Annotated in this window: 52 protein-coding genes, 2 tRNA genes and 1 pseudogene (1 of these 55 running past the window's edge); 24 read left to right on the top strand and 31 right to left on the bottom strand. The window is 38.5% G+C overall.

The genetic code is table 11. From position 1 onward, the window contains the following. The 11 genes from gatB to serS all read left to right on the top strand — a co-directional run. Positions 1-1,370, top strand: the 3' portion of a protein-coding gene (gene gatB / locus H3V01_RS03895) for an Asp-tRNA(Asn)/Glu-tRNA(Gln) amidotransferase subunit GatB (protein WP_255516589.1). The gene continues 73 nt to the left of window position 1, outside the view; only the last 1,370 of its 1,443 coding nucleotides appear in the window; its start codon lies beyond the left edge, outside the window; its stop codon occupies positions 1,368-1,370. A gap of 18 nt (positions 1,371-1,388) precedes the next feature. Then, positions 1,389-1,874 (top strand): LPS-assembly lipoprotein LptE, encoded by a 486-nt coding sequence (locus H3V01_RS03890; RefSeq protein WP_078475586.1) that lies wholly within the window; start codon positions 1,389-1,391, stop codon positions 1,872-1,874. After that, positions 1,871-2,854 (top strand): DNA polymerase III subunit delta, encoded by a 984-nt coding sequence (gene holA, locus H3V01_RS03885; RefSeq protein WP_037474451.1) that lies wholly within the window; start codon positions 1,871-1,873, stop codon positions 2,852-2,854. The genes H3V01_RS03890 and holA overlap by 4 nt, the downstream gene beginning before the upstream one ends. Positions 2,855-2,898: 44 nt before the next feature. Further along, on the top strand, positions 2,899-3,333 hold the full coding sequence (locus tag H3V01_RS03880) for a type II toxin-antitoxin system RatA family toxin (RefSeq protein ID WP_037393303.1): 435 nt from the start codon (positions 2,899-2,901) through the stop codon (positions 3,331-3,333). Further along, entirely contained in the window at positions 3,323-3,607 is a 285-nt protein-coding gene (locus H3V01_RS03875; protein ID WP_341463840.1) for an RnfH family protein, read from the top strand. The genes H3V01_RS03880 and H3V01_RS03875 overlap by 11 nt, the downstream gene beginning before the upstream one ends. A gap of 46 nt (positions 3,608-3,653) precedes the next feature. Beyond that, positions 3,654-4,229 (top strand): aminoacyl-tRNA hydrolase, encoded by a 576-nt coding sequence (pth, locus tag H3V01_RS03870; RefSeq protein ID WP_198186044.1) that lies wholly within the window; start codon positions 3,654-3,656, stop codon positions 4,227-4,229. An 18-nt stretch (positions 4,230-4,247) separates the two neighbouring features. Then, positions 4,248-5,726 (top strand): 4-hydroxy-3-polyprenylbenzoate decarboxylase, encoded by a 1,479-nt coding sequence (gene ubiD / locus H3V01_RS03865; RefSeq protein WP_198186043.1) that lies wholly within the window; start codon positions 4,248-4,250, stop codon positions 5,724-5,726. Positions 5,727-5,784: 58 nt separating this feature from the next. Beyond that, on the top strand, positions 5,785-7,422 hold the full coding sequence (locus H3V01_RS03860) for a phospholipase D family protein (protein WP_198186042.1): 1,638 nt from the start codon (positions 5,785-5,787) through the stop codon (positions 7,420-7,422). A 60-nt stretch (positions 7,423-7,482) separates the two neighbouring features. Next, complete coding sequence (locus H3V01_RS03855) at positions 7,483-8,052, top strand: anthranilate synthase component II (protein ID WP_084565647.1); 570 nt, start codon at positions 7,483-7,485, stop codon at positions 8,050-8,052. A 45-nt stretch (positions 8,053-8,097) separates the two neighbouring features. Beyond that, entirely contained in the window at positions 8,098-9,141 is a 1,044-nt protein-coding gene (gene trpD / locus H3V01_RS03850) for an anthranilate phosphoribosyltransferase (RefSeq protein ID WP_084548459.1), read from the top strand. 109 nt (positions 9,142-9,250) lie between these two features. Continuing rightward, positions 9,251-10,543 (top strand): serine--tRNA ligase, encoded by a 1,293-nt coding sequence (serS, locus tag H3V01_RS03845; RefSeq protein WP_198186041.1) that lies wholly within the window; start codon positions 9,251-9,253, stop codon positions 10,541-10,543. Between the two features lie 462 nt (positions 10,544-11,005). Here the strand turns inward: serS and H3V01_RS03840 are convergent. Further along, positions 11,006-11,081, bottom strand: a tRNA-Lys gene (locus H3V01_RS03840). Between the two features lie 288 nt (positions 11,082-11,369). Between H3V01_RS03840 and H3V01_RS03835 the strand changes: the two genes are divergently transcribed. Together H3V01_RS03835 and H3V01_RS03830 are read left to right on the top strand one after the other, a co-directional pair. Further along, positions 11,370-12,365 carry an SHOCT domain-containing protein gene (locus tag H3V01_RS03835; RefSeq protein ID WP_198186040.1) on the top strand — a complete coding sequence of 332 codons (996 nt, stop codon included), beginning with the start codon at positions 11,370-11,372 and terminating at the stop codon, positions 12,363-12,365. 168 nt (positions 12,366-12,533) lie between these two features. Further along, the gene (locus tag H3V01_RS03830; protein WP_198186039.1) at positions 12,534-13,064 is read left to right on the top strand and encodes an inorganic diphosphatase; all 531 of its coding nucleotides are present in this window, start codon (positions 12,534-12,536) and stop codon (positions 13,062-13,064) included. 712 nt (positions 13,065-13,776) lie between these two features. On the opposite strand, the gene H3V01_RS03825 is transcribed toward H3V01_RS03830, so the two are convergent. The 9 genes and pseudogenes from H3V01_RS03825 to H3V01_RS03785 form a co-directional block, all read right to left on the bottom strand. Continuing rightward, positions 13,777-14,460, bottom strand: coding sequence for a hypothetical protein (locus H3V01_RS03825; RefSeq protein WP_198186038.1), 684 nt, complete (start codon positions 14,458-14,460; stop codon positions 13,777-13,779). 353 nt (positions 14,461-14,813) lie between these two features. Next, positions 14,814-15,257 carry a hypothetical protein gene (locus H3V01_RS03820; protein ID WP_198186037.1) on the bottom strand — a complete coding sequence of 148 codons (444 nt, stop codon included), beginning with the start codon at positions 15,255-15,257 and terminating at the stop codon, positions 14,814-14,816. Between the two features lie 15 nt (positions 15,258-15,272). Next, on the bottom strand, positions 15,273-16,604 hold the full coding sequence (locus H3V01_RS03815) for an RHS repeat domain-containing protein (protein ID WP_198186036.1): 1,332 nt from the start codon (positions 16,602-16,604) through the stop codon (positions 15,273-15,275). Between the two features lie 115 nt (positions 16,605-16,719). Then, the gene (locus H3V01_RS03805) at positions 16,720-19,236 is read right to left on the bottom strand and encodes an RHS repeat protein (RefSeq protein WP_198186034.1); all 2,517 of its coding nucleotides are present in this window, start codon (positions 19,234-19,236) and stop codon (positions 16,720-16,722) included. A 279-nt stretch (positions 19,237-19,515) separates the two neighbouring features. After that, positions 19,516-19,740 (bottom strand): annotated as a pseudogene (locus H3V01_RS11245) (DUF6531 domain-containing protein); the annotation flags it as partial. Between the two features lie 361 nt (positions 19,741-20,101). Then, complete coding sequence (locus H3V01_RS11240) at positions 20,102-22,384, bottom strand: Ig domain-containing protein (protein ID WP_198186033.1); 2,283 nt, start codon at positions 22,382-22,384, stop codon at positions 20,102-20,104. A 48-nt stretch (positions 22,385-22,432) separates the two neighbouring features. Next, positions 22,433-23,176, bottom strand: a complete 744-nt coding sequence (locus H3V01_RS03795; RefSeq protein ID WP_198186032.1) for a hypothetical protein — start codon at positions 23,174-23,176, stop codon at positions 22,433-22,435. A gap of 76 nt (positions 23,177-23,252) precedes the next feature. Continuing rightward, positions 23,253-24,671 carry an RCC1 domain-containing protein gene (locus H3V01_RS03790; protein ID WP_198186031.1) on the bottom strand — a complete coding sequence of 473 codons (1,419 nt, stop codon included), beginning with the start codon at positions 24,669-24,671 and terminating at the stop codon, positions 23,253-23,255. Then, positions 24,602-25,030, bottom strand: coding sequence for a hypothetical protein (locus H3V01_RS03785; RefSeq protein ID WP_198186030.1), 429 nt, complete (start codon positions 25,028-25,030; stop codon positions 24,602-24,604). The genes H3V01_RS03790 and H3V01_RS03785 overlap by 70 nt, the downstream gene beginning before the upstream one ends. A gap of 1,144 nt (positions 25,031-26,174) precedes the next feature. Between H3V01_RS03785 and polA the strand changes: the two genes are divergently transcribed. Next, positions 26,175-28,967, top strand: a complete 2,793-nt coding sequence (gene polA / locus H3V01_RS03780; RefSeq protein WP_198186029.1) for a DNA polymerase I — start codon at positions 26,175-26,177, stop codon at positions 28,965-28,967. A gap of 151 nt (positions 28,968-29,118) precedes the next feature. On the opposite strand, the gene rpe is transcribed toward polA, so the two are convergent. Beyond that, positions 29,119-29,814 carry a ribulose-phosphate 3-epimerase gene (gene rpe, locus H3V01_RS03775; RefSeq protein WP_198186028.1) on the bottom strand — a complete coding sequence of 232 codons (696 nt, stop codon included), beginning with the start codon at positions 29,812-29,814 and terminating at the stop codon, positions 29,119-29,121. Between the two features lie 117 nt (positions 29,815-29,931). On the opposite strand from rpe, the gene H3V01_RS03770 reads away from it, so the two are divergent. Further along, complete coding sequence (locus tag H3V01_RS03770; protein ID WP_084551903.1) at positions 29,932-30,333, top strand: Spy/CpxP family protein refolding chaperone; 402 nt, start codon at positions 29,932-29,934, stop codon at positions 30,331-30,333. 129 nt (positions 30,334-30,462) lie between these two features. Here H3V01_RS03770 and H3V01_RS03765 read toward each other — a convergent pair whose 3' ends face one another. From H3V01_RS03765 to dnaB, 6 genes are all read right to left on the bottom strand, one after another. Beyond that, positions 30,463-30,918, bottom strand: a complete 456-nt coding sequence (locus H3V01_RS03765; RefSeq protein WP_025330676.1) for a type IV pilin protein — start codon at positions 30,916-30,918, stop codon at positions 30,463-30,465. A 27-nt stretch (positions 30,919-30,945) separates the two neighbouring features. Next, positions 30,946-31,527, bottom strand: a complete 582-nt coding sequence (locus H3V01_RS03760) for a pilus assembly PilX family protein (protein WP_025330675.1) — start codon at positions 31,525-31,527, stop codon at positions 30,946-30,948. Between the two features lie 36 nt (positions 31,528-31,563). Continuing rightward, complete coding sequence (locus tag H3V01_RS03755) at positions 31,564-32,451, bottom strand: PilW family protein (protein WP_025330674.1); 888 nt, start codon at positions 32,449-32,451, stop codon at positions 31,564-31,566. Continuing rightward, positions 32,448-32,957 carry a type IV pilus modification PilV family protein gene (locus tag H3V01_RS03750; protein ID WP_096765796.1) on the bottom strand — a complete coding sequence of 170 codons (510 nt, stop codon included), beginning with the start codon at positions 32,955-32,957 and terminating at the stop codon, positions 32,448-32,450. Before H3V01_RS03750 ends, H3V01_RS03755 begins: the two co-directional genes overlap by 4 nt. Positions 32,958-32,975: 18 nt before the next feature. Beyond that, positions 32,976-33,671 (bottom strand): GspH/FimT family pseudopilin, encoded by a 696-nt coding sequence (locus H3V01_RS03745; RefSeq protein ID WP_025330672.1) that lies wholly within the window; start codon positions 33,669-33,671, stop codon positions 32,976-32,978. A 111-nt stretch (positions 33,672-33,782) separates the two neighbouring features. After that, the gene (gene dnaB / locus H3V01_RS03740) at positions 33,783-35,174 is read right to left on the bottom strand and encodes a replicative DNA helicase (protein ID WP_037393315.1); all 1,392 of its coding nucleotides are present in this window, start codon (positions 35,172-35,174) and stop codon (positions 33,783-33,785) included. A gap of 213 nt (positions 35,175-35,387) precedes the next feature. On the opposite strand from dnaB, the gene H3V01_RS03735 reads away from it, so the two are divergent. Next, entirely contained in the window at positions 35,388-35,972 is a 585-nt protein-coding gene (locus tag H3V01_RS03735) for a superoxide dismutase (RefSeq protein WP_025330670.1), read from the top strand. A gap of 72 nt (positions 35,973-36,044) precedes the next feature. Here H3V01_RS03735 and H3V01_RS03730 read toward each other — a convergent pair whose 3' ends face one another. The 10 genes from H3V01_RS03730 to radA form a co-directional block, all read right to left on the bottom strand. Continuing rightward, positions 36,045-36,857, bottom strand: coding sequence for a MetQ/NlpA family ABC transporter substrate-binding protein (locus H3V01_RS03730; RefSeq protein ID WP_198186027.1), 813 nt, complete (start codon positions 36,855-36,857; stop codon positions 36,045-36,047). Positions 36,858-37,093: 236 nt separating this feature from the next. Further along, the gene (locus H3V01_RS03725; protein WP_025330668.1) at positions 37,094-37,762 is read right to left on the bottom strand and encodes a methionine ABC transporter permease; all 669 of its coding nucleotides are present in this window, start codon (positions 37,760-37,762) and stop codon (positions 37,094-37,096) included. Continuing rightward, on the bottom strand, positions 37,759-38,772 hold the full coding sequence (locus H3V01_RS03720; protein ID WP_084551895.1) for a methionine ABC transporter ATP-binding protein: 1,014 nt from the start codon (positions 38,770-38,772) through the stop codon (positions 37,759-37,761). The genes H3V01_RS03725 and H3V01_RS03720 overlap by 4 nt, the downstream gene beginning before the upstream one ends. 194 nt (positions 38,773-38,966) lie before the next feature. After that, the gene (locus tag H3V01_RS03715) at positions 38,967-39,746 is read right to left on the bottom strand and encodes a ChbG/HpnK family deacetylase (protein ID WP_198186026.1); all 780 of its coding nucleotides are present in this window, start codon (positions 39,744-39,746) and stop codon (positions 38,967-38,969) included. After that, positions 39,727-40,140 (bottom strand): GtrA family protein, encoded by a 414-nt coding sequence (locus H3V01_RS03710; RefSeq protein ID WP_198186025.1) that lies wholly within the window; start codon positions 40,138-40,140, stop codon positions 39,727-39,729. The genes H3V01_RS03715 and H3V01_RS03710 overlap by 20 nt, the downstream gene beginning before the upstream one ends. Further along, positions 40,140-41,099 (bottom strand): glycosyltransferase family 2 protein, encoded by a 960-nt coding sequence (locus H3V01_RS03705; protein ID WP_198186024.1) that lies wholly within the window; start codon positions 41,097-41,099, stop codon positions 40,140-40,142. Before H3V01_RS03705 ends, H3V01_RS03710 begins: the two co-directional genes overlap by 1 nt. 84 nt (positions 41,100-41,183) lie before the next feature. Next, entirely contained in the window at positions 41,184-42,587 is a 1,404-nt protein-coding gene (locus H3V01_RS03700; RefSeq protein ID WP_198186023.1) for a glycosyltransferase family 39 protein, read from the bottom strand. 259 nt (positions 42,588-42,846) lie between these two features. Beyond that, complete coding sequence (locus H3V01_RS03695) at positions 42,847-43,497, bottom strand: fumarylacetoacetate hydrolase family protein (protein WP_198186022.1); 651 nt, start codon at positions 43,495-43,497, stop codon at positions 42,847-42,849. Between the two features lie 142 nt (positions 43,498-43,639). Then, entirely contained in the window at positions 43,640-43,942 is a 303-nt protein-coding gene (locus H3V01_RS03690) for a putative quinol monooxygenase (protein ID WP_037393245.1), read from the bottom strand. 89 nt (positions 43,943-44,031) lie between these two features. Next, the gene (gene radA / locus H3V01_RS03685; protein ID WP_084563606.1) at positions 44,032-45,405 is read right to left on the bottom strand and encodes a DNA repair protein RadA; all 1,374 of its coding nucleotides are present in this window, start codon (positions 45,403-45,405) and stop codon (positions 44,032-44,034) included. 621 nt (positions 45,406-46,026) lie between these two features. Here radA and putP point away from each other — a divergent pair. The 5 genes from putP to secF all read left to right on the top strand — a co-directional run bounded on the left by putP (position 46,027) and on the right by secF (position 51,632). Further along, the gene (putP, locus tag H3V01_RS03680; RefSeq protein ID WP_172349922.1) at positions 46,027-47,514 is read left to right on the top strand and encodes a sodium/proline symporter PutP; all 1,488 of its coding nucleotides are present in this window, start codon (positions 46,027-46,029) and stop codon (positions 47,512-47,514) included. A 127-nt stretch (positions 47,515-47,641) separates the two neighbouring features. After that, the gene (gene radC / locus H3V01_RS03675; protein ID WP_025330658.1) at positions 47,642-48,316 is read left to right on the top strand and encodes a RadC family protein; all 675 of its coding nucleotides are present in this window, start codon (positions 47,642-47,644) and stop codon (positions 48,314-48,316) included. A 124-nt stretch (positions 48,317-48,440) separates the two neighbouring features. Further along, positions 48,441-48,740: a preprotein translocase subunit YajC gene (gene yajC / locus H3V01_RS03670; protein ID WP_025330657.1), complete on the top strand. Its 300-nt coding sequence runs from the start codon at positions 48,441-48,443 to the stop codon at positions 48,738-48,740. A gap of 96 nt (positions 48,741-48,836) precedes the next feature. Continuing rightward, positions 48,837-50,690 carry a protein translocase subunit SecD gene (gene secD / locus H3V01_RS03665; protein WP_084563603.1) on the top strand — a complete coding sequence of 618 codons (1,854 nt, stop codon included), beginning with the start codon at positions 48,837-48,839 and terminating at the stop codon, positions 50,688-50,690. Positions 50,691-50,696: 6 nt separating this feature from the next. Further along, positions 50,697-51,632: a protein translocase subunit SecF gene (gene secF / locus H3V01_RS03660; RefSeq protein ID WP_198186021.1), complete on the top strand. Its 936-nt coding sequence runs from the start codon at positions 50,697-50,699 to the stop codon at positions 51,630-51,632. A 180-nt stretch (positions 51,633-51,812) separates the two neighbouring features. On the opposite strand, the gene H3V01_RS03655 is transcribed toward secF, so the two are convergent. Continuing rightward, positions 51,813-52,454 (bottom strand): hypothetical protein, encoded by a 642-nt coding sequence (locus H3V01_RS03655; protein WP_084554245.1) that lies wholly within the window; start codon positions 52,452-52,454, stop codon positions 51,813-51,815. A gap of 194 nt (positions 52,455-52,648) precedes the next feature. On the opposite strand from H3V01_RS03655, the gene H3V01_RS03650 reads away from it, so the two are divergent. Continuing rightward, on the top strand, positions 52,649-53,002 hold the full coding sequence (locus H3V01_RS03650) for a Spx/MgsR family RNA polymerase-binding regulatory protein (RefSeq protein ID WP_084554247.1): 354 nt from the start codon (positions 52,649-52,651) through the stop codon (positions 53,000-53,002). 18 nt (positions 53,003-53,020) lie between these two features. Further along, the gene (locus H3V01_RS03645; RefSeq protein WP_174830095.1) at positions 53,021-53,761 is read left to right on the top strand and encodes a UDP-2,3-diacylglucosamine diphosphatase; all 741 of its coding nucleotides are present in this window, start codon (positions 53,021-53,023) and stop codon (positions 53,759-53,761) included. Between the two features lie 289 nt (positions 53,762-54,050). Here H3V01_RS03645 and rho read toward each other — a convergent pair whose 3' ends face one another. Next, entirely contained in the window at positions 54,051-55,310 is a 1,260-nt protein-coding gene (gene rho, locus H3V01_RS03640; protein WP_025330651.1) for a transcription termination factor Rho, read from the bottom strand. A gap of 607 nt (positions 55,311-55,917) precedes the next feature. On the opposite strand from rho, the gene H3V01_RS03635 reads away from it, so the two are divergent. Beyond that, on the top strand, positions 55,918-56,490 hold the full coding sequence (locus H3V01_RS03635; RefSeq protein ID WP_198186020.1) for an FKBP-type peptidyl-prolyl cis-trans isomerase: 573 nt from the start codon (positions 55,918-55,920) through the stop codon (positions 56,488-56,490). A 59-nt stretch (positions 56,491-56,549) separates the two neighbouring features. On the opposite strand, the gene H3V01_RS03630 is transcribed toward H3V01_RS03635, so the two are convergent. Together H3V01_RS03630 and argB are read right to left on the bottom strand one after the other, a co-directional pair. Then, positions 56,550-56,625: transfer RNA gene (locus H3V01_RS03630), tRNA-Asn, on the bottom strand. A gap of 123 nt (positions 56,626-56,748) precedes the next feature. After that, positions 56,749-57,663, bottom strand: coding sequence for an acetylglutamate kinase (gene argB, locus H3V01_RS03625; protein WP_084551882.1), 915 nt, complete (start codon positions 57,661-57,663; stop codon positions 56,749-56,751). Positions 57,664-57,671: the final 8 nt, after the last annotated feature.

Genomic DNA, 57,671 nt, shown 5'->3' with positions numbered 1-57,671 from the left:
AAATTTTTAGTGGATCATCTACTGCATTTGGCGCAGCACCCAATGCTCAGGCCAATGTTGTGGATTGCGCACTGCCTGGTGCCTTACCAGTAATGAATCGTGATGTGGTGAACAAGGCCATTAAACTTGGATTGGCTTTAGGTGCGAATATTAACCGGAAAAATGTTTTTGACCGGAAAAACTACTTTTATCCGGACTTGCCTAAAGGTTATCAGATTAGTCAGCTTGATTTACCGATAGTTGAGCACGGAAAACTTGAAATCGTGGTTGGTAATGAAGTTAAAACCATTAATGTTACCAGAGCTCATATGGAAGAAGATGCCGGTAAATCCATCCATGATGAATTTGAACACTATACCGGAATCGATTTAAACCGGGCTGGTACTCCGTTACTGGAAGTCGTGTCAGAACCAGAAATGCGCTCAGCAGCAGATGCTGTTGCTTATGCTAAAACAATGCATAGCCTGGTAACCTGGTTAGGCATATGTGACGGTAATATGGCAGAAGGTTCTTTCCGTATTGATGCCAATGTTTCAGTACGCCCGAAAGGACAGGCTGAGTTTGGCACCCGTTGTGAAATTAAAAATCTGAACTCATTCCGCTTTCTGGAACAAGCCATTAACTATGAAGTGGAACGACAAATTGAATTAATTGAAGACGGCGGTAAAGTCATTCAGCAAACACGTTTGTTTGATCCGAACAAGGGTGAAACTCGCGCCATGCGCAGTAAAGAAGATGCTCATGATTACCGTTATTTTCCTGACCCTGATTTATTACCTGTGATCATTACCGATACCATGCTTGATGCAGCTAAGGCAGGCATGCCTGAACTACCTAAAGAGATGGCCGGTCGTTTTATCGATCAATATGGTATTTCTGATTATGATGCACGATTATTAACTAGTAATCATATACAGGCAAACTGGTTTGAGCAGGCTGCAAAAGTTCATGGTCACGGTAAACTTGTTGCTAACTGGATGCTTGGAGAACTTGCAGCTGCTCTGAATAAAGCGGGAATAGATATTTCTGAAAGCCCGATTAGTGCTGAACGTCTTGCCGGATTAACAAGTAGAATTGCAGATAATACTTTAAGCAATAAACTGGCTAAACAGGTATTTGAAGCCATGTGGAACAGTGATCTTACTGCTGATGCCATTATCGAACGTGATGGTTTGAAACAGATGACGGATACAGGTGCCCTTGAAAAAATTATTGATGAAGTACTCGCTAATAATCAGAAATCTGTAGAAGAATTCAAATCCGGCAAGGAAAAAGCATTTAATGCTCTCGTAGGGCAGGTAATGAAGGCTTCTCGCGGTAAAGCGAACCCTCAGCAAGTTCAGTCTTTACTGCATAGCAAACTGGCATAAGCAAGATAAGGTTCAAACATGAAAAAATGGCTGCTATTGGCTACTCTGTTTGTATTAACAGGCTGCGGATTCCATCTGAAAGGAACTTCCGGATTCGACACACCCATGCCATACCATAGCTGGAAGATTGAAGGCGGTAGTATGCAGCGGGCTCTGGAAGTCGTATTGCGGCGGCAGCCTGATGTAATTGTGGATACTGAACATCCGGATGTAGTGGTAAAAGTCATTTCAGCGACACAGGATTCTTCTACATCAGCAGTAGATTTATCTGGCGGAGCCAGTGAATATCTGCTCACACTGAAAGTGAATGTACAAGCCTATCATAATGATCAGCCACTAGGCGATCCGATACAAGTCACAGTACACCGTTATATGGATTATTCTGATCATGAGGTACTGGCCAAAGAAGATGAACAACGTATGATTTGGCATGATATGCGTACCGATGCTGCAGAACAAATTGTACGTCGCCTGGCTTTTCTGCCTGTAACTACTAACGAATGAGTAATTTATCAGTCCAGCCTCTGTCTGCAGCATATCTGATTCACGGTGAAGAAGAATTATTGCGAATAGAGGCTTTAGATGCTATCCGTTCAGCTGCACGCAGTCAGCAATATAATGAGCGCGAAGTTATCAATATAGAAACCGGATTCGACTGGGCATCACTTCTGTCCTCAGTTCATTCCGTTGGCTTATTTGCTGATAAAAAATTACTGGAAATTCATATTCCCTCTGGTAAACCCGGCAAAGAAGGAGCCGCAGTATTACAACAATTGGCTGAACAATTGCCGGAAAATACCTGCCTGCTTTTAATACTTCCTAAACTGGAACGATTACAAACACAGAGTAAATGGTTTTCAAGCTGGGCAAAAAATGCTCAGATATTTGAGGCAAAATCAATTAATCAAAATGCATTACCTCAGTGGATAAAAAATCGGCTGGCGGCTCAGAATCTGAATATCGATAATGATGCACTTGCCCTGTTTGCAGAAAAAGTAGAAGGCAATCTTTTAGCCGCAAAGCAGGAAATCGATAAACTGGCTCTAATTCATCCGGCCGGACATACCGTTACTCTGGATGACGCACAGACAGCAGTAGCTAACGTAGCACGTTTTGATATCTTTCAATTGTCAGCAGCATGGATGAGCGGAAACTCAGAACGCGTATTACGTTTACTGGAAGGTCTTGCATCTGAGGGAAATGAACCGGTACTATTATTATGGGTTATCAGTGAGGATATTCGTACTCTCATACGCTTACTTGCAGCATTAAAGCAAGGTAAATCAATCAGTGAAATGCGCCAAAGCCTGCGTTTATGGGGTGAAAAACAGACTTTAGCACCACAGGCTGCCAAACGTATCGGCATCAGACGTCTTCTTGAAGCTTTACAGATATGTGCGTTTATCGACCGACAAATTAAAGGTGCAGAAGAAGGTAATGCATGGGCAGAAATCAAACATCTTTTTCTGTCTCTGACCATCTGAACATTATTCTGGTAACTCACCGTTAAACTATTGATCCAATAATGATGAAAACAGTTGAAAAAAGCGTTTTAGTACTACATAGTGCCGAACACATATTTGATCTGGTCAACACAGTTGAAGATTATCCTAAGTTTTTACCCTGGTGTAATCGTACGGATATTCTCAAACGGGATGAACAATCTCTGGAAGCTGTATTGTACATGGACTATATGAAAATACGTCAGTCATTTGCTACCAGAAACATTAATCAAAGGCCAAATAAAATCCAGATGAGTTTGCTTAATGGTCCTTTTCGCAAACTGGAAGGCACCTGGCAATTTACTCCTATCGATGATCTGGGCTGTAAAATCGATTTTCGTCTGGAATATGAATTCTCCAATGCAGTACTTTCAGCACTAATAGGTCCGGTCTTTAACATTATCGCTACAACATTGGTTGATGCTTTTATTAAGGAAGCAGACAGACGCTATGATGACTGAAATTATTGTTGAAGCAGTATATGCCACCACTGATTATCAGCATCTCTGGCAGGGAAAAGTTCCGGCAGGAAGCTGTGCACGTCAGGTATTATTACAGTCAGATTTACCAGAAAAATTTCCACAAACTGATTTCTATGCAGCACCCATTGGTATATTCGGTAAAAAAGTTAATGATGATTATATATTATCGAATTGGGATCGAATTGAAGTTTACCGACCGTTACTGATTGATCCGAAAGAAAACCGGCGACGGCGTGCAAAGCAAAAAGAATAGTTTTTCAGTTAACTTTTATACAGTTTGTAATTCCCGAGGAATATACATGTCTCATATCAGGCTTATAGTTGGCTTGGGCAATCCGGGCACAGAATATGAACATACACGGCATAATATAGGTTTTGATTTCGTTGATGAACTTGCCAGGTTATGGAAAATCAGCTTAAAAGAAGAAAAAAAATTTTTTGGACAAGTAGCAAAAGTTAACTTACCCGAAAATGAAATCTGGCTGCTTAAACCTTCCACATACATGAACAAATCAGGCATATCCGTGCAATCTATAGCCAAATTCTTCAAAATATCACCTGAGGAAATATTGGTAATTCATGATGAGCTAGATATTCCTTGCGGCCAGATCAGGTTTAAAAAAGGCGGAGGAAATGGCGGTCATAACGGACTAAAAGATATACAGGCCTGGCTGGGCACCGCAGATTTTTACCGGCTACGACTAGGTATTGGTCATCCGGGTGATCGTAATCTTGTTGTTCATTATGTATTGCATAAACCATTGGCTGAAGAAAAAGTTTTGATAGACGAAGCTTTACACAAATCTCTGAATGCTATACCCCTGCTGTTAAGAGGAGAATTCAGCAGGGCGCAGCAACAATTACACAGCAAGTAAAATTTGAAAGATCATGTTATGAAATATCGTGACTTGCGGGAATTCATTGCTGTTCTTGAGCAGCAGCAATTATTAAAGCGGATTCAAACATCAGTTTCTCCACATTTGGAAATAACAGAAATTGCTGATCGTGTATTACAAAAGCAGGGACCGGCATTATTATTTGAAAATACTATAAATCAGACAGGAACAACATACCAGTTTCCTGTTCTGGCTAATCTTTTTGGTACTCCAGAACGTGTTGCCATGGGAATGGGGGCAGATGATACCAGTCAATTACGTGAAATAGGTAAAACACTGGCTTACCTGAAAGAGCCGGATCCTCCTAAAGGATTCAAAAATGCTTTTTCCAAATTACCATTACTCAAAGATTTATGGAGCATGGCTCCGCATATCGTCAAAAAAGCACCTTGTCAGGAAATTATTCTAGAAGGTGATAAAGTTGATTTAACACAATTGCCAATTCAAAAATGCTGGCCGGAAGATGCGGCTCCGCTAATTACCTGGGGCTTAACAGTTACACGCGGCCCAGAAAAAAAACGCCAGAATCTAGGCATTTACCGTCAGCAACTACTGAAAAAAAACAAACTAATCATGCGCTGGCTTGCTCATCGTGGCGGTGCTCTGGATTTTCATGCTTTTAAACAAAAATATCCAAACAAACCTTATCCTGTATCAGTCATACTGGGTTGTGATCCAGCTACCATCCTCGGAGCAGTCACCCCGGTACCAGACAGTCTCAGTGAATATCAGTTTGCTGGCTTATTAAGAGGCTCGCGTACTGAGCTGGTTAAATGTATCGGAAATGATTTGCATGTTCCTGCCCGGGCAGAAATCGTTCTTGAAGGAGTTATTTATCCGGACGAGACTGCACTGGAAGGTCCTTATGGAGACCATACCGGTTATTATAATGAACAGGATGATTTCCCGGTATTTACCGTAGAACGCATTACCATGCGCGAAAATGCCATTTATCACAGCACTTATACCGGTAAACCGCCTGATGAACCGGCAATTCTGGGAGTCGCACTGAATGAAGTATTTATCCCGTTATTACAAAAACAATTTCCGGAAATTATTGATTTCTATCTGCCTCCGGAAGGTTGTTCATATCGCATGGCCGTTGTCAGCATAAAGAAACAATATGCCGGACATGCCAAAAGAGTAATGATGGGTTGCTGGAGCTACCTGCGTCAGTTTATGTATACTAAATATATTATTGTAGTAGATAATGATATTAATATAAGAGACTGGAAAGAAGTTATCTGGGCAATTACCACACGTATGGATCCGGTGCGGGATACAACACTAATCGATCATACACCGATTGATTATCTGGATTTTGCCAGTCCGATTAGCGGACTTGGCGGGAAAATGGGTCTGGATGCAACCAATAAATGGCCCGGAGAGACAAACCGTGAATGGGGTAAAGTAATACACAAGGATCCGGCAACCATAGCTAAAGTTGATGCCATATGGCAAGATTTAGGTTTATAACAATTTTCAGTCACTATAAATTTACAAGTTTAAGTTTAACAACATATACGGCATAAACATGGGAAGTAAATATATAAATCGTATCTGTACATGGTGCCTGAATCTGGGTCTGGTCTCTATTCTGGCGGCCTGTCAAAGCCTGCCTTCTCAACAGGGTCGTAGTATCGAAACACATATTACTGCCGACACTCCATCCTCTCTTGCCTATGCTAATGCTTCACTTGTATCCGAACATAAAGGTTTATCCGGTCTTTATCCGCTTGATGACGGACATGAAGCATTCGCCGCACGGATAGCTCTGGTTCGCGCCGCAGAACACAGCCTAGATGTACAGTACTATATCTGGCGTAACGATACGTCCGGTCAGCTACTTTTTCATGAATTAGTTTTAGCTGCTCAGCGCGGTGTACATGTTCGCTTACTGCTTGATGACAATAATACTGTCGGCCTTGATAATATATTAAAAGCACTTAATCAAGAACCCAACATCGAAATCAGATTATTTAACCCTTTTATGCACCGGCACTGGCGCGCTTTAAGCTACATGACAGATTTTGCCCGCCTAAACCGGCGTATGCATAATAAATCTATCACAGCTGATAATCAGGCCACTATTCTAGGCGGACGGAATATTGGTGATGAATATTTTGATATGGGTAAAGGCACACTTTTTGTAGATTTAGATATTCTTGCCATAGGACCTATTGTTAATCAGGTTTCAAACAATTTTGACCGCTACTGGAACAGCGCTTCGTCATATCCCTTAAACGGTATAGTTCACCCCCGCCATATTAAATTACAGGCAAGTATGCCTATATTTAAACATCGCAGTTTCAATCATCTACGTGCCAATAGTTATGATAATGCCTATAATCGTGACAATTTTGCCAACCGATTATTAGACGGATCGCTGGATTATCAATGGGCACACCTGATATTGGTAAGTGACAATCCTGATAAAGCTCTGCCCAAAAACAGGAGAATAGTAGAAGCCACCCAGTCTGATAATAATCTTTTAATTGAACCTGATACAGAACAACCACCGGTAATTAAATATCAAAAAGCCAGTTTAACTCTGAACGCACTCGCTGCATCCGTTGTTGAACCACAAAAAGATTTACTGGTTATCACTCCGTATTTTGTACCCACACAGACAGGTCTTGAGTATCTGCAAAAATTACGGGAAGAGGGTGTTAAGATACGTATTCTCACAAACTCCTTAGCAGCAACCGATGTGGCAGCAGTACATTCTGGTTATTCTCACTATAGAATACCGCTGTTAAAAGAAGGAGTAGAAATTTATGAACTCAAAAATCAGGGCTTTTTAAAAGGGCCACGTGACCGTGCTTTTACAGGTAATTCCGAATCAAGCTTGCATGCTAAAACTTTTACCATCGACGGACAGCAGCTTTATATCGGTTCATTAAATTTTGATCCCCGTTCGGCACGGCTTAACACAGAAATGGGTGTCGTTATACAGTCTCCTGAAATGGCACAATTTATGAATCAGGCAATTAATGAAGCATTGCCGGATGTTACTTATCAGGTAAAACTATCACCACAAGGCAAGCTGGAGTGGATGGAAACCAACGACAAAAATCAAACAAAGGTTTATCATCATGAACCGGATACTATTTTTTGGCAGCGTATCTGGGTAAAAATGCTCTCCTTACTCCCACTGGAAAGCTTACTTTAACCAGTTTTAGCCATCTCTCATTTGTTCACAACTTGATATTTCTTATAAGAGGTATTGCCAATGCTTTTGTTTATAGATAATTACGATAGCTTTACCTTTAACATAGTGCAATACCTTGGCGAACTGGGCGAAAACGTAATTGTTAAGCATAATGATGAAATTACACTGCAAGATATTAGCAGACTGGCTCCGGATAAAATTGTCATCGGTCCGGGTCCATGCACACCCAGAGAAGCTGGTATTTCTGTTGATACCATTAAACATTTTGCACACACAATACCGATACTGGGTATTTGTCTGGGACATCAGAGTATAGCTTATGCTTTTGGCGGAAATATAGTACGCGCCAAAAAAGTTATGCATGGTAAAATTTCACCTGTTTACCATCACAATAACTCCCTTTTCAATAACCTGCCTAATCCGGTAAATTGTACCCGATACCATAGTCTGGTTATTGAAAAAGAAACTTTACCCGATTGTCTCGAAATAACCGCTTGGACTGATGACAATGAAATTATGGGTATCAGACATAAAACTCTGCCTGTAGAAGGTGTTCAGTTTCATCCTGAAGGATTACTTACCGAAAATGGTTATGCAATGTTGCACAATTTTCTGCAACAGCATAACTAATAAAGTAAAAATTTTAAAAATAGTTATATTTTAGAAAGAATTATCATGATAACGCCGCAACAGGCACTTAATCGTTTACTGGACAACAATGAATTATTCTATGATGAAATGACAGATTTAATGCGCCAGATAATGAACGGAGAAGTGGCGCCTGAAGTCATAGCTGCTATTTTAATCGGATTACGTATTAAAGTAGAAAGCGTATCGGAAATCGCGGCTGCGGCAACTGTTATGCGTGAATTCTCAACAAAAGTACCTGTACAGCAGCGAGAACATTTAGTCGATATCGTTGGGACGGGTGGAGATAATGCACATACATTCAACATATCTACAACCAGCATGTTTGTAGTTGCAGCAGCCGGAGCAAAAGTGGCCAAACATGGAGGACGTTCCGTATCTTCTTCAAGCGGCTCTGCTGACATCATTGAAGCCATGGGTGCTGCACTCGAATTAGCTCCTGAACAAGTAGGAGAATGTATCGATCAGCTTGGTGTCGGATTTATGTATGCACCAAATCATCATAACAGCATGCGATATGTAGCTCCCGTACGTCGGGCATTAGGCGTACGTACCGTCTTTAATATACTAGGACCATTAACCAATCCGGCAACAGCATCCAACCAGGTTTTAGGGGTATTCCATATTGATCTGGTCGGGATTTTATCTCGTGTGCTGAAACAGCTTGGCAGCAAACATGTTTTAGTTGTACATGGAAGTGACGGACTGGATGAAATTACACTTACCGGCACAACCCGCATAGCTGAATTAAAAAATGGCACTATCATGGAATACGATATCCATCCGACTCAGTTTGACATGCCGGTAATTGAAGACTTAAAACCTTTAAAAGTGGCCAATAGTGAAGAATCGCTGCATATCATGAATAGCGTATTAAATGGAGAAAAAGGACCTTGCCGTGATATAGTCGTGCTCAATGCAGCTGCTGCAATCTATGCGGCAGACATAACTTCTTCATTAGAAGAGGGTGTTGATTTAGCCATTACCGCCATAGATTCTGGTAAGGCAAAAGCGAAACAAACAGAATTTATCCAAAAAACACAACAATTGGCTAACCTGTCAAATAGCTAACATTAAATAAACCCAGCTTATAAGCTAAATAAAATTTGTATGCATTCATTTTAGCAATGAATCGTTTACAATAATGGCTATAATCTGTCACTAAACACACTATATTATTATGCTAGACATTCAATTACTCCGTCAGGATATCAACAGTATTGCGGAAAAATTACAGACTCGTGGTTTTAATCTGGATACCGAAACTTTCACCCGACTGGAACAACAGCGTAAACAATTACAAATACGCACAGAAGAGTTGCAATCTAAACGCAATAATCTTTCCAAGCAGATTGGTGCACTAAAAGGTCAGGGCAAACATGATGAAGCTAACCAGACAATGGCTGAAGTTGCCCAAATCAAGACCGAACTGGAAAAGGTTGATCAGGACTACCAAACCATACAAAATCAAATTAATAATTTGATCCTGACAATTCCGAATCTACCGCATAGTGACGTTCCTGTGGGCAAAGATGAGAATGACAACATCGAAATCCGCCGATTCGGTACGCCAAGACAATTTAATTTTGCAATTAAGGATCATGTTGATTTAGGTGAACCGTTAGGCTTAGATTTCAAAACCGGCTCAGAGCTATCCGGAGCAAGATTTTCATTAATGCGGGGTCCGATAGCTCGCCTGCATCGTGCACTGGCACAATTTATGCTTGATACCCATACTCAGCAACATGGTTATACAGAACATTACACCCCTTATATTGTTAATCCTGAAATTCTGTTAGGTACCGGACAATTACCTAAATTTGCTGAAGATATGTATAAAGTAAGCTGCGGAGGCGAAGAAAATACACAGGAACAATATCTGATATCAACCGCAGAAATTACCCTGACTAATACCGTGCGTGAACGTATTCTAAGCAAAGATGAATTACCTAAAAAACTCACCGCACACTCACCATGTTTCCGTTCTGAGGCCGGTTCCTACGGTAAAGATACACGCGGGCTGATTCGGCAGCATCAGTTTGACAAAGTAGAAATGGTGCAGATTCAGCGACCGGAAAATTCTTATGCTGCTCTGGAAGAAATGGTTGGTCACGCCGAAAAAATTCTTCAGCTTTTGGAATTACCATATCGGGTAATTGTTCTCTGTACAGGTGATATGGGATTTAGTGCCGCTAAAACCTATGATTTGGAGGTATGGGTACCTGCACAAAACACTTATCGGGAAATTTCCAGCTGCTCAAACTGCGAAGATTTCCAGGCACGGCGTATGCAAGCAAGATTTAAAGATAATGACGGCAAAAATCAGCTGGTACATACATTAAATGGTTCAGGCCTGGCAGTTGGCAGAGCTTTGGTAGCATTACTGGAAAATCATCAGAATGAGGATGGAAGCATTAATATTCCAGAGGCTTTACAGCCTTATCTGGGTGGATTAAGCGTATTACGCGCATAATTAAATTATTTATTTTCTTAATGCATGCCGGCAACTTGCCGGCTTTTTTATGGACAAAATGGAAGAAACTTTTACATGTGTAAAAGCGCACAATCGCTATAAATGCGGAACACAAACCATCAGAGATGGTATAAATACAAGAGATTTGATAGTGGCCAAAATTGACAGAAACTGGATTATTCGTCAAACAAATCTTGACATTTAATATTCACAATATGATTTAAGGCATACATGGACAGCTAGCTGACAGAATGAGGGCAGTTGTATGATTTGAAAAATAAGTGGGTGGGGCTGGAAATGATGCAAAAATATGCTTATCCGCACAATTATCATTTAGACGCACTTGCAATAAAGATTGACAGCTTTATGAAAATCGCACATCAAAAAATGGCAAAACGGGATATCAATGGACTATTATTTATGTACAAAAAATTTTAACCTATTGAGCTCAATAGGTTAATGTGGTGGGTCGTCAGGGGATCGAACCCTGGACAAATGGATTAAGAGTCCACTGCTCTACCAACTGAGCTAACGACCCAACAGGGTTATTATAATTATACGCTTCTTTACATTAAAGGGCAATTATTTATTACTATAGGGCATAAATATTGTCCTTAGGAAAATTTTAACTTACTAAAATTCAGTAAGTTGCTAACTTAAATCATACCCATGAAAATCTTCAATGTTCTCAGCTTCAAAATTTAAGTAACATCAAAAATAATTTCAATGCCCGGATACCAGAAACAAATAAAAATTTGCTATAAATAAATCTTTAATTTATGTTATAACCTTTATATATTAACAGTCTGCATTAAAGGGTTAGGGTATGGATAAATCTTCTGTAACTGAAGAATTGGAAGCATTATTTGATTTGCTTGAAAAAGGAGCGATTACTAAAGAAGAGTATGAAGCTCAAAAAGCTTTACTCTTATCAAATCAAGAGCAACAGCCTATAAATACAAATACATCCTTCCCAGAATCTGTAGAATCTCAGGATGAATCAATCCCAGTATTTATAGAACAGCCTGCTCAAATTCAAAATCAGCAATCTCACAGTAACAGTGTCAAGATTATTTTAATTATCATGATTGGAATAATCATACTTGTAGCAATGTTTTTTATTTTCTTCAGCAATAGAGCAAATACCCCCCCTGTTAATGACCAGAGTACTCTTTCAGCCAGTATGGCCAGTAGTGTTATCACAGTGAATGCCCAGCAACCCAGTGATACAACCTCGGAAGCAGACACAGATGAAACAGGTTTGAATCTTAATAAAAAAACGCCAGAAGAACTCAATAAACTATTGATTAAATTTCAGCAAGAGCGTGCTAATGCAGTAGCTAATTTACGCTCTGTATGGGCTGGTCTTGATCCTGATTTCAAAGCAACAGTGCAGCAAGAACAGAAAGATTGGGATAGCACTGCATTAGCAGCTAACTGTTCTTTATCAGGTTACAGCACACCATTAGCACAACAAGTAGCTAATCAGTATTGCGAAACCATGATGCTAAATAGCCGGGCACAAAGTTTACTGGATGAACAGGCATCCTCTCTGGCTGATATTAAACAGGAAAAAACAGCTCAAATGGATAAAATGGCAACTGACGCATTAAAAAGAGTGAATTTAACCTGGTCAACAATTCCTGAAGATATACAACAGAGTCTGAATCAGACATTTGAACAGTGGTCTGATGAAGTAAACCAATATTGCCTCTCCAGACCAACAGCCCAGAATCTTACTGAAACTCAAATTAATTATGATAATTGTGTCATTAAAAAATCTGAAAGCAAAATCAAAGAACTGAACGGCTATAAAATCTAGTTTTAATCCAAAAGACAAACTTAATATAGTTTGCCTTTTAGTAAATACTTTTGAATACGAATAGCTAAGAATTTTTTTTATCCGGTAAAATTTAAATAAAATATGGGCAAACAAAAAACCATTGTTTACAATACGCCTACTTAAACTTTTAAAGCAGGACATTTAATTATGGCAGATTTTAATCAGATTCTGGATGCTGGTAATGTAGACGGCGGTATTATTAATGTAGTAGTTGAAATTCCGGCCGGATCAAACCATAAAATAGAATGGGACAGAAAACTGGCTACCATGAAACTCGATCGCGTTGAACCTGTTATTTTTGCTAAACCAACCAACTATGGGTTTATACCGCAAACGCTGGATGAAGATGGTGATGAACTGGATGCATTAATCATTACCGATCAGCCATTGACTACCGGTATTTATCTGGAAGCCAGAATTATTGGCGTAATGAAATTTGTTGATGATGGCGAAGTGGACGACAAAATTGTTGTTGTACCAGCCGACGATCGCAATAATGGTAATGCAATTCAAACACTGGCCGACCTACCGGCACAATTAATAAAACAAATTGAGTTTCATTTCAACCATTATAAAGATTTAAAAAAAGCCGGCACAACACAAGTAACAAATTGGGGTGATATAGAAGAAGCAAAAAGTGTTATTCGTGAATCTCAGCAACGCTGGAAACAAAAATAATTTAAACATACAATTTATGTAACCATAATATATTAGAGTGCTGCGAAATTTGAAGTTTGGTATATTCAGATATCGCAGCAAAATTTTAAATACAATAACTTAATTTCTTTAAAGAAGATTACTAGTGGATAAATGCTACAAGTTAACAGACAATAAAATGTAAACAGATCGCAATAGGGCATGCGTCCACTATTTGTATAGCAAAGGCTTATAAAGATGATGGAAATGCAAGGATAGATGCAGGAAGCAGTGCTCATTGCAAACAGCTGGATAAGGTTGCCAGAAAGTTTTTCCCTTAATGCTAAAACAAGTCAACGATATTAAGTTTAATTATATTAGGGCAGTCAGGTTGTTATTGATATTTATTACTAGCTAAATATAATACTAAAATTTAACATAATATATATTATGCGAAATAAGATTTTGATTAAAGAAAAACTCAATGATTAAATATAAAAACAACAGGATCTAAAAATTATTTCTCCTCAAAGAACTATTCTAGATGACTGATATTTTGTTAAAAAGTATGTTAGAAGAGCTGTTGGATAATGATATAACGATTACAGCTAAAAAAATAACATAACACGTCTAGTTTTTAATCCCAAAATTCAGGCGGATCAACTAACTCTTGTAAATAATCAAATTTTATAGGCTTAGGAATGTCAGGATAAAACCCTAACTTTGTAGCTTTCAGAGTAGCATAATAGATTTTTTAAAGCTTCATGACTTTGCCTAATGATGAGTCATAGTAATACTCACCTGTCCTCAATAACTTTCTTTGATACCATGATAAAGGATACTCGATATCACCCCAATCGGAATCATAGGTGTAGTATTCATTTTTAAGACCGTCAATTAAGTCATCAATATGTGCATATAAATTTGGTGCTAACACATTAGAATACCCAGAAACAGAATTGATAAGGCGCCCAAAATATTGTTCTCTCAAATCAATCAAAATAAAACAACATGAACCACTATCGTATAAAGGCATTAACTCATATGATATTGTTGTATCTATGTAATCTTTCTGTGTATCGTCATAACTGAGTCCTTCTAAATCTTTCTTTTCAGCATCTTCAGAAATAATATTATAATCCATTTGTAAGCTTATGAATGAAGCATATTCTTTATCAGTAGTATATTCTTTTATTAAAAGTTTTGGTGTTAATGGGGTATATACAGTATTAATTAGTAAATGTAACGACTCATCTTCACATAAAGAAAGTAGTTTCTTTATTTCTACTGGTATTTCATAACACGTTGATGATTTTTTGCAAATAATTGTTTCTATCTGTGTAAAAATAGCAAGATCGTCATTTTTAATTGAATAATCTTGAGAGAAAATAGTATTTTTAATTTCTTGAAGCATCTCAATAGCAGGTTCAGCTTTCATATAAGACCTTCCAATAGTTAAGATTGAAATTTTGTATAGAAATTAATAAAATATGGGACAGTTTTATAAAACTGTCCCATATTTTACTTTTTAGAATCCTATACGTCCATATATAAGGCTCTAATATCTCAATATTTTTTGATAGTTCTAGTTTAAGATAGCCACATATAAAAAGAGAAATTAATATAATTAACTATATAAATGCCATTTATTGTTACCTGATATTTTTCATAATCAGGTAATAAATATACGAGTGGCGTGCATTTTTCTATGTTACCAATGTGTGTTTGCTGTTTAAAAATTGATGTTTGCAATGTTTTATAAGCTATCACTGCTCCGTTAACAAATAGTTTTTAATCACAAAATTCAGGCGGATCAACTAACTCTACTAAATAATCAAATTCTATAGGCTTAGGAATGTCAGGATACGCTCCCAGTTCAGCTTCTTCTAAAAGCTCTTTTGCAGTTCTCCTAAGACTTGACCAATAGTTTGATATCATAAAGCTTTCATAAGAATAAATGGTATCATCGGCTATTCTTAATAGATTCCGGAACTGTTCATCTTTTACTAAAATGCTTCCTTCATCATATTCATTGATGAAAGGATAATCACACAAAGCGTTCATAAGAGCAATTAGAACATTTTTCGTAGGCCTATCATAATCTTTGTCATTTAGATATAAAGGCGGATATTCAAAATATTGCAGTTGTTGCTCTGGTTCTAATGTCATAAATGATATTAGCATCCAAGATACAGACATTTTATAATAAGTTGTTTCCCATAAAGGTAAATTCATCTTTAGACTCCCATATTAATGCCATTGCATAATGTGATAATGAAAATCTCCATCGATCCAATATCCTAACTCCTTGGGTTTTAATCCCTTTTTTCCACCATGATCTGGTGCGGGGGTGTGATGATCCATTCTAATTAATTGACGTAAATTTTTCATTTGCATGCCTAGTCCAAATAATTGTCCACGAGCACCTTTTTTTTCTGCACCAAAAACTAATTTAATAGGTACTTTTTCATTACCAAACCTGATTTTGGCCCCTGTTGGAATAGTTTTCTGAGTATTTTCTATTTGAGTTTTAAACATAGGCATATAAATCAAAAAGCCTTTTAGTTTTGTACCTTGCCTTTTTGTTTTACTATAGCCGGAAGCCCAATCTCCTATTCCTGTACAAATAGCTCTTGGTAAATTGAATGTAAAACTTTGAATAGCCTCTTGGTAGTCAAAAGATTCACTACTAGGGTGTCCATTTATTCCAAAGTCTGAAGCAGATAATCCTTGAATAACTCCCATAATACTATTTGTACCTGAAATAAGCTCAATAAATCCAGATACGGCTTGTACTTTATCATATAAATTCATAAAGTAGGCCATTCTAGTGCCAACTGTTTGAAGGGAGTTCATCATTGAAACATTTATGTCTATCAGTCCCATATACCCGCTAGGGTCAATAATATTGACAGACTCAGCATGAGCATAAAGATAAGGATTCAATGTAATCGGATTATTCCTAACACCCTCAAAACTATCCCTGCTTACAAACCGCCCAATCTTCGGATCATAATCTCTGGCTCTTAAGTGATAAAAGCCACTGTCCTGATCAAGATACTCACCCACATAACGGTGCTTGATTGTACTGTCAGGTTTACTGCTTAATAGCGCATTACCAAAGGCATTATAATCAATAATTGATTGGGTAGAACCTTGTTGATCGGTTACCAGACGAGTAGAACCCTGTGCATCCTGGTAAAGATGGTTCACTTGCCCTGTTTGGTCTTGGGTAAGTAAATCACCTAAGCCCTCAGGCGTATGCACATAAAGTGTTTCACTCCAGGCCCCCTGATCTACACGTGTACGCTCTAACACTACTTCACTGTAAGGACGTTCGCTATCGACTAAGTATTGTGTTTCAATGGTTTGCCCATTTTGTTTAGTTACTTTACCGATACGATTATCTTGCCCATCGTATTGATAAGACACTTGTCGCCGGTTAACCTGATCATCAATGGCAATTAGCTTATTACTACTGCTCCATGAGTAAGATATTTCTCCCTCAGGGCTGGTTTTCTTAATCAGATTGCCATTATTATCCCATGCGTAAGAAGTAGTGACATCCTGCCGTTGTTTCACTGATTAACTGATCGTTACTGTTATAACTGTAGTGGGTAGTTATACCATTCGCGACTTTTGTTAAACGGTTACCCATTGCATCATAGGTATAAGCCATGATATTACGCTGACCTGCTTACAGGATGGTTTCTGTTAATAATTTACCCGTAACATCATATTGATAACTAACACTACGTTGTACACCATCAATGGTTTCATCTATTTGAGTGCGACGACCATTTTCATCAAGGGTATACTCAAACTTAGCGAGTACTTTACTGCCTTTTTGATGGGTGATGCCGGTGAGCTGATTGGCCTTGTTATAGGTCATCACACTTTGCGTACCATTACTGCGGTTGATTTGGGTACGATTACCGACTTTATCGTATTCAAAGCTGGTGACGCTACCGTCTATTGCTGTGATGCTGGTTAAGCGGTTTAACGCATCATATCCATAACTAAAGCTACCTTGCGTATTTACTTGCTGAGATACTTTATTACCATTACCATCCCATTCATAAGACAATTGACCAAGAGGTGATGAAACCTGGGTAATACGCCCCAGTTGATCATAGGTATAGTCAAGATCACCAGTTAAACTATCGCTGACTTTAGCCACATTACCCAGGGCATCATAACTATAACTAATAGCGCGTTTATCAGGATAATTTAATGCAGCTAACTGCTGACTGGTATTGTAAGTATAACCCGTAGCCTTACCATTAAAGTCTGTGTGCTTGGTAATATTACCTATAGCATTGTATTCCCAGCTTTCTTTTTGCCCTTCGGGGAGCGTGCGTTGAATACGTTGCCCTACTTTGTTATAGGTAAAGCGTGTGGTATGACGATTCGCATCACTTTGTAAGGTTTGACGACCTTGTGTATCATAGCCATAAACAGTTTTATTGTTTAAAGCATCACTGACCTGAAAGAGTTGTCCTAACACATCATAACTAAAGGACGTTTTGTTTTGTAATGCATCAATAATGACTGTATTTCGACCTGCTTTGTCATATTCATAACCCACACTATGACCAAGTGCATTGACCTTTTTGATCGGTTGGTTATTGTCGTTATACAAGGTTGTACTACTATTACCTAATGCATTCGTTTGCTTAGTTAGATTACCTACCGCATCATAACTTGATTCCGTGGTATTGCCCAACGCATCAATGTGTTTGATCTGGCGGCCTAGCGCATCATATTGATACTGGGTCGTATTGCCTAAGGCATCAACAGTTGCTATGGCATTACCAACAGCATCATACTGGGTTTGCGTAATATTGCCTAATGCATCTTTGACTTGTATGGGGCGATCAGCCTCATCATAGGTTGTTTCGGTACAAATACCCGTTACACACGTTTTGGCCTCATTACCATTTTTGTCAAAGGTGGTGCTGTCTATTTTACCATCAGGGTAAAGGGTTTGAGTTTGTTCTCCTCGTTCGTTATAGGTGTATTGGGTTGCTTGCCCTAAAGGATCGGTAACTTTGATCAGTTGGTTCAAGTCGTCGTATTGATAGGTGGTGACTAAGCCATTTTCATTGGTGTGAGTTAATACATTGCCATTATCATCGTAGGTTTTACGGGTAACCATTTCTGTGGCTTTGCCGTCAATCACTAGATTGTATTTACGCGCTGTTTCATTACCGTTTTTATCATACTCAAAACGGGTTACATTACCTGAGGCATCGGTCTCTGATACTTTTAGCGGTTTGCCGTTGCTGTCTTGGTAACCAAAACGTGTTGTATTACCCATTTGATCAGTAAGTGCGGCTAAATCACCTTTACTTGTGTAGCTCGCATGGGTTGTATTACCCATGGCATCAGTGATTTGGGTTAAATCACCTGTTTGATCATAGGTACTTTTGATGACTCTGCCTAACTCATCAGTCACCAGGGTAGGATTACCATCCGCATTATAGGTGGTTTCGGTAGAGAAGCCTAAAGCATTGGTTTCTTTGGTAACATTGCCGTAGCGGTCATACTCGTAAGCTGTTTTATGTCCTAGGGCATCGGTGACACTGGTTTCATTACCAAACTGATCATAGGTATACTGAGTCACATTGCCTTTGCTGTCTGTTACTTCGGTAATATTGCCTTGATCGTCGTAAACGTAAGTGGTGGTATTGCCATTACGGTCAGTGACTTTATCCACGTTATTATCATTGTCATGTTCCAGATTAACGCTATAACCTAAACTATCCCTTTGATGAATGAGCTGTCCCTTATCATCAAATTCGGCTTTGAACAGACGTTTACCATCAGCACCATAAATTTCACTGAGCTGATGAACTAAATCTGCACTTTGTTGATAAATAAAGCGTGTTTTTAGTTGTTTAGGATCAAAGGTACCTTCTAAGTTACCATCACCATCGTAAGTGTAGTTAAGTACGCGGCCATCGGGAGCATCCACTTGTACAATGCGATCATTGTTGTCACGGGTAAAAATTAATCCTGCACCGTTAGAATGCTGAATACCATTATGGGTATAACTTAAGGTATTGCCGTAACGATCTTTAATTTGACGAATACCGAACGATTTATCCAGGTAATATACCATCCCATCTTTGGTGGTTAATTTAAATTGCTGTGGGTTGACCTTGTCTAAGCTGTCGTAATCAAAAAGAACACCGTTATGAACGCGTAGCATACCAACATCAGTTGCTTCTAAAGTTGAAGAAGTGCCTGCTTTAGGCGCAAAGTCTAATTGGAAGAAACTACCTGCTGACTGTGACATCCAGCTGTTACATTCGGGTATTGTTTTAGGCTCAAATTTTTCCATTTTACCGTCTGGCAAGCGGACAGTAACCATTCGGGTACCAACTGGCTTAGGACAGAATTTTTTATTGAGACCGGAACCTATTTCCGCAAAATCCCAATCACGTCCTGGTATACCGTTGGTTTGAATTTTAACATCCTGGTAATTCACGCTCCAACCATAGCCAAAGTCCAGGCTTTCATTCTGACTACGAGTATCGTAGGTACGGGTCAGGCGTAAAGGTAGGTTGCCCATATCAATATCAAGATCGGTAAAGCTTAACGAGAATTGTCCTACTTTTTGCTCTCCACTGATAACCACGCCTATTTTTGCACTGCTTTGGTTGCCGCCTTCATCTTTTACGATCAGCAGTAAATCATAAAGTCCGTTGGGCATCGTTTGTGGTTTGAGTGTACCTAATTTGCCATTGATGACCGATTGATTGCCTCTAGCAACAGAAACCCATTTGCCTTCATCGGCAGGTGATAAATAAACTTGAAATTCTACTAAGTTATCATCGGATGCTGTACCAATAATATCGGTTGTGGTGCTGATTTCTGCCACATTAATCTTATCTGATTTAGCCGGAGCAGTTATTTCCGCAGTAGGTGCAGTGATATCAGCCTTGTTTTTAACAATAAAACTTGTTTGTTGCTTAACTTCTCTGCCTTTAGCATCTCTGGCAATCAGGTCTAGTGTATGTAAACCTAATTTATTGCTTGTTACCGTTGCGCTGTTCCCACTAACGGTTACAGGGCTACCAAGTAACAAGTACATTTTTATCGATAATTACACCAGCAGGTGCTTCTTCTAATTTATAGGTTAACGGATCTCCGTCAGGATCATTAGCTTGTATTTGGTAGTGATAAGTGTCATTAACTACCCCTTGTATTTTAGGTATACTAGTGATTTGTGGTGGTTGATTAGTAATGGTTTGATCACCAATAGTGAGGGTATAACTTTGTTCAACCTTATGTTGTACGTCACTAACACTGAGTTTAATGCTATGATTGCCCAAAGTTGGTTTTTCCCACTTTACAACACCATGGGAGTCCAACATCATCCCCTCCGGGCCTTCCTCTAAGAAATAGCTCAGTGGATCATTATCGGGATCAACAGCAATTAACTGATACTCATACTCGTTATTGATTGAGCCAGCTGTTTTTGGAGAACTGATAATTTGTGGCGGTTGATTTTCTAGTTCTGAATCACGAACCACGAGCATGTAGTTTTGCTCTACTTCATAATGACCATCGCTTATAGCCAGTTTAATGGTATAGCTACCCACTGCTCTTGCCTTCCAAGAGAATAGGCCATTAACATCAATAGTTGCTCCTGCAGGTGCTTCTTTGATTTGATAGTGTAATACATCCCCATCAGGATCGGTTGCTACAAGTTGGTAATGATACAGTTCATTGACTACTGTGCTTGTTTCAGGCGTACTGGTTAATAACGGTGGTTGATTAGTAACAGACTCTTGCGTAATAACGAGTGTATAGTTTTGTGTTACTGTCGCCAAACCGTCTGTGACTGTTAATTCAATGTCATACTGTCCCAGCACTGGGGTATTCCATGTAAATAGCCCTGTATTACTAACCGTTGCACCATTTGGAGCTTTAGTTATTTTGTAAGTTAGCGGATCCTCATCAGGATCGACAGCAATTAATTGATACTGATAAGGTGCACCTAAGCTACTTTTCGTATTGGGCACACTTAAAATTTGAGGGGCTTGGTTAGCTTCTAGACCAACACGCAGTGTATATTCTTGTGTTGCGACACCACCTCGTTGATCACTGACTTCTATCACAACAGGGTAACTGCCAGCAATGGCCTGTGCCCAAAATAGCTTACCTGTTTCACGGTTCAGCTCTAAACCTACAGGCCCCTTAACTAATGACCAAACCACTTTATCACCGTCTGGATCATTCGCACTGGCTTGATAGCTATAAGCAGCATTTTCTGCAATATAGGTACTCGGTTGACTTGTGATAACAGGTGCTCTATTAGCCTGTGCGGTGATGGTTAATCCGTAGCTTTGAGTGGCAACACTGCCATCTTCATTCATTGCTTCGACAGTAATGTTTTCCACCGACTCTTGAGAGGGTTGCCAATTAATTTCACCCGTTTGAGTGTTGATAGTCATTCCCTGTGGTGCTTGACTAAGATTATAAGTAATAGTATCTCCACCACTGTCTTTTGCTTGTGCAAAATAAGTATAGGGCTGATTAACTGTACCATTGATAATTGGAGTACTCGTAAAGGAGGGTTTACCACTAACAGCTAAGACAACAGATTGTTGGTCTCTAGCCCCATAAGGATCTGTCACAATTACAGTTATAGGATAGCGACCTGGCTGAGGGTTACTCCAACTGATCAAACCATTTGTATTCATAGTCATGCCTGATGCCTGGCTAGCAAGACTGTAAGATATTTTCTGACCTTCAGGATCAACAGCTTCTACTTGATGGCTAAAGTACTTACCAGAAGGAATACGGGTGGGGATTTGATTGGTAATTTGAGGAGGTAAATTATCATCAATAACTTCAATATTATAAGACTGTGTTACTTTACCACCATTACCATCGATAACTTGAATATTGACCTCATAAAAACCAATTGTATCGGGCTTCCATGTGATTAGACCTGTTTGACTATCGATTATCATACCAACAGGTCCGGCTAAAAGACTATAGGTTAAATCATCACCATCAGCATCTAAGGCTTCTGCCTGATAATGATAATCTGTTTTAATATCACCACCTATTTTAGGCTCACTGACAAAATAAGGTGGTCTATTGGCTACTTCTCCAGCCTCGATAGGTGATGGAACAACTGAGACAACTGAACCAGATGCACAGGATTCTAAACCTTCTGAGTCAAGTGGGCGTACATTGTAAAAATACTCCTTCCCCTCTTCGACCGTTTTATCAAGCCATGTGGAGTAGTTTGAGGTTGTTTCGCCTAAACTAATATAAGGTCCTTCTAATTTTTCAGAGCGATAAATACGGTAGGCATCCGCACCATTATCTGCCCAAGTCACTTGCACTTGCCCTGGTTTAGCACGCGCTTTTACATTATTTAAACAACCCTATTGAGGCTTGATTTTATTGGCACCAAAGGCATCAACATAAACGTAACCTCCATGTGCATTTTGTGAGCAGTCAGCAGCTAGTGCCCGAACTTCCAACTCATGACCAATTAATGAATCAGGAACGATCATATCTACATCAATAAAGGGCGTTGATCTCCAAGTTCCATTAAAGTTAGTGGTGTAAAATAATCTTCCAGGTTGGTTAGAATAAGCTATATCATCATATAATATTTCTGCTGTCGTTAAATCTTTCAACTGTACATGAAAGTAAGGTTGTTGATAGGAGGCATGATTTGGATCGTTTAATACCGCCGCATAAGTGAAACGTATGTGTAGTTTTCCATCAGATGGGTCACGGTCATCTTCAGTGATAACATCTTTCTGAGATATCTGATTTATATGTCTACCACCTATCTCATCATTAAGCTTTGCCGTAAAGTTACCTTGTCTCGGTAAAACTAGATGAGGTGCTCTAGGATCAAAGCTGTTGCTTACAACATTCAAAATAAAACTTCCACCATTTGATATTTGAACGCTGTCAGCTGTGAATGGAGGATTTCCCTTAAGTCTATAGTTTAGTCCGTGCTCTTTCTCCCAATGGCTAAAATCTCCATTCTCAAAATCGCCGTTCTGAAAAATAGCCCAGCTATTACTTGAAACTAATGCTAAAGCAATTGAGCTAGCTAATAAATTTCGCTTGATTTTTTTCCTATATTTATCAGGTTCATTGGTTCGTTTCATAATAAATTCCTTATTAATTTGTTAATCAGTAAATGAGGTGTATCGCTTATAATTATTAATAGGATTGAATACGCTCTCATCGTGTATTTCCAATTGTTACGCCTTTACCCGGCCAATCAATACTAGACGCACAGCATTTGGTTTGATCGATTTTATGGAGATCGTTATAGCCAACGCCATATATAGCGCCACTTTCGGTTTGATAGAACACATGTTCTTTACCCCCACCCACAGAAACAACAGGATCATTAGCATGTGGTGTGCGTAAGGTAGGAGATGCTCCGTAAATCATTGGGAAAGCACTGCCACCCGTTTGACCCCATGTATAGATTTTTCCATCCTCGGTTAATGCGATAGAACCCACATAACGCGCATAGAGTTGAGCGACATTTTTCATGACAACAAGAGGTTCTGGTGAGCTAATATTGGTTTTATTCGTTCCTTGTCCGAGTGCAGCATGTAACCCCCAACCAATCACCGTACCATCATCCAGTAAGGCTTCACCCCAGCCATTGCCACCGGCGATATAGGTCATACGATCAGCATATTGATCTAAATTAGGCACACGCGTGGGAGTGCGAATTATTTTTTGAACCCCGTAATTAGAACCTTGAAAACCTAACCCGCTGGCTTCATTGTCACCCCATGCCCAGACATGGCCCTCTTCAGTCACTGCAAAAGCGCCTTCATAAGCCCCACCAATTAAACGTGCTTTTTCACCCTTTAAGTCAACAGCAATAGGTATCTGACTATTTTTCTTTCCATTATTACCAAGCTGCCCATATAAGTTATGTCCCCATGTCCAAACTTTTCCATCATCATCTAATGCAACTGAAAAATACTCACCAGCTCCAATTTGCACTGCATTTTTCAATACCTTACAAGGGGTAGAAACATAAATTGATTTTGATGGTTTACAACCCGTCTCTCCATATCCGCTTTGTCCCCAGCCATAGACATTTCCTTCATTATCTAAAGCAATTAAGTGATAAGCACCTCCTGTTAGACCAATAATGTTCGTTAGGCTATTTACTTTGGCCGGATCTTTATTGCTAGAAACAACCTTTGTTCCATTGCCTTGTTGGGATGAGCCTCTGAATCCCCATACCCAGACATTACCTTCTTTAATGGCTGAACCTGTTGTTAGTAAACCGCCTTGCACCATATCAGGATAAGCTCTATCAAAATATCCTTTTTTTGCATAGAAGTTAAAAAATGTTTTAGGTGATGTTATACTGTCTTGCTGAGTCAAACCGATAGTTGAGTTTCTTGCCAATGTGGCAACCGCAATAATTTCCTGACCAGCTCTTAAATTGCCAATATCAATTGATAGTGCCATAGCAGGGTCATCTGTTGTATTGGCATCGTTATAAACTGAAGTATTTTTTAAAGAACCATGACTGGCTCGTGTGATAAGATCACCTTTTAAATAGCCAGGCTCACTGACTTCCCATTTATCGGGAGCAATATAACCACTTGGAGCGCTGAGTGACAATAATGAGCCATACTCATTAAAAAAGTATTACCAACGGCATCAAGATCGACATCAATTAACCCTGTTATACGCAAGTTGTTATAGTTAACTTTAGACTTGTTCTTTAAGTTCCATTGCCAAACAGTATCGCCATTGGCATCTGTTTTTGTTTGAAAATCTACACTGATATTCGAAGGTAGTGTATTGATAGCAGTATTAAGAGGTCTGTTTTCATAAACGTTTGCCCCATCTGAAACAAATAAGCTTAAACGCTCAATGGTAAAATCTTCTGCTAATGCCAGGGGGGATGATAAAATAAGTGACGAAAACAAAAGCTTTCGACAGAATTTTGTTAATAAATTAATATCTGTTTTTAACATAAATATTCCCTTTTTAATGTTATAAATTGCTTGCTAATCGCTTGTTTTATTTAATGGTTAAGCTAAGCAAGCGGTTGTATGAAATGAGCGTACTACCTGATCTGAAAGATCAACTGATACTTTAATTAGAATGATAATTTCGGAGATAACATGTATTTACTAAAGCTGTTTAAATACAACCAGCTATTAAATCAAACTCAGTAAATGATTAATTTTTGTTAAAACAAGAGTTTTTGGATAAAGAGAGGATAGATTTATTATTACTGCCATTATTCTTTTAGTGAGGCTGCGTGCATAAATGTTGCTGAAGTAGATATTAAGCTATTTTTGGTTATTTCTATCAATGCTAAATCATAAGCCATAACTAAAACTGAAAATTACTTGGGAACCTTAAAACATCTGCTATTGGCACAATAGCTATCTATTTGAAGGAACTTAGTCACGAGGAATCATCTCAAATCTGAGCTAATACAAATTAGATTATCATCAGAGGAAATTTTTCTTTTTTAATCATAATTCAATTAAAATTTAATCCATTATAAAATTATTATCTGCTAATAGGCCCAGACATAATTTCCAATTATTTCTCGCATTATCATTATATTATAAATTTATATAAAGTATTTAAAAAAATGCTTATATATTTTCGTTTTATTATGCCATAGATTTAAAATAGGCAAAAATAATGACAAACAAAATAAACTATCTGTAAAAATAAATTTTGGTATTGAAAAACTAATTCAACATGCATCTGAAATTTCGTTTCTCAAGAATTAATATGTTAGCACCAAAAAAGATTTTATTTACAATTTGTTCAACATTTTCAGATTTCAGGCTAAGCAACAAAAAATAAAAGCAACTAAACACATAAAAACTACAGTGCAACGCTTTTTTAAGAATAATATTTAATACTTTGTATTTACAGTTTAAATAGTAAGCAATACTTAACTAAATTACATAGTTTGCGAAATTAAATCTATTAAAAGCTATTTTCAATAATGCTTGGCTAATTCAATCATAGTTTTAAATTACTGATGATATTTTTTATCGTAAAATACAAATTAATTGAGGCTTTATATCTAACATCTGTTTCTTGCTTCTAATAATGGATGTGTAAGTAAGAACTGATATTTCTGGAATAATTATGCAAAAAAAACTATTACTGGTAGACGGTTCATCTTATTTATATCGGGCATTTCATGCTCTTGCGCCATTAACCAGTCCAACAGGTATGCCAACAGGCGCTTTATATGGCGTACTAAATATGTTACGGCGTTTGCGCTTAGATACACCACATGATTATGCTTGTTGTATATTTGATGCTAAAGGCGAAAATTTTCGCCATCAGCTTTATCCAGAATATAAAGCTAATCGTCCGCCGATGCCGGAAGAACTTAGACCACAAGCTGAAGCTTTACCAGAATTAGTGAAATTAATGGGCTGGCCGGTCTTATCTGTTAAAGGTGTTGAGGCTGATGATGTAATTGGTACGTTAGCTCATTCGGCAGAACAAGCCGGTTATCAGGTTATTATTTCTACTGGTGATAAAGACATGGCTCAGCTGGTTAACAGCCAAATTACGCTTGTCAATACCATGAACAATGAAAAGCTTGATATAGAAGGTGTAATTAATAAATTTGGCGTAAAACCGCACCAGATAATAGACTATCTTAGTCTGATTGGTGATAAAGTTGATAATGTACCCGGTGTCGAAAAATGTGGTCCTAAAACAGCGGTTAAATGGCTTCAGGAATATGGTTCATTACAAAATATTATTGAACATGCTAATGAAATTAAAGGTAAGGTTGGTGAAAATCTCAGAATTGCATTAGCAAAATTGCCCCTGTCCTATCAATTAATTACTATTAAAACTGATGTAGATTTACGTCATGAGTTACCGCATGGAATTGAAAATTTACAACGAAAAACTCCGAATTGGGCAGAATTAATTTCACAATTCAAGCAACTTGGTTTCAAAAGCTGGTTAAAAGAAGCACAAAACCATTGTCACGAGAATATGAATGAAACTTCTCAGCCTGCTAATGATCTGTTTAGTGATATTGAAACCGATGATAGTACTGATACTAAAATTATAGAAAATACAGCAGAAACTGAACAAATCAGAAATATACCCAAAAACTATTCAGCTATTACCACAATTGAACAATTAAATAAATTACAACAACAATTAGACAACGCTAAAGTTATTGCTCTGGATACAGAAACAGATAGCCTGGATGCGATGAATGCGCATCTTGTCGGTATCAGTATTGCTTTAGAACCAGGAACAGCATTTTATATACCTGTCGGACACAGCCCGGCAGTAATCAGTGAACAATTACCTATTGAAACTGTGCTTGCTACCCTGAAACCTTATCTGGAAGCAGATCTACCCGAAAAAATTGGTCAAAATATTAAATATGATCAACATGTTCTGGCTAACTATAAGATTAACTTACAGGGAATTACCGGTGACTCAATGCTGGCTTCTTATATAATTGAAAGCCATTTAGGCCATGGTCTAGATGAATTGGCACTTCGTCATCTGAACTGGCAAACTATTCATTATGAAGATTTATGTGGCAAAGGAGCAAAACAAATCAGTTTTGCTGATGTCGCGCTTGAAGATGCCGTTAATTACGCAGCAGAGGATGCGGATGTTTGTTTTCGCCTTGAAATTTTACTAAAAAAACAAATGGATATAGCGCAACTTGAGTTATATCGTAATCTCGAAATCCCTGTAGAGAACATACTCTATAACATGGAGCGTACCGGAGTGCTAATAGATCGTCAGGAACTGGCTCAGCAAAGCCATGAGCTTGGTACTGAATTGGTTCGACTCGAAGAACAGGCATATCAACTGGCAGGACAGCCTTTTAATTTAAACTCACCCAAACAGCTTCAAGCTATTCTGTTTGAAAAAATGGGAATTCCTACTTCCGGCCTGAAAAAAACTTCATCCGGAGGTATTTCTACCAATGAAACCGTGCTGGAAAAGCTTGCAGCAGATTATCCCCTACCCAAGCTTATTTTACAAACACGTAGTCTGGCTAAATTAAAATCCACTTATACAGATAAATTACCGCAACTAATTAATCCGAATACCGGTCGTGTACATACTACCTATGCTCAGGCTGTCGCTATTACAGGTCGTCTGGCCAGTAATAATCCAAATTTACAGAATATTCCGGTACGTACTGAAGAAGGACGGCGTATTCGTAAAAGTTTTATCGCCCCACCCGACCAGTTTATTGTTTCTGCGGATTACTCTCAGATTGAGCTAAGGATTATGGCTCATCTTTCTAATGATTCTACCTTAATTGATGCCTTTCAGCATGATGAGGACATTCATAAGCGTACCGCAGCAGAAATTTTTGTGACAAATCAGGAACAAATAACCTCAGAACAACGCCGTTATGCTAAAACCATTAACTTTGGTTTAATCTATGGTATGAGTGAATATGGCCTGGCCAAATCATTAGGAATTGAATTGCAGGCTGCGCAACACTTTATATCACGTTACTTTAACAGATATCCGGGTGTACACGAATATATGGAAAAAACTAAAGAACAAGCATTACAGCATGGGTATGTAGAAACCTTATTCGGACGTCGTCTTTATCTGCCTGGTTTAAAAAGCACAAATGCTAACGAACGCGCCGGAGCATTCAGAGCTGCTATAAATGCTCCGATGCAAGGGACGGCATCTGATTTAATTAAACGAGCCATGATTGCTGTATATAAATGGCTTAATCAGGAAAAAATGCAAACCAGATTGATTATGCAGGTACATGATGAGCTTGTATTACAGGTACCTGAATATGAGTTGTCATCTGTACAAACACATTTGCCTCAATTAATGGCAAATGCGGCTAAATTAAAAGTTCCATTAATTGCTGATGTCGGATATGGGCATAATTGGGATGAAGCTCATTAATGGAATACTCTATTTGAAATATCAGGATTAATAATAAAAGGTAGTCTGAAATTTATCAGGCTACCTTTTTAAAAATTAACAATAAAAACTTTATTTTTAGGACAGAATATATCAAAATAGTAACATATTAATTAAATGCTAAATAACTAATTTATTTTATTTCAGCTAATTGTGCACGCATAGCAGAAATCTGTTTAAAATAATCGTTATGACCAAAAATTGCAGAACCTGCAACAAATGTGTCAGCTCCTGCTGCTGCTATCTGAGCAATATTATCAATTTTGATTCCACCGTCTACTTCTAATCGGATAAATCTTTTACTTTGATAGGCATATTCATCAATTATTGCCCTAACCTTACGAATTTTTTTCAGTGTGGATGGAATAAAATTCTGTCCACCAAAACCTGGATTAACCGACATCAGTAATATGACATCTACTTTATCTAATACTTCTTCCAATAAGCTTATTGGAGAAGCCGGATTTAATACCACCCCTGCCTGACATCCAGCTGTCTTTATTAGATTTAAGCTTCTATCTACATGCTTACTTGCTTCGGGATGAAAAGTAATAATATCCGCACCGGCTTTTGCAAAAGCATTAATCATTTCATCAACTGGTTCTACCATTAAATGTACATCAATGGGAACAGAAGCATATGGTTTTATTGCCTGACAAACCATAGGACCAAACGTAAGATTTGGCACATAATGATTATCCATAACATCAAAGTGAATCCAGTCTGCTCCACTGTTAATTACGGAAGTAATTTCATTGCCCAAACAGGCAAGATCTGCTGATAAAATACTAGGAGCAATATAAAAATCCGGTTTCGTTAACTTATTCATATTAAAACATTATCTATAATAAATTATATTATTTACGCAAGTTTACTACCATTATATGTGTTTGACTGCTATTGAAGTATACTCATAATAACTGATAGAAATCAAAGGGAGAACAAAATGATATTTTCATACTGGCAAAAAATGACCCGCTATTGTGCCGGTTTTGTCTTATTAACATTTACTTTTTCTACTTTTGCCTCGGGTCAGATTAATTGTGACTTACGCAAGCTTGAATTAACTCAAATGCAAAAAACAAGGCTTAGGCTTATCAGAATGCAGTACAAACGAAATCAGGACACTAATTTGCAGCATACCGCAAACAATAAACGTAAAAGTGAGCAATTAACACAGATTCTGATGAAACCAAAATTTGATGAAACTGAAGCAAAACGCTATGTGTTGAACTATTATATGCCTCGTATACAACAAGATATAGATGAATTAAAAGTACAATATGAGTTTTTGCAAGTTTTAAATCAGCAGCAAAGACAAAACTGGATTAATAATTGTTTGCGTTAAAACTATAAAATTAGTACTTGATAGATAACTATTTGAATTAAATATTATTTTGAATAAATCAATTACATGAATTCAGATTTTACTTAATACCATCATAAAATAAAATATATTAATACGATATAAAAATGCTTATTGCCTGCTACACAAAGAATTTTGAGATGGATCTGTAATACTTTTTACAGATTTTGTATTACAAATGTAAGTACTAGAGTCATTACTCATCCAAACTGATTTTTTTAAATGGACACCATTTTTGGGTTCTGCATATAAACGAAATTTTGTGCAATCATCAGTTGTACTACATGTAACTCCAATTTCATATTTTTTGTCTACATTACCATTTTTGGTCAATTGATTCTTAATTGATGAATCGAGATCATCTTTTAGTAAATTTCTATTAAATAGTTTTAGTTTTGTTTGTGCTATATCCTGATTGATATTGGCTAGTGTGGTAGTAGCATCTGTTAAATCTGCTTTCTCAATATAGCTACTATAAACCGGTATAGCTAAGGCAGTCAAAATCCCCATAATTGCAATTACCACCATTAGCTCAATCAAAGAGAAACCATTTTGATATTTTTTCATGCATTTTTCCAGATATAAATCTTTATATTAATAATCATATAAAGCAGCTTGAATAGTTTCTTCAATAATACTTGAAGTTGAAGCATTTTGTCCCCAGCCTTTTGCAGTAATTCGGAATATATAATACCCTACTCCTGCTTTAGTATCAGGCCCTAAATATTCAATTACATAACGGTACTTGGCCTTTTTATCTGGATTATCTGGATATTTGAATGATGGATCACTATTTTTTATATCTGTAAATACTCCAGACCGTTTCCAAACTTCCTTTAAATCAGTACAAGATTCAACTTTAGCTATTTTGCTGTTTACTTTTGCCGGATCTATTCCTTTTGCTGCACATAATCCTGCTTTGCAATCACAGTTAAATTGCTGTGCTGTCTTTAAACCAGGCCACTCACTAATTTTCTTTTCAGCATCAGCCAGACCAAGCTGTGCGTTTTGAAATGCAAGCTGATGATCGCTATCATTAGCGCTGGTTCGCGTATCCATCGATGTACTTTGCATAGTTACTACTACAAGAAAAGCAATAACTATCATCATAATCAGCACTAAAAATAATGCAAAACCAGACTGACTGGATTGTAAGGTTTTATTTTTAATTTTCATGTCTGCAACGATTTCCAGAGTAATTGGTCTATAAAATTAAATTTTGCTACTTACACAAACTTCACCTTGTCGTACAGAGGCATTAATTTCATAATTGATAGTTGTATTATCATTTGTTCCATTAGGTCTTACTGTTAGGGTTACTCCAATTAAAACAGGTGGCTTTTCATACTTGAAATTAAGATTAGTTGTACGTGTTACATTGGCTTTCAAAGGCGGAGGGAGTTTGCTGCCGGCAGCACTGGCAGCACTGGGGCAATCATTTGCAGTATGATTATCATAATCAAAATGATAATTTACAGCAGTGACATTTCTTACTACCAGTTGTGGGGCGCTAAATGTTTTATTAGAATAATTTATTCGATAAAATCCCGGATCTGGATCCAAATTTGTAGTTCCAACTATATAAACCGCACCACTTATGTCTTCATCATCTATATTAGTTTGACATTTCGAAGACAAAATACTATTGACTAATTTATCACTTACATAAGTTAACACTAAAGGCTTACTGCCTGTTACTGGTTTTACAGCAATACTAGAAGATGCGGTTGGTAAATCAGTTGATAAAAACTGTTTATTTTTCACACTAAATGCATTTTCGAATATAGAGTTTAATTGGGATGTCGATGGGGGATTCATACAACTAAAATCAGCCAACTGCCGCATATCGCTACGAATTACATTTGCTGCATTACGCACATCTTGTTCATAACTAATACGTGTTTTAACCTGTTCTTTTAATTTATACGTTGTTAAAAATGTAGAGCTGGCAGCCAATAAAACAATTATGCTGATTGCAGATGCCACCATCAGTTCGACCAGACTGAATCCTTGCTGCCGGCGTGGAATTTGTTTTAAATTAGTGATTTTAACTATTTTCATTATTGGATCAATCTTTGTATTTTTGTCTGTTGTGTTCATGACTGACCTGCAGTCAGGGAATACGAAAATAGATTTTTATCCTTTAAATTGTTATCATCATTGTTATCATCATCCTTATTAAGAATCTGCCCCCACCAGGTTACAGTAATCTGACCATCTGTAATTACACAGCTGTTTACCTTAGCATTTGTTAAATTAATATTGAGGAGAGTTGAACAATTTTTATTATTAAAATCTGAAAAATCCTTTTTCAAAGTAAATATCTTATTTTTTGCTGCATCTTCTGTTACTTCTAAAGAAATTTTTGGTTGAGAATTCATCAGTTCAATGTAATTTTGTACTGCTCTGGTTACCTCTCCTTGATTCGCTGCATTTACAGATGTATGAACTGCAGTGATCTGAGCCAGCATTAATGCAAGTACACCAAATGACAAGACAAACATGGCCACAATAGCTTCAATGATTGTAGATCCATTCTGACGCTGAAATTTATTTGATGAATATAATATCCTGACTGAAATATACCGGTACATATACTTATCCATATAATTCCTTGATATACTCTATTTTAGGCTTGCAATACAAAGTGTAGAAGCAGAAACAGAACCATTTTTAGAATTACCATAACATGATACAGGTCTGCCGCTAGGTGATATAACAATGCGACGTTTAATATCTTTGTAATCGGCATCAAATATTTCTATAGCTACATTGGAAGTCCCTATTGTCCATTTAGTAGAATCAGCACCATAACCTAGACCGAATTGTCCATTTGGCATAAATGCCAGCATATCTGAATCTGTAATTGTATCGGTACAATTATTTGTATTATTTTTACATACTCCCCAGTTAAGTTTTACTTTGATTTTATCCGTGTTCTGATTTATCGCAACAGTTCGCACAGATGTATCAGTGCTTGTTGTAAATGTTCCATCTAAATCGTTATCATTAAATGCAAGAAAGCCATCCCATCCCTTCCCTTCGGCATATTTCTGAAATTCACTACATCCATTAGATGTACCTGTACCATTTCTGATTACAGTAGGACAAATTAATACAGGTTTGTTAGTACGAATAGCTTCAGCTCTTGCAAACTGAAACATTGCAAGCATCTGATCTGCTCGGTTATTTGTCCTGTGTGATGCAACCAATCTGTTCATAGCCGGTAATGCTATTGCAGCCAGTATGGCAGTAATAGCAATGACAATTAACAATTCAATTAAAGTAAAACCAGCATTTGTTGGTTTAGATGAAGCCATTTTCTAACCTTAATTCTAATAAGCCGGACACAAGTTAATATACACTTATTTTAAATTAATTTTACATCAAAACATATGATTTAGACTACTAATATAATAAATAAGTGATTTTTATTCATCAAAATAACCATCAGGCATGGCCGCATTATCAAATTTAGTAAACTGCCCCTGAAAGGTAAGATGAACTTTTCCGGTTGGACCATTACGGTGTTTACCAATAATACATTCTGCCAATCCTTTAAACTGACTGTCTGGATGATAGTATTCATCACGATACATAAACATAATAAGATCAGCATCCTGTTCGATAGCTCCAGATTCACGTAAATCTGACATCATAGGTCGTTTATCGGTACGTTGCTCCACCGTACGGGATAGTTGTGACAAAGCAATTATAGGAACCTGAAGTTCTTTAGCCAATGATTTTAAAGATCGTGAAATCTCACCCAGCTCAGAAGCACGGTTGTCTGAGCGGCCTGAACCAGACATTAATTGCAGATAATCCAGTACAATTAATCCCAGTTTACCGCCTTGCTGACGTGCCAGTCTGCGAGCGCGGGCACGCACTTCCAGCGCTGTTAATCCGGGGGTTTCATCAATAAACATTGGGGCATCTGTGAGCTTAACTACTGCATCATTGAGTTTACCCCAATGCTCATCCTGCAATTGTCCGGTTTTCAGAACACTCTGATCGACACGGCCTACTGAACCAAGCATTCGCAATACCAGTTGAGCACCACCCATTTCCATTGAAAAAACAGCTACCGGTAATTTTTCTGCAATAGCGACATGCTCTGCAATATTTAGTGAAAAAGCCGTTTTACCCATAGACGGACGACCTGCAACAATAATCAGATCTCCCGGTTGCAGACCTGATGTCTTTTTATCGAGATCAATAAAACCGGTTGAAACACCAGTTACATCGTTTTTGTTATCACGCGAATACAAGTAGTCAATTCGTGCCACAACTTCTTTTAGCAGCACCGGCATTGTCAGGAAACCCTGTTTTGATCGTGCAGTTGATTCAGCAATCTGAAAAACGCTGTTTTCGGCTTCATCCAGCATTTGTGCTGCATCTTTTCCCTGAGGACTATAAGCCGAACGGGCAATTTGTGTTCCTACTTGAGCCAGCTGGCGCATTATGGAACGTTCACGAACAATTTCTCCATAACGCCGGATATTTGCTGCTGAAGGGGTATTTTGTGCCAGCGTTATTAAATATTCCAGACCACCGGCCGGTTCAAGCTCTTCTCTTTTTTGCAGCTCTTCCTGTACTGTTATCACATCCGCCGGACGTGAGAGCTCTACTAATGCTTTAATTGCTCTGAATATAAGGCGATGCTCATGACGATAGAAGTCGTCTTCATCAATTAAATCTGCAATTCTGTCCCATGCACTGTTTTCGAGCATCAGCCCGCCTAAAACCGACTGTTCTGCTTCCATCGAATGCGGCGGCATAGCTAACTGATTTGTTTCATCTGCACTGATATCGTTTTCTTCCATGTCTTCTGACTTTTTTAACAACTTTTTTAATTTTACCATTAAGTGACTGCTTATTTGCGGGTAATAAGAGCTGTGTATTACAATATTAACGAACCATATAATGGTTTAAAGTGAGTTAAATGTTCTATATATTTGCAAATATATCTTATATAACTCTACATTGAGCTCACTGCAAAATACGCAATACTCACTCTATCAGAAGGAATCTCAACCATGGAACATAAATTACCAGTACTACCATACTCCCTTGATGCGCTGGCACCACATATTTCAAAAGAAACATTGGAATATCATTATGGCAAACATCATCAGACCTATATCACCAATATGAATAACCAAATTAAGGGAACAGAGTTTGAGAATATGCCTTTGGAAGAAATTGTCAGAAAATCTTCGGGCGGGTTATTTAATAATGCAGCTCAAACCTGGAATCATACATTTTACTGGTTTGGCTTTACACCTAAAGGTGCGGCATTAACTGAAAATGGTGCTCTAGCTAACGCTATCAATGCGAAATGGGGCAATTTTAATGCATTCAAAGAAGCGTTCGACAAAGTAGCTGCAGGTACTTTTGGTTCAGGCTGGGCCTGGCTGGTAAAAACACCGGACGGTAATCTTGACCTGGTTTCTACAAGTAATGCAGCCACACCTCTGACCACTGACAACACTCCTTTGCTGACATGCGATGTCTGGGAACATGCATATTATATTGACTATCGTAACAGCCGTCCGAATTACTTAAGTAATTTCTGGGAAATCGTTAACTGGAATGAAGTAGAAAAACGCTTTGCAGCATAAGTTTTAATTCACTGCACTTAATTAAAACTGCCTTTTGTCTAAAGGCAGTTTTTTTACAACTGTACATCTGTTTCAGTTATTTTCTTTCGGCACATACCAGTAATTTTTAGTATTGTGTGTTTGCATATGCTGTTTGAATTCTGCTGAGCTATAAGCTGATTTCACAGCCTGTGCCCATGCTTTTGGTGCATTATCGGCTCTTACCGCTACAACTAACTCAAATGAAGGAATAATATCTTCCTGTAACAGGGCAAGATCGGGGTTAATTTTGGCTGCGTATGCCCTGCTTCCCGGTATAACTGAATAATCAAAATCTGATAAAGTACGTGGAATATTACCCGGATCCAGCTCAGTGATATTCAATTCATAAGGATTTGTCTTGATATCATTTTTAGAGATCATGCCCGGATTGGTTGAAGGTTTAAGGGTAATCCAGCCAGCTTTTGCCAGAAGACGATAGGCTCGTGCAGCATTTGCCGGATCGTTTGGTACTGCAATAGCACTTCCCTTTTTTATTGCCTGCAAGTTTGTATGGCGTTTAGAATAAATTGCTGTTGGCACAGTAGGAATATGAGTTAAAGCAATCAGATTGGCTTTTTTATTCTGATTAAATGCATCCATATAAGCAGTATGCTGATCAACATTTACGTCAATACTGCCTTGCTGTAAAGCGATATCAGCCTGCATTAAATCAGAAAAATCAATTTGTTTAATTTGATATCCCTGTTTTTCCAGAATAGGTTTTACTGCATCAAGAAAAAGCTGGCTATAGGGGCCGGGTGAAGTGCCGACAATAATCTGTTTATTACTGGTTTTATCCTGCTGACAGGCTCCCAGTACCAGACAGGCAGTAATTAAAAGAATAATTTGCTTAAAAAACTTCATGCTATTGGCTCCGATGATAGTCAATTTCATATTTTTAATTCACATAACAGCAAGTACGTTTTATTTATGTGAATTAAAGATTAATTGGCTTATGGAAAAAATATAATATAGCTGGGTAGTCTAATCATTGCATATGAATATTAAAAGACTGACTGCTTATAACCAAAGATAAGAAATTTATATACATGCAGACATTAAAAACGGCTTAAAATAAGCCGTTTTTAATAAATAGAAAGTTAATTTTTTTTGGCCTTAGCTGCGAGCCAGTTACCCAAGGTCTGAATAATTTGAACAATTAATACCAGAACGACAACTGTAACAATCATAATTACATAATCAAATCGCTGATATCCGTAATTAACAGCTAAATCACCGATGCCTCCGCCACCAACTGTACCAGACATAGCTGTAGCATCAATTAATCCGATAAGAGCTGTGGTTAAGGCCAGCAAAATAGAGGGCATAGCTTCAGGTAAAATAAAATAGCGAATAATCTGAAAATTGGTTGCGCCCATTGATTGAGCTGCTTCGATAATACCTGCCGGTACGCTTAATAAGGAATTTTCAATTAACCGGGCAATATAAGGCGAAACAAAAATAATCAACGGTATGATCATTGCCTTGGTACCAATAGATGTATGGATAGCAAGACTGGCTATCGGTAACACACAAATCAGCAAAATGATAAAAGGTAATGAGCGAATAATATTAATAATTATATTGAGTAAATTATATAGTATCGGCTTTGGCCATACGCCTCCCTGACGGGTAAGCAATAACAGTACACCTAAGGCCGTTCCCAGTATCGATCCCAGAACAAATGAGATACTGACCATATTAAAAGTTTGCAATATTGCCGTACCAAACTGGTCAGCAGTTAATGAGGTATCTAACCACTGATTCATACACCACCTCTTTCCACTCGAACGCCTCTGTCCTGCAAAAATGCCAACGCTTTTTCTACATCTGTCTCAATACCATTCATCTGGATAAACATACTTCCCAGCACTACTCCGCCTATTTCGCGCATATTGGCAAAAAGTATGTTAATTTCCACCAGTTGTTTTAAAATAAGCTCATTAACCACTGGTTCTCTGGCTGAATTACCTAAAAATTCCAACCTAAATATATTTTCCTGTTCAACCAGACTATCCAACACTGCTTCGGGTATTTTTGCATTGATTACTGTGCTGACAAATTTTTTCGTTGTCTCTTGCTGAGGGGCGGAAAAAATATCAAGTACAGTTCCTTTCTCAATTACCTGCCCCTTTTCCATCACCGCTACTTTATTACAAATGGAGCTAATCACTTCCATTTCATGAGTAACCAGTAAAATAGTGATATTGCGTTCGCTGTTAATTTGTTTTAATAGTTTCAGAATAGATAAAGTAGTCTGAGGGTCTAATGCGGAAGTAGCCTCATCACATAATAATATTGTTGGTTCTGTAATCAGAGCACGGGCAATCCCGACACGCTGTTTTTGACCACCGGATAACTGGCTGGGATAACTTTGCTTTTTACCTGCCAGATCAACATACGACAACATAGCATCGACTCTGCGGTCTATTTCATCACGTTTTAATCCCTGTAAAACCAATGGAATTGCAATATTCTGAGCAACCGTTTTAGATTCCAGTAAATTAAAATGCTGAAAAATCATGCCGATTTTTTTCTTATGCTCACGCTGAGCCTTGGCATCCAGTTTGTTTAAATCTACTCCGTCTACGGTAACCGTACCGGATGTTGGTTTTTCCAGCTGGTTAACCAGACGAATTAAACTGCTTTTACCTGCGCCACTCCACCCGATCAGTCCATAGATATCACCTGTATCAACTGTAAGGTTAATATCATTCAGGGCATGAACCTGCTGTTTATTTTTGATGTAAGTTTTTTTTATATTTTCAAATATGATCATAACGATCCTTAAATACTCGCTGCGATCTGATTTCCAATGATCCAGATGTAATGCAATACAGATAGTGTACTTGATAAATCGTAAACGTGCTGACTGATTTTCTAATGACTACGGCTAAAAAATGCAAGTATACTGTAAATCTTCGTGATTAAGTTCATTATTATGTATTACTTTTTTTAGCGTATAAAATAAAGCTATTGTTTAAAATTATGCCAGTTAACGCCATAACAATGATGTTGCAGCCAGCATTGCGCAAATTCTTCACTTTGTAACCATTGCCATTCGTATTCACGCGCATTTTTAATTTCATCATTCCAGTGCTCTGAAGATACTGCCGGATGGCACATTATCAACAATGAATGTTCAGCAGGCATGCTAAACCAGTTATTCCATTTATGCTGTAAAATTTTTAAATTGGCGTTAAAGTTATAGATACCTGCAAAGAAATGATTGTGCGTAATATTAGCCGCATCTAAAGCGCTGTCGAGAGCATGACCACCAAGGGTATGAATTAATTTTGCCTTGATATCTTTCTGAGAAGTTTTTGTACTGCGTACTGCTATTGTATTTCCATAACGCTGCAATATTATATTTAGTAGTACAGAGCGTATCTGTGGGAACTGATGTACATGCTGATGGCCATCGATAAAAACAGGTATGTCACCAATTTTATCTTCAAAAGCATCCAGCTGGCGATTAATAATATCCTGCAAAATTTTTTCCGGCCATGCATGCAGGTAAGATTTAATTAGTACCTGTTTCAGGGTACCCAACCCGGCAAATCCGGTAAAATCCAGATGCAAACCGATATCAGTATTCTGCTTTTTCAATTCTGCAACTTCATCTGAAGCAATGGTGCCCAGACTCATAAAGCTGCTTGCCTGTATGCGTCCCATCTCAGATAGACGAAGTACGGCTTCATTTACAGCTGCAGATAAACCCAGATCATCTACATTAATCATTACTGGTTTCATTGTGTGCCTTTTCATTAAATGCCCAGAATTTACCCAGTATAAAAGATAAAACTGTCACTATTAGCGTAACAATAAACCATAACCACCAATAGGCCTGATTTCCAAACCAGTGTATACCTGCCATAAATAAAATCTGGTTTATTATAAAACCGGTTATAGAGCTGAAAAACCAGCGCCAGAGAGCCTGAAACCATGTATGTCGCGTCAGACTGAATGTAAGGTAATAATGACCGGTAAAACTGATAACAAAAGCACACAGAAATGCCAGAGGGTTGGCCAAAACCGGTAAAAAGTGAGTATATTGAACTAACACCACCAAACATAAAAAATGCATAGCAGCAGCTGCTCCTCCTACCAGAGTAAACCATATGCCCTGTGCAGATACAGATTTCATTATTTTTCGCGACTGTCCCACACTTTGTCTACCAGATAAAGCGGTCGCTGTTTTACTTCTTCATAAATACGACCGATATATTCGCCAATTACACCAAGACAAACGAGCTGTATCCCGGCAGAAAACATAATTCCGGCTGCCAGTGTCGGCCAGCCAGCAAGGTCTTTACCAAAAAACAGCGTATCAGCAACGATATACAATCCATAGACAATCGACAGGAATGAAATAATCATTCCCATTCTGGAAATCCAGCGTAATGGACGCTGAGAAAACGAAGTAATACCTATTAAAGCCAGCTCAAACAGGCTGAAATAATTAAATTTACTCTTGCCTGCCTGCCGTTCAGATGCTTGAAAAGGAATATAGATGGTAGAAAATCCTACCCATGCATACAACCCTTTCATAAACCGTTGCCGCTCAGGTAACTTGAGTAAAGCTTCTACAACACGACGTTTCATCAGTCTGAAATCACCGGCATTAGGTGTCAGCTCATACCGGTGAGTATCCTGCATAAAATGGTAAAAGCCATTTTTCAATATCCGGGTTAATAAGCCTTCATGTTCACGTGAAGCCTGTACGGCAGCCACCACATCCACATTATTGGTCTGAATTAATTCAAGCATTTGTTCCAGCACTGAAACCGGATGCTGTCCGTCAGCATCCATCATGGTAACCAGTTCACCCTGAGATTGCGCTAATCCGGCTGTAAGTGCAGCTTCCTTACCAAAATTACGCGAAAATTGTATCAGCCTCAATGCTGTATTACTTGGTAATTGCTGTCGAAACGTTTCAAATAATGTGGTCAGATGATCTTTACTACCATCATCTACTAAAATAATTTCACAGTTCTGTTGCTGCCGATTGGTAAAAACAAACAGTTCAGGCAAAAAGCGATTTATTGCTGCTGCATCATTATATACCGGCAAAATAATACTTAAACCAGTGCTAACTTTATCCATATCATTTACCTCTCAGCCTAATAGCAAACTGAGATAATCCAAATGTATTATTAATCATTTTTAATTTTAAATAAATATAAAAAATCATTGTTGTTTTAAACATTTTTTCGGTATGTATGCCTGCCAGACTACCTTAAGAGGCTCTCGATCGGGTAATTTATTCCATCGAACTATCCACTCACCCTGTTTTACAACCAGCTCAGAATGATGGGCTAAAGGTTCTAACCATGGTGTCTGAGGATGTTCATCAGCAGGCCATAATGCCAGCGTACCTTGCTGCTGTAAACGACTATTGTTTATCCACGGAGAATAAGCGGAATTACCGGAAACCATGACTGATGGAGCAAATTTTGAATAGGAAGCTACCAGCAATACTACCCAGTCTGAACCTGTCACACTATCAAGCTTACAAGAAGACAACTCCTGCCATTGATCATCAGCCTGTTTGGCCAGTGCAGCCTGAGGCCAGTCCATCCGAGAAGGTTTATGACGGATTCTGGCTCCGAATCCTACATAAACAGCCATCAATATGGTAACAATAAGCGCCCAGACTGCTATACCTTTCAGCAAAGATTTATCTTTAGATATAAATACCGGTTCGGGAATCAGAGACACGATTATGAGTCCGGATAAGCCCCACATCGGCATACCCCACATATCACGTAATCCTAGTCCAAAAATCAGTCCGGCAAATACAAGTATCAGCGTAGGAACTAATCCCATCCATAAAAGAAAATACCAGTCACGCTGACGCAATACCTGAATAGACGGGCGTAAACTCAATCGTGTACGGGTAAACAGCAAAATAAATAAAATAGGTAAATGATTAATTAGCTGAGTGCCGAAATAGCCCAGAGCCGCCAGATGCCCGTTACGGTTTGCATCTTCAGCAGAGCGTGCTGAAGCATAAGTCAGTGGTAACCAGTTATGCTCTATCAGCCAGTATATATTCGGAGCAAACACAATCAGAGCAAGCAGAATTGCCAGCCACGGCTTTGGTGTCAGCCATAACCGTCGGTTCGGTGTACACAATGAATATAACACCATAGTTAAGAGCAGTAAGGCAACGGTATATTTTACCAGCATGCCAATACCAGCCAGCAAACCAAACAATAACCAGTATTTCCAGCGATTTTCTCGAATAGCCAGATAAAAGATATAGACTAAACCCAGCCATACGGGCATTTGCGCTATATTGTGATTGAATTCAAGAGAAGGCCACGTGTAATAAAATATTGCCAGCAAAAACAATGCACCGATAAAAGCCCGGCTTTTGCTCATCAATTGCCGGCCGAACAAATAAGCCAGCCATAAACTCAATGCTATCGTACATTGACTTAAAATATACGGACCAATATGACCAAAAGTATAGTAAAAAAAATAGAGTACCCAGCTTGAAAATGGCGGATGCTTATAATATCCCCATTGCCATTCTCGTCCCCAGTAAATACCCTCAGGAACATCTAAGGGATAACTTGAGGAAAGCATAAAAGGTAATACCGTCCACAAGATAAAATAAAGTACTAACCAAAAGGGTAGTCTGAGCGACAACGGTTTGCTTGGCATAAAAAGATTTCAATTTTCAAATTAAGTTATTATAAAGGGTGCGGTTACTGTTAGACACTACGGTATAGCAATATTATCAAGAAACTTATCTGTTGATTTTAAAAAATTATTTACTCAAAGCATTCAGGCGCAATGAAAAATTGCGCCTGAATAAAGCAAAATCAGCTCAACTAAAGCTAGCTTAAGCTACTCGGAATTTAGCTTTGATTTTATCCGGCCAGATTAATTCCAGTTCATCACCGGATTGAATCGCAGCAACTCCGGCAGGTGTACCGGTGTAAATAATATCACCTGCCTGCAAACCATAAACCCTCGACAGATAACTGATAATTTGCCGGCACGTAAACATCATATCTTTTGTATTACCCTGCTGGCGTATCTCTCCATTTACCTTTAAGAAAAATTCCTGTTGCTGGATATCATCAATTTCAGCTGGTGGAATAAAGTGCGATAAACAGGCTGCTGTAAGAAACCCTTTGGCTTTTTCCCATGGCAAACCTTTACTCTTTAACTCTGCCTGTACATCTCGCGCAGTTAAATCCAGACCAATAGCATAGCCACCGACATAATCTAACGCCTTATTTTCCTGAACATCGAAAGCATCTTCTGCCATATAGATAACCAACTCACATTCATGATGTACATCAGAGCTATAGGATGGTAATTGAATATTATCATGCTCCAGAGCCAGAGAAGAAGTTGGCTTCATAAATACCACGGGTTCTTCAGGTTTTACATTATGTAATTCTTTAATATGCTCTGTGTAATTTCTTCCAATACAAAAAATATTACCTAAAGCAACTTTTTGTTCTTCGATATAAACGGTTTTCATCTTGTGTCACCAAAAATTAAATCCAGATTTGAAATTAATTACTGTCTGGAAATAGCAATTTATCCGGCCAAAATCAGTTTATCAAAATTGAAAATTCAGCCTGTATAGTCTGTGAGAACCAGAGATAATATATTTAGTAAAATTAAAAAGCAGTAATTTCACTTAATTTTATTAATTGCATTGGTTCTCGCAAGTATGGTTCTACTGTTTTAATCAGGTTTTGAAAATGTACTGTATTACCATGCTCATTAATTGCTGCATCATCAGCCCAGCATTCAATAAATATAATCCGGTCATCCTTATCTAAATCTTTATTTACAGTGTAAAACACATTTCCTTTTTCTTTACGTGACAATTCCACACATTGCTCAACCGCAGCAGCAATATTTATCCAGGCATTTGCTTTCAAATCCATGATCGCAATTAGTTTAATTGGCTGTGACATATTTTATCTCCTTGATTTTTCTTAGACGGTACGAAAGCACCTACAAAAGTAAAGCCTATTCTTTTAATTAGCTAAGGGCAAATATAAAATTAATCACGTCGTGTAGCATCTACACCTTCCTGTACCGAATTTACCCCGATAATAGTCAGCCTCGGAAAATCAGCCGTCCGTTTGGGACAATTAGCTGCAGGTACTATGGCATGAGTAAATCCAAGTTTTTCTGCCTCTCGCAAACGTTCCTGCCCGCGCGGAACAGGACGAATTTCACCTGATAACCCGACTTCTCCGAATACAATCAGCTTTTCCGGTAATGGTCGATTACGATAGCTTGAAAGCATGGCCAGAATCACTGCCAGATCTGCTGCCGGTTCGGTAATTTTCACACCACCTACAGCATTAAGAAACACGTCCTGATCATAACAAGCGATACCTGCATGACGGTTCAGCACAGCCAGCAACATGGCCAGACGCTCCTGAGCCAGCCCTACAGTTAATCGTTTTGGAGCAAAACCATGAGCATCATCAACAAGCGCCTGAATTTCTACCAGTAAGGGGCGTGAACCTTCCTGAGTAACGAGAACGCATGAGCCGGGAACATCATCGCGATAACTGGATAAAAACAATGCTGAAGGATTGGAAACCCCCTTCAGCCCTTTTTCTGTCATTGCAAAAACACCTAACTCATTAGCGGCACCAAAACGGTTTTTAATAGCACGAATCATACGATAATTTGAATGAGTTTCCCCTTCAAAATACAATACCGTATCCACCATATGCTCCAGCACCCGGGGACCGGCAATCGCGCCATCTTTGGTTACATGACCAACCAGCAACATGCTGATACCCTGTTGTTTTGCCAGGCGGGTTAATTGTGCTGCACATTCCCTAACCTGTGATACAGAACCGGGGGCTGAAGTAATACCATCAGAATACATGGTCTGAATAGAATCGATTACTACCACTCTGGGTTTTTGGCGTGCAATAACTGCACTAATTGCCTCTACACGTATTTCTGCCAGTAAATGAACTTTGTCTGCATGTACACCAAGACGCTGGGCACGTAAAGCAACCTGCTGAGCTGACTCTTCTCCGGAAACATACAATACGGATTCCTGTTCGGCCATCAAGGCTATTGTTTGTAGCAATAATGTAGATTTACCAATACCCGGATCTCCGCCTAGCAAAATAACAGCTCCGTCTACTAAACCACCTCCAAGTACTCTGTCCAGCTCACCCATTCCTGTTGGCGTTCTCTGTATTTCAACTGCACTGACTTCTGCCAGTAACTGTACCGCCGATTCACTTGAAGCCCATGATTGAAAACGGCTGCCAGAAGAAGATGCAGATAAAACTGTTGTTTCTTCCAGAGTATTCCATTCGCCACAATGAGGACAACGCCCCTGCCATTTAGGTGAACTTCCACCGCAACTGCGGCATTGAAACTGAGTTTTTTGCTTTACCATGAAACCTTTCCGGCAATACCTGCATTAAATTCAAACATAGTTTCCTTTGACTATTGGGAAATAATGATTCAATAAAATTGACCAATTTTATTTAGTTCTCTATTTTATCTAAGCTTCACCTAGCCAGAACAAAAAAATAGCCATTAATTTTACTCTTTAACAGCGTATAATTTAGTTAAATTTCTGATGCTAAAACTATTAAATCAAAATAGTAACATCCGTATATATAGACAATTGAAGCACTATAATGGTTTTAATCATAATGATTAGCAGATTAAAAAATATGGCAATTTACTGATTCAAATTCAAAAGAGTCTACACTTATAACTGAACGATAAAATCAAATGTTTTTGGCAAATAGTAATTGCTTCCCAAAACAAATTATAATAATTACTTTGTCTGGCAATTATTATATACTCTGTCAATTCGTGCAGGTTAAATCCAGTTTTACCTTGATATTCTCTTGCATGGTCAATTATTACATTACACTATTTAATCTTTAACATACATCGAAAAAAATGGAATGAATTTTAGTCTTCGGCTAATTCTTGGCGGAATATTTTAATGTTTTAAATCAATCTATTTTTATTTCAATTTTTATACACAGGGTTTTTCAAAACTATGTCCTTGCCAATGATTGTCACATTCGCTGTGTACATTTTAGGAATGATTGCAATTGGTTTTTTTGCCTATCGGTCAACACAGAATTTTGGTGATTACATTCTGGGCGGGCGTCGTATTGGCAGCGTAGTAACTGCACTTTCGGCCGGAGCTTCTGACATGAGCGGCTGGCTGCTGATGGGATTACCGGGTGCAGTATTTTTATTTGGTATTTCACAAAGCTGGATAGCCATTGGCTTAGTACTTGGTGCTTACCTGAACTGGTTATTGATTGCCGGACGTCTGCGTGTTTTTACAGAAATCAACCATAATGCGTTAACTTTACCCGATTATTTTACGCACCGGTTTGAAGATAACAGCTCCTTACTGCGTATTATTTCAGCAGTAATTATTCTGATTTTTTTTACAATTTATTGTGCATCAGGGATTGTTGCCGGAGCTAAACTATTTGAAAGCACTTTTGGCATGAGCTATGGCTGGGCAATGCTGGCAGGAGCTGGTGCAACTATTCTTTATACGCTTATAGGCGGTTTTCTAGCGGTTAGCTGGACAGATACCATTCAGGCAAGCCTGATGATGTTTGCTCTGATTTTAACCCCCATAATGGTAATCATTAATGCCGGTGGTTTTTCTGATGCACTCATTCATATTGAAAACCTGAATCCAGACTATACCAATCTTTTTGCCCATATGGATTTTATCGCCATAATCTCATTGCTAGGCTGGGGGTTGGGCTATTTCGGGCAGCCGCATATTTTAGCCAGATTTATGGCTGCTGATTCGCATGAAGTAATGAAAAACGCACGCCGTATCAGCATGACATGGATGATTTTATGTCTGGCCGGTGCCATTACCGTTGGCTTTTTCGGAATAGCATATTTTGCCAACCATCCAGAATTAAGCTATCTGGTCAGCAATGGAAAACATGAACGGATTTTTATCGAGTTATCCAAATTACTCTTCAATCAATGGATCGCCGGTATTATTCTCGCTGCAATTCTGGCTGCTGTGATGAGTACTTTAAGTTGTCAGCTTTTGGTCTGCTCAAGCGCTTTGACAGAAGATTTCTATCGTGCATTTTTCCGTCCAAAAGCAAAACAGAAAGAATTAGTCTGGATTGGACGAATAATGGTGTTTATAGTATCTGTGATTGCCATTTTGCTGGCAATTAATCCGAATAACAGCGTTCTGGATTTGGTGAGCCATGCGTGGGCTGGTTTTGGGGCAGCATTTGGTCCGATTATTATTTTTTCCGTATTCTGGTCACGTATGACACGTAACGGCGCATTAGCCGGTATGATTACCGGTGCCGTCACAGTATTGCTATGGATCAATTTTAACTGGTTTAATCTGTATTCACTCATCCCCGGATTCATACTTGCATCAATTGCAATTATTATTTTTAGTTTATGTGATAAAAAACCAAGTGAGATAGTACAGGTTCATTTTAAAGATGCTTATAAGCGCTACCATACTAAAACAAAATGAACTTTAATTAACCTGGCGGATTAAACTGTTTTTAAGTTACTCAGTAATCCGAATATGCTCTCAAACCAATTTATTTTATTACATAGCTATATTATGATTATGTCCTTTAATTCACATAATCGTAATAATGAGCATCAAGCATTGGCCGCAAAACGATCGCCCTCGGGAAAAACTTCTTAATCTGGGCGCCTCAGCGCTAAGTGATGCCGAGCTACTCGCAATCCTGCTGCGTACAGGTACTCGGGGCATAAGTGCGGTAGATTTGGCACGAGAGCTTATTTCTCAACTGGGCAGTCTGCGCGCATTGCTTGAAGCAGATTGTCAGCAAATTTGTCAGTATCACGGTATGGGCATTGCCAGTTATACCCAGTTTGCAGTAATTAGAGAAATAAGCAGACGCATGCTGGCAGAAAAAATTTATTGCCGCCCTATTTTTACTCAGCCGGCCGCAGTGGCTGATTTCCTGCGTTTACATATAGGCCATGAAAAAGTGGAAGTTTGTGTAGCTTTACTTCTGAACCAGCGTAACGAACTTATGCAAACCATTGAACTGGCTCGCGGTACCATCAATGAAGCACGGGTTTACACTCGCGAAGTTGCTACAGCAGCTTTAAAACACCACGCAGTCTCAATTATTCTGGCACATAATCATCCAGGACAATCTACTATGCCGTCTAATGGCGATATTCAATTTACCAGAGAAATAAAAGCCGCTTTAAATCTGCTAGATATTCGTTTATTGGATCATTTTATTGTTACTGCTGAAAAAATTACATCAATGGCTGAATTAAATCTAATGTAGTAAAAATTATTAATTAAACGTTCTATCTTAAAAGCATAATAGTGCAAAGCTGGATAAATTTATCATTGCCGATTACAATAACTGGTTTAATAGCGTTATTTACCTTAATCATACGGAGTACCCCATGATTGATTTTGCTTATGCTGCCAACACTGCCGGTTCACAGAGTGGCCTTATGCAATTCGTCCCACTTTTATTAATTCTTGTTGTCTTTTATTTTCTGATTATCCGCCCGCAGCAAAGCAAACATAAAAAACATCAGCAAATGCTAACCGAACTGAAAAAAGGCGATAAAGTTGTTACTCTGGCTGGAATAGTTGGCAAAATCACTAAAGTAAATGAACAATACTTCACTTTAGAAATTGCTCCTAAAGTAGAAGTTGAATTTGAACGCAATGCCATCAGTGGTAAGGCACCAGAATAAAATCAGTAATCCTGCCGCAACTTTTCAGTTGCGGCCTTTGTTTGTTTTCTTTCATTTATTAACTGAAGAACAACAGTCTGCAACAAGGCAGCAAATATGAATCGTTATCCTATATGGAAATATCTGCTTATTATCGTCTCAATAGTATTGGGTCTGTTATACACCATTCCCAATTTTTTTGGCGAAATACCGGCAGTACAAATCTCTACCAACCGGCAGGCCATTACTATCAATGAACAAACTGAAAATACGGTTAAACAGGCTCTGGCGGCTGCACACATACAGCATCAGGGTATGTTCATTACTGATGGCAGCCTGAAAGTACGTTTCAGTGATACTGAAACCCAGCTTAAAGCACGTGATGCTATTGCTTCTAAATTCGGCGAAGGCTATATAGTAGCCCTGAATCTGTTGGCCAATACTCCGGAATGGATGGAAAAAATTCATGCCAAACCAATGTTTCTTGGTCTTGATTTGCGTGGTGGTGTACATTTTACCATGCAGGTGGATATGGATTCAGCCGTTGATAAAACACTCGACAGCTATGCCGGAGATATCCGTCGTCAGCTGCGCAAACTACAAATCCGCAGCGGCAATATTGTTAAAAACGGACAGACACTGGTTGTTCCTTTCCAATCTGCAAACGATGCTTCCACTGCAATATCCGGATTAAAAAAATACCTTAATGATGCAACACTAACTCAGAATGGTGACCGTCTGGTAGTTAGCCTGAGTAACACTGCGCTGACCAGAATTCGTACAGATGCAGTGACCCAGAACATTAATACCCTACACAACCGTGTTAATGAGCTGGGTGTTGCTGAACCGGTTATACAGCAGGCCGGACCGAACAGGATTGTCGTACAACTGCCGGGTGTTCAGGATACTGCTAAAGCTAAAGATATCATTGGTCGTACTGCAACTTTACAGGTACGAATGGTAAGTGATGATCCCAATCTGTATCAGCAGGCGCTGCAGGGACACAACCCAGACGGATTTGAACTACTGCCATCTGCCGGTAACGGAGCACCCACATTGGTCAGCAAACAGGTTGAACTGACTGGGGACAATATTAATGATGCTCAGGCCAGCTTTAACGACCGGGGATTACCGGGTGTAAGCGTAAATTTTGACAGTACAGGTGCCAGCATTTTTGCTGACCTCACCCGCAATAATGTTGGTAAACGTATGGCGATGGTACTTATCGATCAGGGTAAGGCAGAAGTGATTACCGCGCCGGTAATCAATGAACCTATTCCCGGCGGTAAAACCATTATTTCAGGAAGTATGAGTATTGCTGAAGCCAATGATACCGCATTGCTATTGCGTGCCGGCTCACTGGCTGCACCAATGAAAATTATCGAAGAACGAACCATTGGCCCGTCTCTGGGTAAAGAAAATATTAGCAAAGGCTTTCATTCCACCTTATGGGGATTTGTAGTAGTAGCTATATTCATGATGCTTTATTACCGGATGTTCGGACTGTTTTCAGTAATTGCCCTGTCATGCAATTTATTGTTCCTGATCGCTATTTTGTCTGCCATGCAGGCTACTCTGACACTGCCGGGTATAGCGGCAATTGCTCTTACACTAGGTATGGCGATTGACTCGAATGTATTGATTAATGAACGTATCCGCGAAGAATTACGTCATGGTAATACACCACAAATATCAATTAATGCAGGTTACGATCACGCCTGGCATACTATTGTAGACTCTAATATCACTTCACTGATTGCCGGTCTGGCGTTACTGATTTTCGGTTCTGGCCCTATTCGCGGATTTGCTGTCGTACATTGTCTGGGTATTATTACATCTATGTATTCGTCAGTAGTGGTTTCTCGTGCCATTGTTAATTTGTGGTATGGTCGCAAACGCAAACTGAAAACACTTTCTATCGGCCACATCTGGATTGCAGATAAAGCTGCCACTGGTAAAAGTAAGGCTTAATAAATTATGGAATTCTTCAAAATAAAACGTGATATCCCGTTTATGAGCTATGGTAAGCTGACAACGGCGATTTCATTAATTACTTTTATTCTGGCTGTATTTTTTCTTGTTACTCGCGGGCTGAACTTTTCTGTAGAATTTACCGGCGGTACTGTAATGGAAGTGGAATTCAAACAGAGTGCGGATTTAAATAAAATTCGTACAGAACTGGATGGATTAAAACTTGGAGAAATACAAGTACAGGCACTGGGCACAAATAAACAAATCATGATTCGCCTGCCCAATAAAGCCAATATGACTTCAGCACAATTGTCCAATCAAGTTATGGACTTGCTTAAACAGCATCAGGAAGGTGTAAGTTTACGTCAGGTTGAATTCATCGGGCCGCAAGTAGGCGAAGAACTGGTTACTCACGGCTTACTGGCTTTAGGCATGGTTGTGATTGGTATCATTATTTACTTATCCATGCGTTTCGAATGGCGCTTTGCTGTTTCTGCCATTATTGCCAATATGCATGACGTAGTGATTATTCTGGGCTGTTTTGCCCTCTTTCACTGGGAATTTTCTCTTACCGTACTTGCAGGCGTACTTGCCGTGCTCGGCTACTCAGTTAATGAGTCAGTAGTTGTTTTTGACCGTATCCGTGAAAATTTCCGTAAACCTCATATGCGTGGTAGAAGCGTTCCGGCAATCATAGATAATGCCATTACCGCAACCATGAGCCGTACCATTATTACTCACGGATCAACTGAAGCAATGGTCATTTCTATGCTGGTATTTGGCGGAGCTGCTTTGCATGGTTTCGCAATGGCATTAACAATTGGTATTGTGTTTGGTATTTACTCATCAGTATTAGTAGCCAGTCCGTTACTACTGATGTTTGGCCTGAACCGGCAAAATCTGGTTAAGCCGCCAAAACGAAAAGAGGAAGCTGTAGTTTAAGATTAATTTACTATTGTTTTCCCCTAATTAATTAAAAAACTCCAGAATAATATTTTATTTCTGGAGTTTTTTTATGATTCTAAAATTTACCTACAAAATTAGGTTTATCTATACGGCAATCAAAAATAAAATTTGAAGAACTAACAAACTGATGTGCCTAAGCCGAACAATATCTGATTGCTAACGTAGTGCACGTTCGTCTTTCCAACCTTTATCCGTCAGAACCAATACAGCCGCACGACGTTGAGGTTCCTGCATAGACTTCCACCAGTTTTCATCGGTAGTTTTCAATAATTTTTCAGCCCATTTCTCAGGTACCAGTTTTGCATCATAAACTACTTTGGAAATAGTCATTCCATTTGCAGGCGTAGGTTCAGTAAAGAGCACAATTTTATCTACTTTTTGTGTTCCAAGGCACAGCATACTTCCCTGAGCTGTATTTTGCACATTGTCCTCACCTTTACTTGTACGGTAATACACTGCCTGCGGTATATCTTTTCCGCCATTAACAACCAGAGTTGCATCCTTACCTTTTTCATACAAGTCTGCATCAGTTAAAATATCCATTTGCTTTAAAGCAGTTTTATTAACTTTATCGCCATCACTATTTTTTCTGGCAATACGTATTTCTTTATTACCAAGTGCAACCGTATTATTCATACCTCCCTGAGCATTATCCAGCATCAGATTAACCGCCAGACAAACTTTATCATTTTTAGCAAAATCATCTATCGCCTCAGTAAAATTGTGATTACTCGCCTCTTGCTTACCTCCGCAGGCAGCCAGTAACAAGCTAACGGCTAATACACTGATTTTTTTCATCCCGGTATTCCTTATAAAATAAAATCTATACTGATTAAAGCATACTGCCAATATGCCGGATTAGCAACGCAAGCAGTTTACCTTCACTGGTCAGAAACAATTTAAAACGCTCAATCGACATAAAACCAACACTTTAAGCAAATATAAGCAAAACGGTATAATAACAGCTTATTTCCGCAAACAGGCTTTCATCAATGAGTATACAAATTTATGGTATCAGTCAGTGTAATACTGTCAAAAAAGCCCGCAAATGGCTGGCTGATCAACATATTAACGCTGAATTTATCGATTTTAAGAAAACACCGCCAACAATAACTGATATCCAGTTCTGGCTTACACAAGTACCTAAAGAAACATTAATTAACCGTAAAGGTACAACATGGCGGAAATTAAGTAACAATGAACAGACAATCGCTTTAAGTAATGATGATGAAGCCATTCGCCTAATGATAAACCACCCCTCAGTGATTAAAAGACCAGTTCTGGTAAAAAATCAATTAATATTGGTTGGTTTTGATCCGCAACGCTATACTGAATTTTTTGCCTGATACTTCCAGATACAAACCATGAACAACACAACAATATTTATTTCTGATTTACATCTTTCTGAACAGACGCCGCCTTTAAATCAGCTATTTGAACGCTGCCTGCAACAATGGCAAGGAAATATCGATGCGTTATACATATTAGGTGATTTTTTTGATGTCTGGATAGGTGATGATGATGACAGTGATTTCATTCGTCATATTAAATCTCAGTTAAAATCTTTTTCTTCTGCGACACCAGTTTTTTTCATTCATGGTAACCGGGATTTCCTGATTGGTGAAAAATTTGCTGCAGAAACCGGAATACAACTACTTACATCACCTCAGCAAATAAACCTTTACGAGCATGAATATATTATTATGCATGGGGATGAATTATGCACTGACGATATTGCATATCAACAATTCCGTGCCCAGTCCCGCAATCCTTTATGGCAAATGGCAGTATTAAGTAAACCTATTGAAGAGCGTCGTTTACTAGCCGGACAAATCCGTCAGATGAGTGAAACACGTAAAAACAATGAGGGTAAAAGTGAGATTTCTGATGTAACAGAACAAGCCATTAATGAACTGATGAGTAGCCATATGCAACCTACTCTGCCTACACTGATTCATGGTCATACCCATCGTCCAGCCGTACATGAATCACAGTTGAACAACCAACCTTTCAAGCGTTATGTCATACAGGACTGGGCTGATAATTACGGCGGCTATCTGGCTGTAGACACAGATGGTGTACATGTACATGAGCTTAAGCTATAAATATAAAAAATACATCTATACTATTAATGGGAATGCTCCGAAAAGTTAATTATCTCATTATTAACTAGGCAGTCAGATTTCGTATCTGAATACAACACCAGTAAAATAAAAACCGAAAAGATTAAAAATTCTTTTCGGTTTTTATTTATTATTTTTCATTCCCAAATACCCTGATTTATCCGGGTAATAGCATATCATTATTAAATCACCCACTATATTCAGAGATTTTAAAATAAAAACCGTGTCTACTAAGCGTAAACACGGTTGATACTAGTTTTAAAAAAATTATTTACTTGCCGCGCATTAAATCAAAAAAGTCGGCATTATTTTTAGACTGCTTGAGCTTATCAATGATAAATTCCATTGCTTCAATATCATCCATTGGATGCAAGAATTTCCGCAGCAGCCACATTTTTTGTAAATGCTCATTAGAAACCAGCAATTCTTCACGGCGAGTACCTGAACGATTGATATTAATTGCCGGAAACAGACGTTTTTCAGCCATACGCCGATCCAGATGCAATTCCATATTGCCCGTTCCCTTGAACTCCTCATAAATTACATCATCCATACGGCTACCAGTTTCTACCAGAGCAGTTGCGATAATGGTCAGTGAACCGCCTTCTTCCACATTACGGGCTGCGCCGAAGAATCGCTTTGGACGATGCAGTGCATTTGCATCAATACCGCCAGTTAAAATTTTACCGGATGCAGGAATAACTGTGTTGTAAGCACGCGCCAGACGTGTAATTGAATCAAGCAGAATGATTACATCTTTTTTGTGTTCTACCAGACGCTTGGCTTTTTCAATCACCATTTCAGCCACTTGTACATGGCGGGTAGCCGGCTCATCAAAAGTAGAAGATACTACCTCACCCCGTACTGAACGGGTCATTTCCGTAACTTCTTCAGGACGCTCATCAATCAGCAGAACAATCAGTTCAGCTTCAGGATAATTAGCTGTAATCGCATGTGCGATATTCTGCAGCATCACTGTTTTACCAGATTTCGGCGGAGCTACCAGCAAAGCGCGCTGACCAAATCCGATAGGTGCAATCAGATCAATTGCACGTCCGGTAAGATTTTCTCCGGAACGAATATCCCGCTCTAGCACAAACTGGCGATCAGGGAATAATGGTGTCAGATTTTCAAACAGGATTTTATGTTTGCATACATCCGGATCGTCTCCATTAATTTTATCCAAACGAACCAGCGCAAAATAGCGTTCATTGTCTTTAGGTACACGTACACTGCCTTCAATCGTGTCACCAGTATGCAGATTGAAACGCCGTATCTGACTCGGACTGACGTAAATATCATCAGGGCCTGCCAGATAAGATGTATCCATGCTACGCAAAAAGCCAAAGCCATCAGGCAGAATTTCCAGCGTACCGGAACAGGTAAACGCTTCTCCCTGCTTCATTTTAATGCGCACAATAGCAAACACCAGATCCTGTTTGCGCAAACGATTGGCATTTTCAATACCAAACTCTTCAGCTATGCCCAGTAATTCAGACACATGTAGATTTTGTAATTCAGAAACGTGCATAAAGATATAAATGAACTTATTTATTAGAATCGAAGATAAAATGAGTTAGAAAACTCATAATAATTCCAGTTACCAGTCTTTAAGTTGCAAAATACTTGCCAAAGACAGGTAAGGTTTTTATTGAAAGTTGATTTGGTTTAATTCTGCCACAAAAGACATTAATAAAAGATTTTTCAGAAGTGACATCTTCTTATGAAGTGCAATTCTAATCTTCAAACCACATAATGTCAAGTTATTATCAACTTTCAATAACACTTGTATGAAGCATACCCTTAAAATTTAATTCTGACATCAGAAAATCCATATAGCATAAAAAATTATAATTGTGTTTTTTAGTTTGTATCAGGAATTAACCGAACCGAACAACAATTCAGGTTAATATAAATTTCTTATTGTTATATTAATCACTAATTTTTAACTATAAACTGTTATTCAGGCCGGATTATAACCGCATTATTAAAATTAGTATAATAATGTAAATAGAAAAAGAATATATCAGAAAGACAACAGTTACAGATAGATTATATATTCAAAGAACTGAATTTCCAGATATCAAACAATAGCAAACAACCAGTAAAACAGCAGATAAGAAAATGCTTTTCTGCTGATGACTGCTATAATTGTCTCTCCTTTAAATACTAAAAGAGAAATTATGAAACACTTGTCTTTAACTACTCTGGGAATCACTACTGCACTGGCTTTATCGGCCTGTAACTTTGCTGATAATGGGTATAAAAATAACAGCAGTGAGCCGGTAGCAGCTTCAACTGCACCCTCGGCTACCCGAAACCCGCAGCGTGCAGGAGAGGAGTTTCTGGCCAAAAATAAAAATGTTTCCGGTGTAAAAACCACTACATCAGGTTTGCAGTACAAAGTTAATCATGAGGGATCCGGTAAAAAACCTAAAGCCACTGATATGGTGACGGTTCAATATGAAGGTCGGTTAATCGACGGGACTATTTTTGATAGCACAGCTCAGCGTAATAATGAACCGGTTACATTTCCACTTAATGGCGTGATTCCCGGATGGACTGAAGGATTGCAGCTTATGTCAGAAGGTAGTGACTATACATTCTATATACCAGCCCGACTTGCTTACGGCGAACATAGCCCGACAAGTGCCATTCCTGCTAACAGTGTTCTGATATTTGATGTGAAGCTGATTAAAGTTGGAAAGTAAATCTGAATGTAGGCATAATTAATGAAAAAGCACTCAGTAAACTGAGTGCTTTTAAAATCTGGCTCCCCGACCAGGGCTCGAACCTGGGACCTGCGGATTAACAGTCCGTCGCTCTACCGACTGAGCTATCAGGGAATGAGGCGAGATTATAGCGACTGTAATTTTACTGTCAAGCTTTTTAAACAACTTTATGATTACAAGTTGATTAAATTATTAATTACACAATAATAATATTTTAGTAAGCAGTTTTATTTCAAATTATTCAGCCTGTTCATTCTGACCTAGAATCATAGTTCCGACACCTTTATCAGTGAAAATTTCTAGCAAGAGAGCATGTGGAACACGTCCGTCAATAATATGGGTATTGTGAACGCCATGCATAGCAGCCTGCAAAGTCGCATTAATTTTAGGCAGCATACCATTTTGTAAAGTACCATCAGCAATTAATGCATTGATATCAGATGGCGTAAGGCGACTTAATAATTGATTGTTTTTATCCAGTACACCAATTGTGTTAGTCAGCATAATCAGTTTTTCAGCCTTCAGACTTTCTGCCAGCTTACCGGCTACCACATCTGCATTGATATTAAATGCTTCACCATGTTCACCTACTCCAACAGGTGCCACTACAGGAATATAACCATGTTCCACCATTTCCTGAATCAGAGCTGTATCAATTTCTTCAACTTCACCTACCTGTCCGATATCCTGCTTTTCATTATCAGAAGTGGTAAGAAACAATTTTTTCGCCTTGATAAAATGATTGTCGCGGCCGGTAATTCCGACTGCATGCCCTCCATGCAGGTTAAGTAAAGATGTAATTTCCTTATTAACACAACCACCAAGCACCATTTCAACAATATCCATGGTCTCGCTGTCAGTCACCCGCATACCCTGAATGAATTGATTTTCTTTTCCTACTTTCTGTAACAGCTCATTAATTTGCGGCCCGCCCCCGTGTACAATAATCGGATGAATTCCTACAAGTTTGAGCAAGACGACATCTTTAGCAAAACTTTCTTTCAACTGCGGATCAGTCATTGCATTACCGCCATACTTAATTACCATTGTCACACCGGAAAATCGCCGGATATACGGTAGCGCCTCGGCTAAAATATTAGCTTTTGTTTTAGCCTCAATAGCATTAATGTTTGTGAAGATGTCTGTGCTCATTATTTATC

The sequence above is a fragment of the Snodgrassella sp. M0351 genome, assembly GCF_016100575.1.
In the GTDB taxonomy this organism is placed as follows: Bacteria; Pseudomonadota; Gammaproteobacteria; order Burkholderiales; family Neisseriaceae; genus Snodgrassella; species Snodgrassella alvi.
This window is presented reverse-complemented; position numbering and strand designations above follow the sequence as displayed.

Bases quoted from the DNA above. Each gene is read 5' to 3' on its own strand.
- H3V01_RS03755 (WP_025330674.1), bottom strand. From the start codon at position 32,451: ATGAACACAACAGACAAAAATACAAAGATTGATCCAATAATGAAAATA.
- ubiD (WP_198186043.1), top strand. From the start codon at position 4,248: ATGAAATATCGTGACTTGCGGGAATTCATTGCTGTTCTTGAGCAGCAG.
- H3V01_RS03730 (WP_198186027.1), bottom strand. From the start codon at position 36,857: ATGAAGTTTTTTAAGCAAATTATTCTTTTAATTACTGCCTGTCTGGTA.
- H3V01_RS03645 (WP_174830095.1), top strand. From the start codon at position 53,021: ATGAACAACACAACAATATTTATTTCTGATTTACATCTTTCTGAACAG.
- H3V01_RS03890 (WP_078475586.1), top strand. From the start codon at position 1,389: ATGAAAAAATGGCTGCTATTGGCTACTCTGTTTGTATTAACAGGCTGC.
- yajC (WP_025330657.1), top strand. From the start codon at position 48,441: ATGATTGATTTTGCTTATGCTGCCAACACTGCCGGTTCACAGAGTGGC.
- H3V01_RS03875 (WP_341463840.1), top strand. From the start codon at position 3,323: ATGATGACTGAAATTATTGTTGAAGCAGTATATGCCACCACTGATTAT.
- H3V01_RS03880 (WP_037393303.1), top strand. From the start codon at position 2,899: ATGAAAACAGTTGAAAAAAGCGTTTTAGTACTACATAGTGCCGAACAC.
- radC (WP_025330658.1), top strand. From the start codon at position 47,642: ATGAGCATCAAGCATTGGCCGCAAAACGATCGCCCTCGGGAAAAACTT.
- H3V01_RS03750 (WP_096765796.1), bottom strand. From the start codon at position 32,957: ATGGATAAGTATATGTACCGGTATATTTCAGTCAGGATATTATATTCA.
- H3V01_RS03765 (WP_025330676.1), bottom strand. From the start codon at position 30,918: ATGAAAAAATATCAAAATGGTTTCTCTTTGATTGAGCTAATGGTGGTA.
- H3V01_RS03690 (WP_037393245.1), bottom strand. From the start codon at position 43,942: ATGTCACAGCCAATTAAACTAATTGCGATCATGGATTTGAAAGCAAAT.
- dnaB (WP_037393315.1), bottom strand. From the start codon at position 35,174: ATGGAAGAAAACGATATCAGTGCAGATGAAACAAATCAGTTAGCTATG.
- H3V01_RS03655 (WP_084554245.1), bottom strand. From the start codon at position 52,454: ATGAAAAAAATCAGTGTATTAGCCGTTAGCTTGTTACTGGCTGCCTGC.
- H3V01_RS03795 (WP_198186032.1), bottom strand. From the start codon at position 23,176: ATGAAACGAACCAATGAACCTGATAAATATAGGAAAAAAATCAAGCGA.
- H3V01_RS03760 (WP_025330675.1), bottom strand. From the start codon at position 31,527: ATGAAAATTAAAAATAAAACCTTACAATCCAGTCAGTCTGGTTTTGCA.
- H3V01_RS03695 (WP_198186022.1), bottom strand. From the start codon at position 43,497: ATGAAAACCGTTTATATCGAAGAACAAAAAGTTGCTTTAGGTAATATT.
- H3V01_RS03770 (WP_084551903.1), top strand. From the start codon at position 29,932: ATGATATTTTCATACTGGCAAAAAATGACCCGCTATTGTGCCGGTTTT.
- putP (WP_172349922.1), top strand. From the start codon at position 46,027: ATGTCCTTGCCAATGATTGTCACATTCGCTGTGTACATTTTAGGAATG.
- H3V01_RS03700 (WP_198186023.1), bottom strand. From the start codon at position 42,587: ATGCTTTCCTCAAGTTATCCCTTAGATGTTCCTGAGGGTATTTACTGG.
- H3V01_RS03835 (WP_198186040.1), top strand. From the start codon at position 11,370: ATGGATAAATCTTCTGTAACTGAAGAATTGGAAGCATTATTTGATTTG.
- trpD (WP_084548459.1), top strand. From the start codon at position 8,098: ATGATAACGCCGCAACAGGCACTTAATCGTTTACTGGACAACAATGAA.
- holA (WP_037474451.1), top strand. From the start codon at position 1,871: ATGAGTAATTTATCAGTCCAGCCTCTGTCTGCAGCATATCTGATTCAC.
- H3V01_RS03720 (WP_084551895.1), bottom strand. From the start codon at position 38,772: ATGATCATATTTGAAAATATAAAAAAAACTTACATCAAAAATAAACAG.
- serS (WP_198186041.1), top strand. From the start codon at position 9,251: ATGCTAGACATTCAATTACTCCGTCAGGATATCAACAGTATTGCGGAA.
- pth (WP_198186044.1), top strand. From the start codon at position 3,654: ATGTCTCATATCAGGCTTATAGTTGGCTTGGGCAATCCGGGCACAGAA.
- H3V01_RS03825 (WP_198186038.1), bottom strand. From the start codon at position 14,460: ATGAAAGCTGAACCTGCTATTGAGATGCTTCAAGAAATTAAAAATACT.
- H3V01_RS03715 (WP_198186026.1), bottom strand. From the start codon at position 39,746: ATGAAACCAGTAATGATTAATGTAGATGATCTGGGTTTATCTGCAGCT.
- H3V01_RS03785 (WP_198186030.1), bottom strand. From the start codon at position 25,030: ATGTTAAAAACAGATATTAATTTATTAACAAAATTCTGTCGAAAGCTT.
- H3V01_RS03735 (WP_025330670.1), top strand. From the start codon at position 35,388: ATGGAACATAAATTACCAGTACTACCATACTCCCTTGATGCGCTGGCA.
- H3V01_RS03650 (WP_084554247.1), top strand. From the start codon at position 52,649: ATGAGTATACAAATTTATGGTATCAGTCAGTGTAATACTGTCAAAAAA.
- radA (WP_084563606.1), bottom strand. From the start codon at position 45,405: ATGGTAAAGCAAAAAACTCAGTTTCAATGCCGCAGTTGCGGTGGAAGT.
- rho (WP_025330651.1), bottom strand. From the start codon at position 55,310: ATGCACGTTTCTGAATTACAAAATCTACATGTGTCTGAATTACTGGGC.
- H3V01_RS03860 (WP_198186042.1), top strand. From the start codon at position 5,785: ATGGGAAGTAAATATATAAATCGTATCTGTACATGGTGCCTGAATCTG.
- H3V01_RS03855 (WP_084565647.1), top strand. From the start codon at position 7,483: ATGCTTTTGTTTATAGATAATTACGATAGCTTTACCTTTAACATAGTG.
- secF (WP_198186021.1), top strand. From the start codon at position 50,697: ATGGAATTCTTCAAAATAAAACGTGATATCCCGTTTATGAGCTATGGT.
- H3V01_RS03710 (WP_198186025.1), bottom strand. From the start codon at position 40,140: ATGAAATCTGTATCTGCACAGGGCATATGGTTTACTCTGGTAGGAGGA.
- H3V01_RS03820 (WP_198186037.1), bottom strand. From the start codon at position 15,257: ATGAATTTACCTTTATGGGAAACAACTTATTATAAAATGTCTGTATCT.
- H3V01_RS03705 (WP_198186024.1), bottom strand. From the start codon at position 41,099: ATGGATAAAGTTAGCACTGGTTTAAGTATTATTTTGCCGGTATATAAT.
- rpe (WP_198186028.1), bottom strand. From the start codon at position 29,814: ATGAATAAGTTAACGAAACCGGATTTTTATATTGCTCCTAGTATTTTA.
- H3V01_RS03725 (WP_025330668.1), bottom strand. From the start codon at position 37,762: ATGAATCAGTGGTTAGATACCTCATTAACTGCTGACCAGTTTGGTACG.
- H3V01_RS03805 (WP_198186034.1), bottom strand. From the start codon at position 19,236: ATGCTACGCGTTCATAACGGTGTTCTTTTTGATTACGACAGCTTAGAC.
- secD (WP_084563603.1), top strand. From the start codon at position 48,837: ATGAATCGTTATCCTATATGGAAATATCTGCTTATTATCGTCTCAATA.
- argB (WP_084551882.1), bottom strand. From the start codon at position 57,663: ATGAGCACAGACATCTTCACAAACATTAATGCTATTGAGGCTAAAACA.
- H3V01_RS03830 (WP_198186039.1), top strand. From the start codon at position 12,534: ATGGCAGATTTTAATCAGATTCTGGATGCTGGTAATGTAGACGGCGGT.
- polA (WP_198186029.1), top strand. From the start codon at position 26,175: ATGCAAAAAAAACTATTACTGGTAGACGGTTCATCTTATTTATATCGG.
- H3V01_RS03635 (WP_198186020.1), top strand. From the start codon at position 55,918: ATGACTGCTATAATTGTCTCTCCTTTAAATACTAAAAGAGAAATTATG.
- H3V01_RS03745 (WP_025330672.1), bottom strand. From the start codon at position 33,671: ATGGCTTCATCTAAACCAACAAATGCTGGTTTTACTTTAATTGAATTG.